The 54,019-nt window shown below is 62.5% G+C and carries 65 protein-coding genes and 1 pseudogene (1 of these 66 only partly in view); 26 read left to right on the top strand and 40 right to left on the bottom strand.

The window, feature by feature from the left end:
* Positions 1–68: 68 nt before the first annotated feature.
* Positions 69–200, bottom strand: coding sequence for a hypothetical protein (locus CJZ82_RS19360; RefSeq protein WP_255380882.1), 132 nt, complete (start codon positions 198–200; stop codon positions 69–71).
* Positions 201–528: 328 nt separating this feature from the next.
* Between CJZ82_RS19360 and CJZ82_RS17870 the strand changes: the two genes are divergently transcribed.
* Positions 529–918, top strand: a complete 390-nt coding sequence (locus CJZ82_RS17870) for a hypothetical protein (RefSeq protein ID WP_143593613.1) — start codon at positions 529–531, stop codon at positions 916–918.
* Positions 915–2,636, top strand: coding sequence for a mechanosensitive ion channel family protein (locus CJZ82_RS09510; protein WP_094555530.1), 1,722 nt, complete (start codon positions 915–917; stop codon positions 2,634–2,636). Before CJZ82_RS17870 ends, CJZ82_RS09510 begins: the two co-directional genes overlap by 4 nt.
* Here CJZ82_RS09510 and CJZ82_RS09505 read toward each other — a convergent pair.
* A complete protein-coding gene (locus CJZ82_RS09505; RefSeq protein ID WP_304442164.1) occupies positions 2,608–2,697 on the bottom strand; it encodes a hypothetical protein in 90 nt (29 codons plus the stop codon). The two genes, CJZ82_RS09510 and CJZ82_RS09505, sit on opposite strands and share 29 nt — an antisense overlap.
* A gap of 32 nt (positions 2,698–2,729) precedes the next feature.
* On the opposite strand from CJZ82_RS09505, the gene CJZ82_RS09500 reads away from it, so the two are divergent.
* The 3 genes from CJZ82_RS09500 (at position 2,730) to CJZ82_RS09490 (ending at position 4,584) form a co-directional block, all read left to right on the top strand.
* Positions 2,730–2,981, top strand: a complete 252-nt coding sequence (locus CJZ82_RS09500) for an AAA-associated domain-containing protein (protein ID WP_094555529.1) — start codon at positions 2,730–2,732, stop codon at positions 2,979–2,981.
* A gap of 214 nt (positions 2,982–3,195) precedes the next feature.
* On the top strand, positions 3,196–4,200 hold the full coding sequence (locus CJZ82_RS09495) for a hypothetical protein (protein WP_094555528.1): 1,005 nt from the start codon (positions 3,196–3,198) through the stop codon (positions 4,198–4,200).
* 12 nt (positions 4,201–4,212) lie between these two features.
* Positions 4,213–4,584 (top strand): hypothetical protein, encoded by a 372-nt coding sequence (locus CJZ82_RS09490; RefSeq protein WP_094555527.1) that lies wholly within the window; start codon positions 4,213–4,215, stop codon positions 4,582–4,584.
* Between the two features lie 22 nt (positions 4,585–4,606).
* Here the strand turns inward: CJZ82_RS09490 and CJZ82_RS09485 are convergent, their stop codons facing one another.
* The 5 genes from CJZ82_RS09485 to CJZ82_RS09465 all read right to left on the bottom strand — a co-directional run bounded on the left by CJZ82_RS09485 (position 4,607) and on the right by CJZ82_RS09465 (position 6,719).
* Positions 4,607–4,978 carry an AbrB family transcriptional regulator gene (locus CJZ82_RS09485; RefSeq protein WP_094555526.1) on the bottom strand — a complete coding sequence of 124 codons (372 nt, stop codon included), beginning with the start codon at positions 4,976–4,978 and terminating at the stop codon, positions 4,607–4,609.
* A gap of 120 nt (positions 4,979–5,098) precedes the next feature.
* Positions 5,099–5,275, bottom strand: coding sequence for a hypothetical protein (locus tag CJZ82_RS18375; protein ID WP_158218532.1), 177 nt, complete (start codon positions 5,273–5,275; stop codon positions 5,099–5,101).
* A gap of 306 nt (positions 5,276–5,581) precedes the next feature.
* On the bottom strand, positions 5,582–6,034 hold the full coding sequence (locus tag CJZ82_RS09475; protein WP_094555557.1) for a thermonuclease family protein: 453 nt from the start codon (positions 6,032–6,034) through the stop codon (positions 5,582–5,584).
* 65 nt (positions 6,035–6,099) lie between these two features.
* Positions 6,100–6,432: a DUF86 domain-containing protein gene (locus CJZ82_RS09470; RefSeq protein WP_094555524.1), complete on the bottom strand. Its 333-nt coding sequence runs from the start codon at positions 6,430–6,432 to the stop codon at positions 6,100–6,102.
* On the bottom strand, positions 6,432–6,719 hold the full coding sequence (locus CJZ82_RS09465) for a nucleotidyltransferase family protein (protein WP_094555523.1): 288 nt from the start codon (positions 6,717–6,719) through the stop codon (positions 6,432–6,434). The genes CJZ82_RS09470 and CJZ82_RS09465 overlap by 1 nt, the downstream gene beginning before the upstream one ends.
* Positions 6,720–6,990: 271 nt before the next feature.
* On the opposite strand from CJZ82_RS09465, the gene CJZ82_RS09460 reads away from it, so the two are divergent.
* Positions 6,991–7,173 (top strand): conjugal transfer protein TrbI, encoded by a 183-nt coding sequence (locus CJZ82_RS09460; RefSeq protein ID WP_094555522.1) that lies wholly within the window; start codon positions 6,991–6,993, stop codon positions 7,171–7,173.
* A gap of 44 nt (positions 7,174–7,217) precedes the next feature.
* Here CJZ82_RS09460 and CJZ82_RS09455 read toward each other — a convergent pair whose 3' ends face one another.
* The 6 genes from CJZ82_RS09455 to CJZ82_RS09430 all read right to left on the bottom strand — a co-directional run bounded on the left by CJZ82_RS09455 (position 7,218) and on the right by CJZ82_RS09430 (position 12,814).
* Positions 7,218–9,515, bottom strand: coding sequence for an ATP-dependent RecD-like DNA helicase (locus CJZ82_RS09455; RefSeq protein WP_198949718.1), 2,298 nt, complete (start codon positions 9,513–9,515; stop codon positions 7,218–7,220).
* A 350-nt stretch (positions 9,516–9,865) separates the two neighbouring features.
* The gene (locus CJZ82_RS19610; protein ID WP_143593612.1) at positions 9,866–9,985 is read right to left on the bottom strand and encodes a DUF1651 domain-containing protein; all 120 of its coding nucleotides are present in this window, start codon (positions 9,983–9,985) and stop codon (positions 9,866–9,868) included.
* Between the two features lie 44 nt (positions 9,986–10,029).
* Entirely contained in the window at positions 10,030–10,848 is an 819-nt protein-coding gene (locus CJZ82_RS09445) for a slipin family protein (protein WP_094555521.1), read from the bottom strand.
* Positions 10,849–11,055: 207 nt separating this feature from the next.
* Complete coding sequence (locus tag CJZ82_RS19605) at positions 11,056–11,700, bottom strand: rhodanese-like domain-containing protein (protein WP_369820042.1); 645 nt, start codon at positions 11,698–11,700, stop codon at positions 11,056–11,058.
* 271 nt (positions 11,701–11,971) lie between these two features.
* Positions 11,972–12,415 (bottom strand): nuclear transport factor 2 family protein, encoded by a 444-nt coding sequence (locus tag CJZ82_RS09435; protein WP_094555520.1) that lies wholly within the window; start codon positions 12,413–12,415, stop codon positions 11,972–11,974.
* A gap of 129 nt (positions 12,416–12,544) precedes the next feature.
* Complete coding sequence (locus CJZ82_RS09430) at positions 12,545–12,814, bottom strand: high light inducible protein (protein WP_094555519.1); 270 nt, start codon at positions 12,812–12,814, stop codon at positions 12,545–12,547.
* Positions 12,815–13,142: 328 nt separating this feature from the next.
* Between CJZ82_RS09430 and CJZ82_RS09425 the strand changes: the two genes are divergently transcribed.
* Positions 13,143–13,904 carry a DUF3598 family protein gene (locus CJZ82_RS09425; RefSeq protein WP_094555518.1) on the top strand — a complete coding sequence of 254 codons (762 nt, stop codon included), beginning with the start codon at positions 13,143–13,145 and terminating at the stop codon, positions 13,902–13,904.
* Between the two features lie 132 nt (positions 13,905–14,036).
* Here the strand turns inward: CJZ82_RS09425 and psbA are convergent, their stop codons facing one another.
* The 3 genes from psbA to CJZ82_RS09410 form a co-directional block, all read right to left on the bottom strand.
* A complete protein-coding gene (psbA, locus tag CJZ82_RS09420; RefSeq protein WP_094555517.1) occupies positions 14,037–15,116 on the bottom strand; it encodes a photosystem II q(b) protein in 1,080 nt (359 codons plus the stop codon).
* 875 nt (positions 15,117–15,991) lie between these two features.
* Positions 15,992–16,135, bottom strand: a complete 144-nt coding sequence (locus CJZ82_RS09415) for a high light inducible protein (protein WP_094555516.1) — start codon at positions 16,133–16,135, stop codon at positions 15,992–15,994.
* Between the two features lie 249 nt (positions 16,136–16,384).
* Positions 16,385–17,716, bottom strand: coding sequence for a cytochrome P450 (locus CJZ82_RS09410; protein ID WP_233130161.1), 1,332 nt, complete (start codon positions 17,714–17,716; stop codon positions 16,385–16,387).
* 182 nt (positions 17,717–17,898) lie between these two features.
* Here CJZ82_RS09410 and CJZ82_RS09405 point away from each other — a divergent pair, with 182 nt between their 5' ends.
* Positions 17,899–18,576 carry a peroxiredoxin-like family protein gene (locus CJZ82_RS09405; RefSeq protein WP_094555554.1) on the top strand — a complete coding sequence of 226 codons (678 nt, stop codon included), beginning with the start codon at positions 17,899–17,901 and terminating at the stop codon, positions 18,574–18,576.
* Positions 18,577–18,742: 166 nt separating this feature from the next.
* Positions 18,743–19,216 (top strand): hypothetical protein, encoded by a 474-nt coding sequence (locus tag CJZ82_RS09400; protein WP_143593611.1) that lies wholly within the window; start codon positions 18,743–18,745, stop codon positions 19,214–19,216.
* A 246-nt stretch (positions 19,217–19,462) separates the two neighbouring features.
* On the opposite strand, the gene CJZ82_RS09395 is transcribed toward CJZ82_RS09400, so the two are convergent.
* Complete coding sequence (locus CJZ82_RS09395; RefSeq protein ID WP_094555514.1) at positions 19,463–19,762, bottom strand: hypothetical protein; 300 nt, start codon at positions 19,760–19,762, stop codon at positions 19,463–19,465.
* Positions 19,763–20,155: 393 nt separating this feature from the next.
* Between CJZ82_RS09395 and CJZ82_RS09385 the strand changes: the two genes are divergently transcribed.
* From CJZ82_RS09385 to CJZ82_RS18955, 4 genes are all read left to right on the top strand, one after another.
* Positions 20,156–20,875, top strand: coding sequence for a GAF domain-containing protein (locus tag CJZ82_RS09385; protein WP_094555512.1), 720 nt, complete (start codon positions 20,156–20,158; stop codon positions 20,873–20,875).
* Between the two features lie 559 nt (positions 20,876–21,434).
* Positions 21,435–21,947: a hypothetical protein gene (locus tag CJZ82_RS09380; RefSeq protein ID WP_143593610.1), complete on the top strand. Its 513-nt coding sequence runs from the start codon at positions 21,435–21,437 to the stop codon at positions 21,945–21,947.
* Positions 21,944–22,384, top strand: a complete 441-nt coding sequence (locus tag CJZ82_RS09375) for a hypothetical protein (RefSeq protein WP_094555510.1) — start codon at positions 21,944–21,946, stop codon at positions 22,382–22,384. Before CJZ82_RS09380 ends, CJZ82_RS09375 begins: the two co-directional genes overlap by 4 nt.
* Before the next feature lie 4 nt (positions 22,385–22,388).
* Positions 22,389–22,595, top strand: coding sequence for a hypothetical protein (locus tag CJZ82_RS18955; protein WP_233130160.1), 207 nt, complete (start codon positions 22,389–22,391; stop codon positions 22,593–22,595).
* Positions 22,596–23,558: 963 nt separating this feature from the next.
* On the opposite strand, the gene CJZ82_RS18950 is transcribed toward CJZ82_RS18955, so the two are convergent.
* The 4 genes from CJZ82_RS18950 to CJZ82_RS09350 all read right to left on the bottom strand — a co-directional run bounded on the left by CJZ82_RS18950 (position 23,559) and on the right by CJZ82_RS09350 (position 24,682).
* The gene (locus CJZ82_RS18950) at positions 23,559–23,738 is read right to left on the bottom strand and encodes a hypothetical protein (RefSeq protein WP_094555508.1); all 180 of its coding nucleotides are present in this window, start codon (positions 23,736–23,738) and stop codon (positions 23,559–23,561) included.
* 110 nt (positions 23,739–23,848) lie between these two features.
* Positions 23,849–24,091, bottom strand: a complete 243-nt coding sequence (locus CJZ82_RS09360; RefSeq protein WP_094555553.1) for a hypothetical protein — start codon at positions 24,089–24,091, stop codon at positions 23,849–23,851.
* Positions 24,092–24,143: 52 nt separating this feature from the next.
* Positions 24,144–24,401 (bottom strand): DUF1651 domain-containing protein, encoded by a 258-nt coding sequence (locus tag CJZ82_RS09355; RefSeq protein ID WP_094555507.1) that lies wholly within the window; start codon positions 24,399–24,401, stop codon positions 24,144–24,146.
* Positions 24,398–24,682, bottom strand: a complete 285-nt coding sequence (locus CJZ82_RS09350) for a galactose oxidase (protein ID WP_094555506.1) — start codon at positions 24,680–24,682, stop codon at positions 24,398–24,400. The genes CJZ82_RS09355 and CJZ82_RS09350 overlap by 4 nt, the downstream gene beginning before the upstream one ends.
* A 1,044-nt stretch (positions 24,683–25,726) precedes the next feature.
* On the opposite strand from CJZ82_RS09350, the gene CJZ82_RS09340 reads away from it, so the two are divergent.
* Both CJZ82_RS09340 and CJZ82_RS09335 read left to right on the top strand, forming a co-directional pair.
* Positions 25,727–25,942, top strand: a complete 216-nt coding sequence (locus tag CJZ82_RS09340; RefSeq protein ID WP_094555504.1) for a hypothetical protein — start codon at positions 25,727–25,729, stop codon at positions 25,940–25,942.
* Positions 25,943–26,124: 182 nt separating this feature from the next.
* Positions 26,125–26,571, top strand: coding sequence for a hypothetical protein (locus tag CJZ82_RS09335; protein WP_143593609.1), 447 nt, complete (start codon positions 26,125–26,127; stop codon positions 26,569–26,571).
* A 141-nt stretch (positions 26,572–26,712) separates the two neighbouring features.
* On the opposite strand, the gene CJZ82_RS17860 is transcribed toward CJZ82_RS09335, so the two are convergent.
* On the bottom strand, positions 26,713–26,910 hold the full coding sequence (locus CJZ82_RS17860) for a hypothetical protein (RefSeq protein ID WP_143593608.1): 198 nt from the start codon (positions 26,908–26,910) through the stop codon (positions 26,713–26,715).
* Here CJZ82_RS17860 and CJZ82_RS09330 point away from each other — a divergent pair.
* Positions 26,900–27,232: a hypothetical protein gene (locus CJZ82_RS09330; RefSeq protein ID WP_143593607.1), complete on the top strand. Its 333-nt coding sequence runs from the start codon at positions 26,900–26,902 to the stop codon at positions 27,230–27,232. The two genes, CJZ82_RS17860 and CJZ82_RS09330, sit on opposite strands and share 11 nt — an antisense overlap.
* Positions 27,233–27,278: 46 nt before the next feature.
* Here CJZ82_RS09330 and CJZ82_RS09325 read toward each other — a convergent pair whose 3' ends face one another.
* Complete coding sequence (locus CJZ82_RS09325; RefSeq protein ID WP_143593606.1) at positions 27,279–27,533, bottom strand: hypothetical protein; 255 nt, start codon at positions 27,531–27,533, stop codon at positions 27,279–27,281.
* Positions 27,534–27,659: 126 nt separating this feature from the next.
* Here CJZ82_RS09325 and CJZ82_RS09320 point away from each other — a divergent pair, with 126 nt between their 5' ends.
* Positions 27,660–28,721, top strand: coding sequence for an endonuclease/exonuclease/phosphatase family protein (locus tag CJZ82_RS09320; protein WP_094555500.1), 1,062 nt, complete (start codon positions 27,660–27,662; stop codon positions 28,719–28,721).
* Positions 28,722–29,350: 629 nt separating this feature from the next.
* On the opposite strand, the gene CJZ82_RS17855 is transcribed toward CJZ82_RS09320, so the two are convergent.
* From CJZ82_RS17855 to CJZ82_RS09295, 6 genes are all read right to left on the bottom strand, one after another.
* Entirely contained in the window at positions 29,351–30,208 is an 858-nt protein-coding gene (locus CJZ82_RS17855) for a hypothetical protein (RefSeq protein WP_233130159.1), read from the bottom strand.
* Positions 30,209–30,561: 353 nt separating this feature from the next.
* Complete coding sequence (locus CJZ82_RS17850; protein ID WP_143593604.1) at positions 30,562–30,789, bottom strand: hypothetical protein; 228 nt, start codon at positions 30,787–30,789, stop codon at positions 30,562–30,564.
* Positions 30,790–30,807: 18 nt separating this feature from the next.
* Positions 30,808–31,683, bottom strand: a complete 876-nt coding sequence (locus tag CJZ82_RS09310; protein ID WP_143593603.1) for a hypothetical protein — start codon at positions 31,681–31,683, stop codon at positions 30,808–30,810.
* Between the two features lie 75 nt (positions 31,684–31,758).
* Positions 31,759–32,874, bottom strand: a complete 1,116-nt coding sequence (locus CJZ82_RS18360; RefSeq protein ID WP_094555497.1) for a LysM domain-containing protein — start codon at positions 32,872–32,874, stop codon at positions 31,759–31,761.
* 2 nt (positions 32,875–32,876) lie between these two features.
* Positions 32,877–33,377, bottom strand: a complete 501-nt coding sequence (locus tag CJZ82_RS09300) for a hypothetical protein (RefSeq protein WP_094555496.1) — start codon at positions 33,375–33,377, stop codon at positions 32,877–32,879.
* Positions 33,374–34,963: a DUF4055 domain-containing protein gene (locus CJZ82_RS09295; protein WP_233130158.1), complete on the bottom strand. Its 1,590-nt coding sequence runs from the start codon at positions 34,961–34,963 to the stop codon at positions 33,374–33,376. The genes CJZ82_RS09300 and CJZ82_RS09295 overlap by 4 nt, the downstream gene beginning before the upstream one ends.
* A gap of 243 nt (positions 34,964–35,206) precedes the next feature.
* On the opposite strand from CJZ82_RS09295, the gene CJZ82_RS09290 reads away from it, so the two are divergent.
* A complete protein-coding gene (locus CJZ82_RS09290; RefSeq protein WP_094555494.1) occupies positions 35,207–36,289 on the top strand; it encodes an IS110 family transposase in 1,083 nt (360 codons plus the stop codon).
* A gap of 102 nt (positions 36,290–36,391) precedes the next feature.
* On the opposite strand, the gene CJZ82_RS09285 is transcribed toward CJZ82_RS09290, so the two are convergent.
* Together CJZ82_RS09285 and CJZ82_RS09280 are read right to left on the bottom strand one after the other, a co-directional pair.
* A complete protein-coding gene (locus tag CJZ82_RS09285; RefSeq protein ID WP_094555493.1) occupies positions 36,392–37,039 on the bottom strand; it encodes a hypothetical protein in 648 nt (215 codons plus the stop codon).
* A 498-nt stretch (positions 37,040–37,537) separates the two neighbouring features.
* The gene (locus CJZ82_RS09280; protein ID WP_094555492.1) at positions 37,538–39,649 is read right to left on the bottom strand and encodes a DUF3883 domain-containing protein; all 2,112 of its coding nucleotides are present in this window, start codon (positions 39,647–39,649) and stop codon (positions 37,538–37,540) included.
* A gap of 208 nt (positions 39,650–39,857) precedes the next feature.
* On the opposite strand from CJZ82_RS09280, the pseudogene CJZ82_RS09275 reads away from it, so the two are divergent.
* Positions 39,858–40,995, top strand: a pseudogene (locus CJZ82_RS09275) (IS5 family transposase).
* A 287-nt stretch (positions 40,996–41,282) separates the two neighbouring features.
* On the top strand, positions 41,283–41,741 hold the full coding sequence (locus CJZ82_RS17840) for a hypothetical protein (RefSeq protein WP_143593602.1): 459 nt from the start codon (positions 41,283–41,285) through the stop codon (positions 41,739–41,741).
* Positions 41,742–42,003: 262 nt separating this feature from the next.
* Here the strand turns inward: CJZ82_RS17840 and CJZ82_RS09270 are convergent, their stop codons facing one another.
* From CJZ82_RS09270 to CJZ82_RS09240, 7 genes are all read right to left on the bottom strand, one after another.
* Positions 42,004–42,591, bottom strand: a complete 588-nt coding sequence (locus tag CJZ82_RS09270) for a sigma factor (RefSeq protein WP_158218529.1) — start codon at positions 42,589–42,591, stop codon at positions 42,004–42,006.
* Positions 42,592–42,595: 4 nt separating this feature from the next.
* Complete coding sequence (locus tag CJZ82_RS09265) at positions 42,596–44,242, bottom strand: terminase (protein ID WP_158218528.1); 1,647 nt, start codon at positions 44,240–44,242, stop codon at positions 42,596–42,598.
* Entirely contained in the window at positions 44,239–44,760 is a 522-nt protein-coding gene (locus CJZ82_RS09260) for a hypothetical protein (RefSeq protein ID WP_094555490.1), read from the bottom strand. Before CJZ82_RS09260 ends, CJZ82_RS09265 begins: the two co-directional genes overlap by 4 nt.
* 5 nt (positions 44,761–44,765) lie before the next feature.
* Positions 44,766–45,134, bottom strand: a complete 369-nt coding sequence (locus tag CJZ82_RS09255; RefSeq protein ID WP_094555551.1) for a hypothetical protein — start codon at positions 45,132–45,134, stop codon at positions 44,766–44,768.
* Between the two features lie 124 nt (positions 45,135–45,258).
* Entirely contained in the window at positions 45,259–45,945 is a 687-nt protein-coding gene (locus CJZ82_RS09250) for a hypothetical protein (RefSeq protein ID WP_094555489.1), read from the bottom strand.
* A gap of 290 nt (positions 45,946–46,235) precedes the next feature.
* Complete coding sequence (locus CJZ82_RS09245; RefSeq protein ID WP_094555488.1) at positions 46,236–48,899, bottom strand: primase-helicase zinc-binding domain-containing protein; 2,664 nt, start codon at positions 48,897–48,899, stop codon at positions 46,236–46,238.
* 15 nt (positions 48,900–48,914) lie between these two features.
* On the bottom strand, positions 48,915–49,097 hold the full coding sequence (locus tag CJZ82_RS09240; protein WP_094555487.1) for a ribbon-helix-helix protein, CopG family: 183 nt from the start codon (positions 49,095–49,097) through the stop codon (positions 48,915–48,917).
* A gap of 103 nt (positions 49,098–49,200) precedes the next feature.
* Here CJZ82_RS09240 and CJZ82_RS09235 point away from each other — a divergent pair, with 103 nt between their 5' ends.
* Positions 49,201–50,619: a DEAD/DEAH box helicase gene (locus CJZ82_RS09235; protein ID WP_094555486.1), complete on the top strand. Its 1,419-nt coding sequence runs from the start codon at positions 49,201–49,203 to the stop codon at positions 50,617–50,619.
* Here CJZ82_RS09235 and CJZ82_RS09230 read toward each other — a convergent pair.
* Both CJZ82_RS09230 and CJZ82_RS09225 read right to left on the bottom strand, forming a co-directional pair.
* Positions 50,610–51,056: a type II toxin-antitoxin system VapC family toxin gene (locus CJZ82_RS09230; RefSeq protein ID WP_094555485.1), complete on the bottom strand. Its 447-nt coding sequence runs from the start codon at positions 51,054–51,056 to the stop codon at positions 50,610–50,612. The genes CJZ82_RS09235 and CJZ82_RS09230 overlap by 10 nt on opposite strands.
* Positions 51,056–51,292 (bottom strand): type II toxin-antitoxin system Phd/YefM family antitoxin, encoded by a 237-nt coding sequence (locus tag CJZ82_RS09225; RefSeq protein ID WP_094555550.1) that lies wholly within the window; start codon positions 51,290–51,292, stop codon positions 51,056–51,058. Before CJZ82_RS09225 ends, CJZ82_RS09230 begins: the two co-directional genes overlap by 1 nt.
* 74 nt (positions 51,293–51,366) lie before the next feature.
* Here CJZ82_RS09225 and CJZ82_RS09220 point away from each other — a divergent pair, with 74 nt between their 5' ends.
* From CJZ82_RS09220 to CJZ82_RS09200, 5 genes are all read left to right on the top strand, one after another.
* Complete coding sequence (locus tag CJZ82_RS09220; protein WP_094555484.1) at positions 51,367–51,744, top strand: VRR-NUC domain-containing protein; 378 nt, start codon at positions 51,367–51,369, stop codon at positions 51,742–51,744.
* Positions 51,745–51,986: 242 nt separating this feature from the next.
* Positions 51,987–52,706, top strand: a complete 720-nt coding sequence (locus CJZ82_RS09215) for a hypothetical protein (protein ID WP_094555483.1) — start codon at positions 51,987–51,989, stop codon at positions 52,704–52,706.
* A 90-nt stretch (positions 52,707–52,796) separates the two neighbouring features.
* On the top strand, positions 52,797–53,543 hold the full coding sequence (locus CJZ82_RS09210; RefSeq protein WP_094555482.1) for a hypothetical protein: 747 nt from the start codon (positions 52,797–52,799) through the stop codon (positions 53,541–53,543).
* Positions 53,540–53,785 carry a hypothetical protein gene (locus CJZ82_RS09205; protein WP_094555481.1) on the top strand — a complete coding sequence of 82 codons (246 nt, stop codon included), beginning with the start codon at positions 53,540–53,542 and terminating at the stop codon, positions 53,783–53,785. Before CJZ82_RS09210 ends, CJZ82_RS09205 begins: the two co-directional genes overlap by 4 nt.
* Positions 53,778–54,019, top strand: the beginning of a protein-coding gene (locus tag CJZ82_RS09200; RefSeq protein ID WP_094555480.1) for a hypothetical protein. It continues 352 nt past the right edge of the window; only the first 242 of its 594 coding nucleotides appear in the window; the start codon lies at positions 53,778–53,780; the stop codon falls past the right edge of the window. The genes CJZ82_RS09205 and CJZ82_RS09200 overlap by 8 nt, the downstream gene beginning before the upstream one ends.

Below are 54,019 nucleotides of genomic sequence, written 5' to 3'. Positions count from 1 at the left end.
GCCATGGAAACCTTGGCAGCTGCCAAGCAGCCGCCGCATCACGTACTGCCAGCGGGGTTTGCTTCAAATCAGCACAGCAACTCCGCGCTGGGGAAGGCACAATCCGCCAGCAGGGTGGGGACGCCAAACACCGGCAGCAGCTGATCGGCGCGATCGAGCAGCGCCAGGATGCCGCCGGTTGCCCCGATCACCAAGGCCATGGAAGCTCGAGAATCTCTGTCAGAAACTGGATTCTCTGAATTGCTGGGTCCAGTTGGCAAATGATTAAATTGGTCGCCAAGGAGCAAAGTCGCGATCTGAAAGGGCCTCCATGGGGGGCGGCCTGAGTGCTGCAGGGATGAAGGCCTTAGTCGATAAGCTGGTGGTGATCACCAAGTAGTACCACCGCAAATCGCTCCTGCGCGCCCTCAACTGGAAGCCCATTCCCTGATGGTGATGGCGGTGCTGGTACCGCTATGGGCGGCCCCTGTAATATGGGAAATTACGGCGTTCCGGCTAACCTGAGCCAGCCTGAAGGTCGCTCTCTCGTTGACGATCTCCACCCGCGCTAGCGGCGCCCTGTTGCTGACCTGTCTGTCCACCCTTCTGGCCGCACCGTCCCAGGCTGGATCCCCGTGGCTGAACTTCTCCCTCAGAGAGCCCACCGCAACGGCCCCTACCAACATCCTGAACTGGTTCATGAAGAGCCAGGAAGCTAAGAAAAGCGTGGAGTTCATCAACTCCTCCAAAGAAAAATTCATCCTGAGTGCGATTTATACCCCCAGTCAGATTGTGTTCATCTGCCCCACGTTACTGAGCCGTGATGTCAGCTATGAAGTGGAATTCCGCCTCAACCAAAAGACCCTGACCATCAGCAAACAGGTCAGCAATGACCTCAATACCTCCAGCGGCAGTTGCGTCTTCAACCCCGCTCCATGAGCACAAGGCTCAGCCGCTGGCTCTTCGGGGTTCTGGGGACTCTCGCCCTGGTGATGGTCCTGCTACAACCGCTGAGCCATGCCGCTCCGCTGCTCGCAGCGGGCGACTCCACCGCCACGGTCTCCCCATCCCCGGTGGCTACGGCCGGCAGCTACGAGGTGGCCAACGTGAACATCCTTGGCATCCCCGCCATCAGCGTCGCCTCGCCGGTGGTCACGTCCGGCCGGGCTGGCCCCAATGCCCTCCGCCGGGCGTCGGTGATTGAGGGGAATCTCTCGCTCCTCTATTTACCGCAGGTGCTGTGCGGCAGCGCCCAGGCTCTTGGCGAGGAGCTGCTCGAAAGCCTGGTGCTGCACGGCTCCGACCGGGCCTGCAGGGGTGCTGGCTGGGGCCTTGGCGGCCGCCCGGACGACCTGAAGATCGAGGTCGTTCGCGACGCCGACGGACTCAATGTGCTCGAGGCTCGGTTGCCGAATCACCCCGAACCCCTGCCGCTGCTGACGGTCACCGCGGCTGATTCCCGCTTTAACGGCATGAGCACCGACGCCCTTGCCAAGCGATGGAGAGGCCTGCTGGAAAGGCGTCTGCGCCATGCGCGCCTGATGCTGCAGGCCAACGCCCTGCAACAGCGGCTGGCGATCACCGTCATGGTCGAGTTGGTGGTGGGGGCGGTTCTGGCCCTGAGCCTGTGGCTTCTTTCACTGAGCCGCAGGCTTGTCACCCGCTGGCAGCTGATCGAGGACACAAACCTCAGCCTGCGGCAGAAGCTGGCCCTGCAACTGAGCAAGGGCGCCAGCAGCCTGATGTTCCTCATCGTGCTTGCCCTGGGCACTGTGATGGTGGGCCTGGCGGTGATGGTGGTGCCGGGACAGATCCCCCTGGGACTGGCGCTGCTTCTGCAGCCGTTAAGCGCCCTGGTCAAAGTGTTGTTGGTGGGCCTGCTGGCGGTGCTGCTGCGGCTGCTCGCCGACTTTCTCCTGCACCAGTGGTCGACCAGCCTGCGGGTGCCGCTCGATGAGCGCGCCCGGCGGGAGCAGCGCTACCGCAGCCTGTTGCTGGTGTCCCATCGGCTGATCGACCTGGGTTGCATCGCCCTGGTGGTGGTGCTGATCCTGATCGGCATCCCCGGGGTGCAGGACGCCTCCGCTTCCGCCCTGGTGACCGGAGGGGCCCTGCTGGGTGGCCTGGCCTTCGTGTTCCAGAACCTGCTGCGGGATTTCGTCGCCGGCCTGCTGGTGCTGATCGAAGACCGCTACGCCATCGGTGACTTCGTGGAGATCGCTGGGCTGGGTGGAACAGTGGTGGATGTGGGTGTCCTGAGCACCTTGCTGCGCACAATGGATGACCGGGTGGTCGTGATCCAGAACGCCAGCGTGGATGTGGTCAGGGCGATCAACCACACCAAGTTCCGCTCCGGCGTGGATGTGCGACTGGTCCTGGCCCAACCCCTGAGCGACGTTGACAGGGCCCTGGCGGTCATCGAGGCGGCAGCGGCAGACTTCGCCGCTGATCCTGACTGGGCCGGCAAACTACTGAAGGCCCCCTGGTGCCGTGGGGTGGTTGAGATCACGCCCCTGGGGGTCGACGTATCGGTGTTGCTGACCACCAGCGCCGGCGACCAATGGCTCTGCGGCCGCGAACTGCGCCGGCGACTGCTGAGGGCCCTCGCCGAGGCCCAGCTGCCCCTGGCTAGGAGCTGGCCGGCAACTCCACCGTGAAGCAGCTTCCCTCACCGGGCTCACTGGTGACCTGAATGCCACCGCCGTGGGAGGCGCAGATGCGCGAGGCGATCGCCAGCCCCAGGCCGGAGCCTGCGCGATGCCGACGAGGACGGCCAGCAGCAACTGCTCCGCCGCCAACTGCAGGTGGCGCTGGAGGCCAGCCCCCGGGCCGAGGTGGAGGGCGACACCGTGCTCGAGCGGCTCAACGAGCAGTTCACCGGCCAGGAGGCGGAAGCGGTGTTCGACACCTTCATCAGCTGGACCCGCAGTTGCGGCCTGTTTCGCTACAGCCGCGAGCAGGACCTCTTCCGGCTGGCGGCGAACGAACCCCAAGGGGGCTGAGCCCCCATCGATCAGACCGGCTCGAGCGTCCAGGCGCCCCAGCCATCGAGCCTCAGCAGCAGCTGGTGGAAGGCCCCCAGGCTGGGATGGTGAACTTCACCTGCGGGTGTGTGGCCGACAAGATCCGCAGCGGTGCTAGCAAGGAACAGGCCAAAACCATCTACACCCCCCTGGCTACGAGCAAATTCGTTCTGGACGCTTCGGAGCCCAAGCTTTGACCTTCAACCTTCAACTTCAACCCCCTGAGGAGCAGCGCGAGCCGATCGGCCGGGCAGGGCTGTCGAGTCTGCTGGCGATCGCCTCGCTGGAGGGGCCCCCCAGCCCGATCGCCCTGCGCACGATCACCGCGATCCGAGACCACCTGATCCAGCAGCCGATCCCCCTCGATCAGCTCGAGCCCCTGAGTCCCGAGCAGCTGGCGGCGGCGGTGCCAGAGACCGAATGGCGCGAGCGCATCTTGAGGGGCATGACAGTGCTGGCGCTCATGGAGCAGGAGCCCAGTCACGCCCAGCTGGAGCGGCTGCAGGCCACGGCCCAGGCCCTGGGTCTCGATGACGCACCGGTGCAGGCCTTCCGCCATGTGCTCGAGCGCCAGTTCAACATGGTGCTGCTGGACATGGCCCGCCGGGGCTTCCAAAAGGGGGTAGCGATCAGCTACCTGCGCGATGAGGGCCTGGGTGGTGCCCTGAAATTAGCTCGGGCGATCCTGCAGAAGGAAGATCCTGCCCTGGCCGAGCGCTACCGCCAGCTGGCCCACTACCCCGAGGGCAGCCTCGCCCTGGCCTACAGCGACTTCATCGCCCACAACGGCTTCAACCTGCCGGGCGAAGTGGGGGGGGCTCCGCCGCCATTGGTGCGCCACGACTGCTGCCACGTGCTCGGTGGCTACGGCACCAGCGCGGCAGAGGAATGCGGCGTGCTGGCGTTCCAGGCGGGTTTCGGGCGCAGCGATCCCTTCTTCACGATCCTGTTCGCCCTGGCCCAGTTCCAGCTGGGCATCGCCACCAACCTCGTTACTGGGCCCTCCACGGAGCCGGCCGATCCGGAAGCGATCTTCCGGGGGCTGGAGCACGGAAGAACGGTGACCCGTGACCTGATCAGCGACTGGGACCCTTGGGAGGATTTCGATAAACCACTGGAGACAGTGAGGGCGATCTACGGCATCCGGCGCCGGGGAGATGCCGATGGCTCAGGCCGAACAGCTTTGGAAACGGGCTGATCAGCTCGCCACGTGGAGGCCACCGTGGTGCTGATGCACCTCCACAGCGGCGCGGTCACCATCGGCCCGGTGAGGAGTCTTCCCCTCTGGCTGGAGCACCTCCCCCCTGAACTCGATGCATTCGTGCGGCTTCAAGATCAGGGAGTGAGCTTCGAGGAGGCCTACGAGCAGTGCATGGCTGAACAGGGGCAGGAGTTCGTCTACGCCTGCGACGCCGCCAAGCGGGTCAAGCCCTTGGTCACCCACGACAACTTGGCCGAGTTCACCGCCCTCTCCCAGAAAGGCTTTGCCCGCGAGCCCCGGGAGCTGCTGGTGCTGGCCAAGTGGCCCGACCACGTCAGCGGCTTCCTGGTGTCATGCGAACCGTTTCGTCGACCTGGGTGAGGCGGACCCACGGCCAACCCGCTCACTCCTCCTCGTCGGCCGCACCCACTGGGATCAGCCGGATCTGCTTCTTACCCACCTTGATCTCGAACTCATCGCCGGGCTTGAGATCGAGCAGGCCGGTGTAGGCCTTGCCCACCAGCAGATTGCCGTTGCCCTGAACCGTGGCCACGTAACTCAAGCTCCGGCCGGCCTTCCCTTTGCCGTTGCCACCGCCATCTCCAAGGCTGACGCCCTTGGCTTCCAGCAATGCCTCATAGAAGGCCGTGAAGTTCAGCCGCTCACTGCCGTTCTTCTTGCTGCTCACGTAGCCGGCGGCTCGCACCAGATCGGACTTGGAGGCATCACCAAGCTCCTTGACTTTGGCGAGCAGTTCAGATCCGGTGAGGGCCATGTTGCTGAGGCGTTGTTTTCTGGACCTTAACTACCAGCCAGATCTTTGCAAGAGCTAAGAGGTGCGGCTGTACGTCTTTTCATCGAAGGCTCTCGCAGCGGATAGGAAATATCTTCGCCCTCAGTGCAGCTCCTCACCCAACGCCAACACCGCGTCATGGATCTCAGCAAACTCCACTGCTGCCAGCGCTCGATCAGCACTGTCTGGCGCCGTGGCTTTGAGGCGGCGGGCAGCGGCCTCCAGTTCAAGGCACAGCTCGGAGCGGCGGGCGGCGCGGTGATCGAGGGCTTCGGTCAAGGCGAATCCTCAGGGCTTAACTGCCTTCGCTCCATTGCACTGTGCGCTCTTCTGAATTGCGGAATCGCCTTTCTTGCGGCAGCTATACTGGATTGACTTATCGGCCTTCTGCACCTTCTGCCAATAGAAGCCTCCGGGGCTAGGAGCGCCTTCAACGAGCACCTTCGCAGAGGCAGGCAGCGTCACTGAGGCCACTCCGATGAGCGCGATCAAAGCCAAGGCAGCGGTACGCATGGTCGATTGAAGGACGGTCAGTGAAGGCTATTTCCTCTGGATCTGAATGGCACTGGGCTTCACCTGATGCCATCAGCAGCCACCCTCTCGCCGGCACCGCCGGAAATCCCAAGGCATCTGTTGCAGCGGCGGGTTGCCCCAGATCCCCCTTCTACCCAGTCGGGCCTGTCCCTCGGCTGCCAGGTACCTCTCTCGGTCACATCGGGATAGGTACTGCCGATAGACGGCGGCCTCGCCCTGCTCGACCATCTGCAGGTTAACGCTGATAGGGCCTCTGATCACCTCGGCAACGGTGCGGCCAAACCGATCCACCGTCTGGGGCCTCAGCGTCACGCTGGAGCCCAAACGCAGGCGGCTTTGCAGGTAGCTGCGGGCATTGGCGCCATCGGGAGCTTGCGCCATCTCTGGGGCGTCGATGCAGGCCAGCCGGATCGTGATCCGCTTGGCACCTTGCTGCACGCGGATCGTGTCGCCATCACCGATCGAGAGCACCGTGGCGGAGGTCGGCCCTTGGGCCTGCGCCATGGCCTCAGAGAAGCCGTTGCCCCACCAGGCGATGAGGGCAACGGCGCCGATCAGGGTCCACCTGATCACACCCTGAGCAGAGGCTCGATCTCCATCAGGAGAGCAGGCAGTTGCTCGCTCAAGGTGATCCACACCTCCTCGAGATCCACACGGTCATAGGCATGGATCAGCACGTCCCGCATCCCGGCCATCTCCCGCCAGGGAATCTGCGGATGTTGCTGGCGGCAGTTGTCGCTCAAACGCTTTGTCGCTTCTCCGATGATCTCAAGATTGCGCACCACCGCGTCCTGTAGAAGGTCGCTGGCCAGAAACGTCTCGCGATCGGGGATGGGGAATCCTTGAACACGCCGGATCGCGGTCAGGATGTCGCCCAGGGCATCACGATCCCTAGGCTCCATCACAGGGGAATCGCATCCCGCTCAGCAGAGGCCAGGGCGGTTGGCTTGAGATTGCGTCGGCGAATCAAATCCACGCGGCAGTGCAACGTGTCTTCCAAAGCCAGCTTCAGGGCGATGCGCTCCAGCAGGCCGGTACGGGGGGGCAGATCCACCAGGAGGTCCACATCACTATCGGGTCCGGCCTGATCACGGGCCACGGACCCGAACGCCGCCAGATTGGTGGCGCCGTGCTCAGTGGCGATCTCCCGGATCCTTGGAGCCTGAGCCAGCAGTTCGTCGAGGCGCATAGCAGCCCAGAAGCCAAGGGCAGCCTAAGAGAAGCGGCTCTGCTCGGCTTGCTTCCCCGGTCATGCTCACCGCTGGACTCGTCCCCAATGGGAAGGGCGCCCCGTGTCGGGCGCCCTTTGGCCGGTTGCAGGGTCTCGGCTCGCGCTGCCCTGGTCGTGGCCTCTGATTCATTGATAGATCCGCCTGGCTTGCTTGTCAGTACGGCGAACCGATCCACCGCAGCGCCGCCGGCTCCAGAGTGGGTTCAGCTGCCCTGAGCAAGGAGAGGCCATGACCACGACCCTGGAGAGACCAACCGCTTTGAAATGCGCCTGCCCGGGCTGCAACTGCACGGTGCAACCAGAGACACCCTTCCGCAGTGGCACCTCATTGTTCTGCAGCGACGCCTGCGCCAAGGGGCACCCCAATGGTGAGCCCTGCCACGCCGGCTGTGGCTGCGAATGCCATGGCTGAACCTGCTCCGCCCTCTGCGGGTCCGATTCCCCTGAAGCTGCCGCTCAACTGAGCCACTCCGCCAGCTTGGTATATCGCCTGCGGCCCAGATGGTTCTTCACCGCCATTGCCAGCGCTTTCTTCTGGCCCACCAGCACCACCAGCTGCTTGCCGCGGGTAATGCCGGTGTACACCAGATTGCGCTGCAGCATGGCGTAGTGCTGAGTGAGCAAAGGGATCACCACGGCGGGGTATTCGCTGCCCTGGCTCTTGTGGATCGTGCAGGCGTAGGCGGGCACCAGGTTGTCGAGCTCTCCCCAGCCGTAGGTCACCTCGCGGCCGTCAAAACGCACCGTGAGTTCGCTGGCATCGGCATCGATCGTTTCCACTGTGCCCACATCGCCGTTGAACACCTCCTTCTCATAGTCGTTGGCCACCTGCATCACCTTGTCGGCCGGCGCAAACCGCCAGCCAAAGCGCTCCACCTGCTCGGCGGGGTCGGGGTTCAGCAGGTTCTGCAGCTCGATGTTGAGCGACCTTGAGCCGCAGCCACCGCGGGCCATCGGGCAGAGCACCTGCACCTGGGCGATCGGATCAAGGCCAAAGCGGGCCGGGATGCGTTCGCCCACCACCTTGAGGATCAAGGCCACCGCCTGCTCGGGGGTCTCGGCGGGCAGGAAATAAAAGTCGGTTGTGGCCTCATTCGGCGGCGGCCGCAGATCGGGGATGGTGCCGGCATTGATGGCGTGGGCGGTGGTGATGATGCGGCTGGAGGCCGCCTGGCGGAACACCTCCGTGAGCCGGGCCACCGGCAGGGCGCCACTGTTGATCAGATCGGCGAGCACCTGGCCGGGACCCACCGAGGGCAACTGATCCACATCGCCCACCAGCAGCAAGGCCGCCTCGGTTGGGAGGGCGTCCAGCAGGGAGGCCATCAGGGGCACATCCACCATCGAGGTTTCATCCACCACCAGCAGATCGCACTCCAGCGGCAGCTCGGCATTGCGCTTGAAGCCGAAGGCCGCCGGATCGAACTCCAGCAACCGGTGGATGGTTTTGGCCTCAAGCCCGGTGGTTTCGCCCATCCGCTTGGCGGCACGGCCGGTGGGGGCGCAGAGCAGGATCCGCAGCCGCTTGGCCGCCAGGATGCGAAGGATGGCGTTGATCAAGGTGGTCTTACCCACCCCCGGCCCACCGGTGATCACCAGCACCTTGGCCGCCAGGGCCTGCTCCACCGCCAGCTTCTGGCTGGCGGCCAGCTCGAGGGCGAGGCGTTGCTCCACCCAGGGGATGGCTTTCGCCGCCTCGATGCGTCCCCAGGGCGGCTGGCCCTGGCCCAGCGCCTGAAGGGAAGCCGCAATACGGCGCTCATCGCGGTGCAAATTTGAAAGGAAGATCGCCGGCTCACCGGCCAGGGTGTCGGCCACCACCGAACCTTCAGCCAGCTCCAGATCCAGGGCGCTCTGGATCAACCCTGGCTCCAGCGGCACCCGGCTTGTGGCCACGGGTTCCGATGCCGATTCGCTTTCCGCTGCCGCCTCGCTGGGTCGCTCGACGCTGAGCAAGTCCCCGGCCAGCTTGAGCAGCTCGGCGCTGGGCAACCCGCAGTGGCCAGCACCGCTGGCCTCCAGCAGGGCGTAATTGACGCCGGCCCGCAGGCGGATCATCGCCTCAGGCTTGATGCCAAGCCGCGCGGCGATCGCATCGGCGGTGCGGAAGCCGATGCCGCGGATGTCGCGCGCCAGTCGGTAGGGGTTCTCCGCCATCACCTGCACAGCGTCATTGCCGTACGTCCTGAAGATCCGCACGGCCCGGGCGGTGCCGACGCCATGGCTGTGCAGAAACACCATGATTTCGCGCACCACCTTCTGATCGGCCCAGGCCTGGCTGATCCGCTGCCCCCGCACCGGGCCGATGCCGGGCACCTCTCGTAGGCGCTCGGGGGCCTGCTCGATCACCTCGAATACCTGATCGCCGAAGGTCGCCACGAGCTTGCTGGCGTAGATCGGGCCGATGCCGCGGATCATTCCCGAGCCCAGGTACTTCTCTATGCCCTCGGCGGTTGTAGGCGCCGAGGCCTTGAGGAAGGAGGCCTTGAACTGCTGGCCGTGCTCGCGGCTGTTCACCCAGGTGCCGCTCACCGTCACCCACTCGCCGGCGCTGATCTCAGCGGCATGGCCCACCACCGTCACCAGGTCGCGGTGGCCGCGGGCCTTGATGCGCAGCACGCAGAAGCCGTTCTCGGCGTTATGGAAGGTGACGCGCTCGATCGATCCCGCCAGCACCTCGGTGGGCTGCGGACTGGCCTGGGCCTGATCGGTCGGAGACGGGCGTGCCAGGGGAAGAGTGGCCTGTTCGCTCACCTTTGCAGAAAGCAAGCGAGGGGAGGAGGAGGGATCAGGGCCCGATCAGGCCTGCGGACTTCGAATGGTGCGCAAGTGGCCGCTCTCGGTGCTCACCTCCATTCCGAGGCCAATCGGGCTCTCACCTGGGGGCCGTCGTCACCGCCGCCGGTCCGGTTCCACCACCGCCTGGCGAAGGCCCACGCCTCTTCCGACGATTCGTAGTGCTCATCGAGCTCCGGGTGGGGCTGACCTTGTTGATCCACCAACCGGTAGCGGCGTGGCTGGGGGTGGTGCTCATCAAAAAGGTGGCGGTCATCGGTCCTCGCTTCACTCTGGTGACGCTGAATCGGTTCGGTCGGTGCTGGCGATCACCATTGGGAACTGCAGGACTGCCAGCCCTTCTGTCGTAGTTCGCTCCAGAGCTTGAGAGCTTTCTTGCGGCTCAGCTCCTTGCGCTTCTTCAGCAGCCGCCAAGCCGGTGGCTGCATTCATGATGATAGTCACGCGAATCGTGATTGCGGCGATCGAAACCTCAATCCTGGTCGGAATCGACTGGGCTCGATTCAGTCATCGAGTCCTTCACAGTGCTGGATGGCCTGTCGGCCGGAGCGGACCAATGTCTTGCAAGTGTGATCAGGTCAGAGGGAATCATCACGACTGTCGTGGTGTTGTTCTCGGCTCCGATCTCAGTGAGCATCTGCATGCGCCTCAACTCAAGAGCCAAAGGGCTCTGCAGGATGGTCTTCGAGGCTTCCGAGAGCTTGATGGATGCCTCCTGTTCCGCAGCCGCCTTGATCAGACGAGCGCGCTTTTCGCGCAGTGCTTCCGCTTCCTTGGCCATGGCTCGTTGCATGCCCAGCGGTATCTCGACATCCTTGATCTCCACACGCTCAATCTCAATACCCCATGGTTCTGTGATTTCGTCGACGATCTCCTGAACCTTGAGGTTTATTTTGTCTCGGCTCTGCAACACGTCATCCAACATATTCTGACCCACCACATTACGGAGTGTGGTCAGGGCAACCTGATAAACAGCGATCTCATAGTTCTCGACGCGGATCACTGCCATGTCGCCATTGAGAATCCGGTAATACAGAACGGCGTTGACCTTGATGGTCACGCTATCTGCCGTGACGGTTTCCTGGGGCTCAATGCTGACGGTTTTGGTTCGTACATCAAGTTGTACTTTCTGATCCACAAAGGGAACGATCCAGTACATACCTGGCCCCATCACGCCCTTGAGGCGTCCTAGGCGGAAGATGACGCCGCGCTGGTATTCGCGATCTAGTTTGATTCCCTTGCTGCCAAGAAGGAGAAGTAGAACAAGAAGCAAGCCTGTCAAGGATCCCATCCTGGCCTCCCCTGATCGTATGGATTCTGATAATCCTAGATGTTGACCGCCCAAAGGTGATGAACCGATGTGCCGTCACCTCCGTTCCTGGTCGTTTAGGGTCGATTCGGAGGCGTTGCGGCTACCACATCAGGTTGAACCCCCAGAGGTTCAAATGTTTCGGCAGTATCTTCAGCGTCCTGGCGAGCTGAAAATTCATCGCGATTGTCAAGCCATCGCTGAGCCAGCCCCCCTGGCGCTGCAGGTCCTCGTCCAGCTGGTGCAGCGGCGGGTGTGAGGTGCTCCCCGTGGTCCAGCAGTCCCTGGTGCAGCTGGCAGGTGAGCAGCGGGATGCAGTTCACCCCGGCGTGATGGCGATCGCCCGGGTGGCGTCGATGCTGCCGCCATCCACCGCCAGCACCACTCAGGGTTGGGCCGGCCGGTCGAGATCAGAGGTCGGCTCTGTGGGTGTGCCGGATGCACCCGCATGGTGGGTCGGCCCCCATGCACCAGCTGATGTCCCTGATTCACCCATTCAAACAGCCCTCCCTCGAGATTCACGGCCCTGCGAAAGCCCCGCTGCCGAAGCTGGTCCACGACGGCCGCGCTGCGCAACCCCACCGAGCAGCAGACCACGATCGGATGCTCCAGGCTTGCTTCGCCCAGCGGGCCGAGGGCCGGGATCTCTCCCCCATCCGCTTGTTGCACCGCGCCTGGGAGGCAGCTGACGTTGAATTCAGCAGCCGTGCGAACGTCGGGAATCAACCAGTCGCCAGGCCGCTGAATCGCCAGTGTTCGTTGTAAATCGTCAGAGCGAATGCAGAGAGCAGAGGGATAACGCAACCGGATCCACTGCTTGAGCCAAAACCACACGAAGCCATTCGTCACCCAACGGTTCGGGCGTCAGGCTGTGGATGATCACTACGAAATGGTGTTGAACAGGAATTGCAGCACTGCGAATCCTGCCAGACAGGTAGCGGCTAGCAACGGGATGGTGTGCAGCACGACTGGAGCCTCCCGACTCTTCGATCTGCTGACAATGCTTGCTCATCGGTGCTAATGGCAGGCCTCATGTGGAGAACAACAAACACACTTGGAGATGAAGTTGTGTTGCTGATGGTGTGATGGACGCCTCCGGCCAGCTTCAAGCCACGAACCGCCGGTACAGCCAGCGCACGAAGCCACCAACCACCGGCACGGGCTCAAAGGTGGGGCCAACGAAATCGAAATAGTCGCGATGCTCGACGATCATTCCGTCGGTACCGATGCGCAGGCGGGTGGTGCCGGGATAGACGAACTCGATCCCCTTGATCTTCAGGCCCATCGTCCACTCCACAAAGGCCGTCTCACCGCTGAGCGCAACGGCCCCGGGCTCAAGGAAAACATCATCACAGCGGCGCATCAGTCCCTCCTGGGCAGCGATGTAGGCCTCGATGCCTTGCTTCTCCTGGGTTGGGTCCTGGAAATGGACCGACTCGTCGTAGACGGCCCGCCACTGCTCCGCGCTGGGCCCCGGAGCCCCATAGGGCTTGGTGAACAGGGCCTTGAGCGTCTCCTCGGTGAGCGGCGGCGTGAGAACTGCGTTCATGGCGGCTCGGTGGACCGACGGGCATGGAATCGGCCAAGGCTGGCAGCTTCCGGGTCAGGGTGCGCAGCAGACCCCTTGGCGGCGATCCCGCCAAGCCCAGAGCCCGTAGGCACCGGCATGGAAACAGGATCAGCCGATTCCCAAGATGCTGCGGGTGAAGGCCTCGCCGCCTCGGGCGTATTCGGTGATCAGCAGGGCGATGAAGCCGAGCATGGCCAGGCGGCCGTTGAGCTTCTCAGCGCGCTCATGAAAACCCCAGCCGCGATCGGCACTCACCACTTCCATGCGCGGTTCGGTGGCGAAGGCATTGAGGCGACCGCCGTCCTCGGTGGTGACCGTGGCACCACGGATGGTGGCGCGATCGAGGGCGCTTGGAGTCGTTGGGGTGTCTTGGTCCATGGGAGTCCTTGAGGGGATAAAGAAACTGTAACAGCCATTACTAGAAAGAATGTTTTCCAATCGATCGGGTCGGCATTAACTCTTGTAGCAAGTTACATAATCCTCGTGGCTCTCGCTAAAATATCAAAGACCTGACGCAGGAAGCGCACTCGGACCAGCCACAATGACTGCTTCAAGCTGCAGATCTGGGGGGGATGGATCTTTTTTACCAGGCTGTTCCCTGGGAATGGAGCCGTAGACTGTATTGGCTAACTAGGGTCTGTTGCGGCTAATTGGGGGCGTTTGCAGGCCACCGCTGCCTACGCTCGTGGCCGATGAGCGGTGCTCCATGGCCAGCCAGTGGCAGAACTTCCTACGCAACCTGGGTGAGTGGCGCGGCAGTTTCACCACCATCACTGCCGATGGCACGCTGAGCGAGAGCTCCCCGTCGGTGCTGACCCTCAAGAGTGATGACAGCGACCAGCTGGTGCGCTTTGGGCTATGCCGCTGGCCCGCCGGCGTCGCGATCGCTCCTGGTGGCGGGCCGGCAGACGGGGCCGGCGAACCCAGCTATGTCACTGAGCAGGACTACCGCAGCCTCGGTCGCCAAGCAGTGTTTTTTGATTCGGGGGCATTCAACAAGGGGTCGCTGCAGGTGGCCCCGAACACTGTCTTTGGCGGCGAGTTCGGCTTCATCGGGCTGAACCGGCGCCACCGGCTGGTGCAGCTCTACAACGAAGCTGGCACATTCGACCAACTCGTTCTGATCCGTGAGTTCCGCGCCGGCAGCGGAGCTGAGGAGTGTGCGCCCACAAGCGCCAATCAACTGCTTGGCACCTGGGAAGGCAAGGCGGCCACAATCAGCGCTGACTGGCTCGAGCCTGACATCGCCGACTGCCAGCTGGTGCTGGGTGCCGCTGAGCTCGAGGGTCTGAGGCTGCTGCCCGACGGCGGCTTCTGTCGCCTGCCGGAGCAAGTCAGCCACCGCGAGGCTTTCGTATTGGAGGGCGGCTGGCTGCCGGTCCCTGGTCGGATGGAGCGCCTGATTCGCCGCTACGACGCCAGCGGTGCCTGGCTGTCGGCTAGCCATAAGGTGTTGACACGCCGCTGACGATTTCGACGCGGTCCTCATCCTTGCGGGGGTGCCGATGGCAGGAGCCAACAAAAAGCCCCCGCCAAGGCGGAGGCTTCAGTTGCTATTCAGTTGAGGCAGGTGGTTGGCCGCAGGGACTCACCGGCTGCATCAGCCGATCGCAGGGGCAATCAGCGCCACAGGCGTGGCTTCAGCAGATGCCAGGTCGAGCGGGAAGTTATGGGCGTTGCGCTCGTGCATCACTTCCATACCCAGCCCAGCGCGGTTCAGCACATCAGCCCAGGTGTTGATCACGCGGCCTTGGCCATCGAGGATCGACTGGTTGAAGTTGAAACCGTTCAGGTTGAAGGCCATCGTGCTCACGCCAAGGGCGGTGAACCAGATGCCGATCACGGGCCAGGCAGCCAGGAAGAAGTGCAGGCTGCGGCTGTTGTTGAAGGACGCGTATTGGAAGATCAGGCGACCGAAGTAACCGTGGGCAGCCACGATGTTGTAGGTCTCTTCCTCCTGACCGAACTTGTAGCCGTAGTTCTGGCTCTCGCTCTCGGTGGTTTCACGCACCAGTGAGCTGGTCACCAGCGAACCGTGCATGGCGGAGAACAGGGAGCCACCGAACACACCAGCCACACCCAGCATGTGGAAGGGGTGCATCAGAATGTTGTGCTCTGCCTGGAACACCAGCATGTAGTTGAAAGTGCCGGAGATGCCTAGGGGCATGCCGTCAGAGAAGGAACCCTGACCGAAGGGGTAGATCAGGAACACAGCCGAGGCAGCTGCCACAGGGGCGCTGTAGGCCACACAGATCCAGGGGCGCATGCCGAGGCGGTAGGACAGTTCCCACTCGCGGCCCATGTAGCAGAAAATGCCGATCAGGAAGTGGAAGACCACCAGCTGGTAGGGACCGCCGTTGTAGAGCCACTCGTCGAGGCTGGCGGCTTCCCAGATCGGGTAGAAGTGCAGGCCGATGGCGTTGCTGGAAGGAACAACGGCGCCGGAGATGATGTTGTTGCCGTAAAGCAGTGAGCCGGCAACGGGCTCACGGATGCCGTCGATGTCGACGGGAGGTGCAGCGATGAAGGCCACGATGAAGCAGATCGTGGCAGCCAGCAGGGTGGGGATCATCAGCACACCGAACCAGCCCACGTAGAGGCGGTTGTTGGTGGAGGTGACCCACTCGCAGAACTGGCTCCAGGCAGACGCGCCTTGGCGCTGCTGAAGGGTGGTGGTCATGAGGACGGTGGGGGTGTAGCTCCGAAGAGCTGGAAATTAGGTCCGGCGAACCGGCTTCCTCACAGTACAGCAATCTTTCGAATCGTTACAAGCAGATTGGCCGCAGGATCGATCAGCTCTTTGGCTAATGGTCATGAGCTGGGCTTATGGATCATGTCGTGGCAAGGGTTATGAGCGTTCCTGTGGCGCTGAACTCCTGCTGAGAGGCTCAGAATTGACTTTCTCAGCAGGGCGTTTTCTTTCTCATAAACCCCTTGAAAGCTCCTGATCGACCATGCGGCTGGTCAGCTGTGGCGGCTCAGAAGAACAGGTTCAGGAGGGGGAGATCAGTTTTATCCCCGTCATCGCTGGCCCTCCATGCCCACGCGTGCTGGCGGCGAGCAAAACCACGGAGTAATGGCGGGCCACATCGGCGGTGTGCTCAGCGCGATCAAGCAGGGCATGAGCCACTGATCAGCCCCATCCGGTGTCGGGTGCCGATCTAATCGAAGGCCCAGTAATGCCGCGCAGGCCTAAATAACCTGGGACGGGTCCCGGTAGAGCGATATGGCCAGCTGCCGTCCGGGGATCTGGGGTGAGCAAGGTAGGTGGGGCAGAAACCACTCGACCCATTCCTGAAGAAAACGAAGTGTTGACAGTGCCAGCATGCCAAAAACTGGGTCAATCAAACTTCTCTTCGTGGGATCAAGCTGGAACATGAAGCCAGCAACCTAGGCAGGAATCAGCAACACAGTGCGAGTGACATCAACCAGATCAACGGGAGCTTGGTGAAAGATCACTGGGGCGGCTGACCACAAAGGTGACCATGGCGCTTAAGCCAACCACAAGTGCGATGACGGCAGTGATGGCTGCGGTGTAATCGGTGCTCATGACGTTCAACCGAGTCCGATTTGGGCGAGGATGCCCTGACCGGTGAGCAGCTCGGTTCCAACCCCAATCACGAAGCCGAGCATGGACAGGCGGCCATTCCAGGTTTCAGCAAAGGCGACAAAACCAAAGCGGGGGGTGGAATCAGCCATGACTGTTTCGAGGTGTTGCGTGAATTGTAACAGGTTGTAACGAGGGATGGCACCGGACTGCCCTCACGGCGGAGAAAGGATTCAGCCGATGGCCTGTTTCTGCTGAGCGAGACCCTGTTCTGGCACCAGCCCCAGCTGCAGGGCGCTGAGGTCCCAGAGCTGCCTAGCCAGGGTGCCTGAGCAGGCCTCGGCACTTGGTTCGCTGACCTCAGAACGCAGCCGCCCTGGGCCCTGCACACGTTTGCTCGCTCAGCGCAGGCACGGGCGCACCAGAAGGCCATCCTTCGGCGAAGGGCTGGGAATGACCCTGAGCGTCAGGTCCTGATCCGGCTCCAGCGCCAAGCTCAGCCGCTTGAGCAGCCCCACCGCTAGCAGGCGGATCTCCAGCTCGGCCAGCGCCTTGCCCAGACAGACCCGCTCACCACCTCCATAGGGCAGCAAGGTGACTGTGCTGTTGCCTGCCAGATGCCGCTGCGGCCGGAACACCTCCAGATCCTCGTTGCCGCTTCCATAGCGATGGCTGGCAGTGATGCTGACCTGCACCACCCGATCGGCCGGCACCAGTACATCCGCCAGGGCAATCGGCTCCCGGGTACGGCGGAAGAAGCCCCCCACCGGCGGGGTGAGCCGCATCACTTCTTTCACCACCGCATCGAGACGCGGGGCACGGTTGGCATCAAAGGCGGTCACGGCCTCCCCCTGCGCTGGAGGCCAAGGCAAGCCGTCGAGCTCCTGTTGCAACCAGGCCAGCTCGGCTGGATGTTGCAGAAGGCTCAGCAGCAGACAGCTCAGGGAAGAGGCGGTGGTTTCGTAGCCGGCGAACAACAGCAGCAGCAGCTGCTCCGCCACGTCGTCATCGCCCAGGGGAAGGCCGGCTTCATCAAGGCCACCGGCCAGCAGATCAAGCCCGCCGGCGGCCAGGGGCGCTCCGGCGGCAGCGGCGCTCTGCGCCTTTTCGAGCACGGCGCCCAGGCGTCGCAGCAGCCGTTGGCGGGCCTGAAGAGCTCGGGCGTAGGGGCTGCCAGGCAGGGCGTAGGGGAGGGAAAAGAGGCCCTGGCACCAGGTTTCGAAATCCACGAACAGGGCCTCACGATCGACGGAATCGAGCCCCAGCACCGTGCTGGCGATCACGCTGAAGGCGAAGCGCCTCAGCTTGGGCACCAGGGCCACGGGCGATGCACCACCGAGCAGCTCCCCGCTGAGCTCATCGACCAGCGCCACGATCGCCGGGCTGTAACGCTTCAGGGCAGAGGCAGCGAACAGCTGGCCCACCACACGACGACGGGCCTTGTGATCTACGCCGTTGCGGTTGGCCAGCGACAGGGGCCCCAGCAGCTTCCGCACACTGTCCGGCCACCAGCCAGCGACGGCATCGCCCTGAGCGAACAGGTCGTTGATCGCCTTCTCCCCCCGGATGAACACGGTGCGCTGCCCCAGAAGGGTGGTGCCGTACACATCGCCGTAGCGCTCGAAGCGGGAGCGGGCGAAATCCGGATCCCGCAGGAAGGAGAGGGTTTCGAGCACGCCGCTCACAGCTGGCGTGATCGGCAAGGGCCGAAGGGTGGCGGGATCGAGCGGCAACCAACGTCGTCCAGGGTGATCTCCAGGCTGTCGGATCGCCGCCGGCACCGCGCCACGATGGAAGTTCCATGACCACCCAGATCCCCGTGTCCACCACCGAGACCACCACAGGTTCTGCTGGCGCCGGGGCAAGGCCGATGGCAGCCGCTGCGCTGCTTGAGCGGCTGGCGGAGGTGGAGGGGATGGGTCGGGGCCGCCGCCGGCTGGTGCTGCTGTTCCCACAGCTGGGGGATTTCGACAGCATTGAATACGCCCAGGCCCTGGTGGCTGCTTGGCCGCAGCTGGAGGCCGCCGGCATCGCCGTGCTGGCGATCGGCATCGGTGATGAGGCGAGTCGCCAACGGTTCTGCACTTTCACCGGCTTTCCGATCGAACGACTTCTGGTGGATCCGGATCCACACCTGCATCGGGCCCTGGGGCTCTATGAGGGCCTCGGGCAGATCGGAGGCCCCTGGCCGAACCTGCTGCTGATGTGCGCCGGCATCGGCTCCCCCGGCACCCTGGCCGAGGTGCTGCGGGGCTACACGGGCGATCGCAGCGCGCCCCAGCGCATCGCCGACGACGAGACCATCCAGGCGGGCCCCCTGCCGCCGATTCAGGGTTCCTTCTTTGCCAAGGCGGGCGGGACTGGATTCCAGCGGCCCTTCGAGCTAGCCACGGTGCGGCTGCGCAACATGAGCGAAGTGCTGGGCCACTGGCGCACCTACGTGCCCCGCGACGACTTCCTCACCCAGCGGGGCGGCACCTTCCTGCTGGAGGCCGACGACACGCTTCTGTACAGCTACCGGGACCGCGGCATTCTCGGCTTCTCGGAAACCATGGCCAGGCCGCTGGGCTTCCTGGATCCCTTTCTGGGCTGATCGCCCGCTTCAGCAGAAGGCAACCGAGGGACATCATCGCCATTCCCTTGGGGGTTGGTGGGAGGCCAGGGCCGGTTCTGGGTAGGGTGCCGCCGTATTTGAGCAACTGCCTTTCGTGTGGAAAGTGTCGGTCACCGGGCGGTTGTGGATCATCTCCACGCATGTGGTGATCTCCCTGACTTGGGCCGTGTCGGCGGGCCTGTTGGTGTTGGTTCAGTTCGGCCAGACCGAGCGGGCCTTCCCCACGCAGGTGGTGGTCGCTGAACTGAGCAAGTTCTTGGACGACGTCGTGATCATTCCTTGTGCCTCGCTGAGCCTCCTGAGCGGTCTTGTGCTTTGTGCCATCACACCGTGGGGGTATTTCAAGCACTGGTGGGTGGTGATCAAGGGCCTGGTCACGGTGTCATTGATCTTTTTTGGCACAGTGGCCTTGGGTCCCTGGCTCGACAGCAACGCGGCTTTGGTCGCAGGGCTCAACATGCCTGAGATACCTGCGGATTCGATCTACTGGACAACCTGGTTCCAGGGGCTGGTGGGGGGTGGCGTTCAGGTTCTGCTGCAGTTGGCCGTTGTGTTCATCTCTTTTCTCAAGCCCTGGGGGCGCACTCCTTGGAAACAGCCCATCAACGTTAAGAGCTGAACAGCGCGAGCCTTGGGGCCTATGCAACTGAGTCTTTTGGTGTCTTGATGAACGGAATGATCTTGGCCTGCCGCTGATGCTGGCAGGGGTTCAACAACTCCACTGCTCGGCTTCTCTGCGTTCGCCCAGAAACCATTTCAAGGCTATCTGCTTTACGACAACAAATCTTTGAACTTTGAATATCAGGGCTAGATTTATAAGCTCAATCAAAATATTTGGAGAACTTAATGTCGAACTTGTTATCGATCAGTAATCATCGCCGTATTTGACGTCAGAGCTTGCATTCATCAATTCCACCGTAGTTTGATAACCGTTAGCGACTGTCACTTCATGCTGAGCTGCAATGTCTTGAAGTGCTTCAAAGTCATATTTTGGAGCAGTGATCCAACTGAATCCCTTACCAAAAGTGTTGTCTGGATTCACGACATACCAGTGACAGGCAGTGTCGGGAACTGACACAGAGCACTTTGTCCAATCGTTGTCCCATTGAGGAACCTGGACAAACATGACCGCCGCAAAGAGAAAGCCGAAGAGTGCCCTGAACATACAAGCTTATAAAATCTTTACAATCCTACCATGAGTCCGGTCCTGCTGCCGCTCAATCAATCGGATGGCGCCTGGTCCTTCTCAAAATCCGTTCCAAAGATCTGCGGAAACCCTTGGCGCTCAGGGGTCTGGCGAGGCCTCGTGTCCTCAGAGTGCTGCTGATCCACCAGACCTGCAGACCACCGAAAGCAAGGGCCAGCAGCCCTAATTGGATGTATCCCCAGTTCAGGTGCTCCATCACAACGAAATTTACTCCTCACAAAGCCCGAGCGGACGGAGTGATGCCCTGTTCGGGGATGGGGAGGGGTGAGGAAACGTGAAGCCGCTCCTGAGCCGGAGGAGTGGCCCCGACAATGGGGCCAAGGGACGCCTGGATCCTTCGGTTTGATGCCCATGAAGGCGCCACGGAGCGAGCGAGAGGAAGAGCGGCTTGAAGCCCTTCGCGATTACCGCATCCTCGACACACCGCCCGAGCGGGCCTACGACGATCTGACGGCACTGGCGGCCTACGTCTGCGACGTTCCCATCGCCCTGATCAGCCTGGTCGACTCTGACCGTCAGTGGTTCAAATCGAAGTTCGGCCTGGAGGCCACGGGAACCAGCCGGGACGTCTCCTTCTGTGCCCACGCCATTCTCGAAGACAAGATCCTGGTGGTTGAGGACACCCACCTCGATTCACGCTTCGCCGCCAATCCCCTGGTGACCTCTGAGCCCAACATCCGCTTCTATGCGGGCGTTCCATTGCTATCGCCAGAGGCCTTGCCCCTGGGCACCCTTTGCGTGATCGACCATGAACCGAGGGAACTGAGCGCCGCCCAGATCAAGGCCCTGGAGGGGATCGCCCGCCAGGTCGTGAGCCAGCTGGAGCTGCGGCGGGTGTCCGCCCGGCTGGCTCTGGCCCTGGAGAAGATCAACCTGATCGAAGAGCTCATCCCGATCTGTTCGTATTGCAAGGCGATCCGCAACGACGCCGGCTACTGGTCAAGCGTGGAGACCTTCATCAAACAGCACTCCGATGTGGCCTTCACCCATGGGGTGTGCGAAGCATGCATCGAAAAGCACTTTCCTGAGGTGGCCGAGGCGATGCGAAAGCAAGACGCAGCCAGTCTTTGATGAGCTGGTTTTCCTGCAACGTGCCCTGCGCCAGCGGACCGCACGCTCCGGGAAGCTCAGCATCACGCCCACAGCGCCTGAGGCCTTGAGCCCACCCCTGGCAGCCTTCTCACAGTTCAGTGCCGCGATCTGCTCAGGCTCGAATACCAGTGCCGTCATGGTGGCGGTCAGGCGGTCAGGCGGTCAGGCGGTCAGGCGGTCAGGCGGTCAGGCGTTCGAGGCGGTCAGCGTCGGCGAGGTTGGGCATGGTGATCTTGCAGGTTCCCCGTAAGTGTTCCCAGAGGCGGCCGGCCATTTGCCGACCCATTAGCCAAGCCCCTGGTGGTAATCGGTCGGCCTGCGGGCTGTCCATTTCTATGACGAGCCGTTCAATTTGCCTCTCAGGTAACATCTCCCCGAATAACCATTATGATTCCAACGGTTACAGCAGCATCCAGATCTTACATAGATATGACCCTATCGGATTGTTGCCATATGCGAGTCAGATGGATTATTAATAGTATCGCGAAAAGGGGCAACTTATGGCTTTCACAGGCACTATCGTCACCGAGCTTCTGAAATGACCACTTCAAAGAAGGGGACACTCAACGAAGTCGGCATGGCAGGTGAGTTCCATGTCCTTGCTCAGCTACTCCAGCGTGGGTACAGTGGACATCCAACCCTCGGCAACACCAAAGGGATGGACATCCTTGTTGTTGATCAGGAGTCGGGCTACATGCTCAAGGTGGAGGTAAAGACCGCATCCGATGCCATGCGGGCGCGCACCAGGCGCCCCTGGTGGTGTTGGACCCTCACTAACAGAGCAGAGCAGATCGGCGCTCACAATCTCGTCTATTGCTTCGTTCACCTAGGCACAATCGGCACCCTGCCTCGCTTCTTCCTGGTGCCAAGCGAGGTGGTTGCCGAGGATTGCTCCAGGGAGCATTCTGATTGGATTTCAGCCGGCCCAGAGGAAAAGCGGACGATTCGAACGGACACTACTATCCGCAATTTCTGGTTCTACGACGACGACAACGACTACGAGAACAACTGGGAACTTTTAAAGCAGAAGCTGGAGAACCCACCAGCATGAACGCACCAGACTGGCTGCTGAATCAGGTGGTGCAGGCCAAGTACGACCTTTGGGTGACACGCAAGGCAGCCGCTCTCCATAAGCGCGATAAGAAGCGTGGTGGCGAGGCCTCTCGGGCTGAGTATGCCCAAGCCATCCACGAAGCCGTTGTCGCCTCCAACGGGCTCGATCACTGGACCGGCGAAAAACTCGTCTGGGGCCTGATCGGCACTTACGACAATACGGAATCGAAGAAACGCCGTGGTGCCTATAAGCGGGAGTTCAGACTGCTACCCACTATTGACCACCGTATCGCCAATGCCGCGCCAGACTTCGTGATCTGCGGGTGGGGGGTGAACGATTCCAAGCACGATATGACCCCTTCTGAGATGTACCGGCTCTGCCAGTCGTTCATCGAGCACAACCGTGACAATCCTAATGTCATTGGAGAGGGTTGATGAAATGAGCACATCTGAGGACGCTATACGGCTCTTGCAGTCGGACCTGTCGCACACCACCAAGGCGGTGCGGCTGCGGAGGCTGTACGAGAACGCGACCGACCCAGGCGAGAAGGAGAAGATCGGTCAGTGCAGGGAGGCACTGATGGTGACTTGCCCCTTCGATGAGCTGGGGCAGATGCGCGAGGCTTGGGAAGGGAGCGGATGCTGATGGATAGTCCATTGAGCATTGAGGAGCTGCGGGCCCTACGCTCTGGCATGCCCGACGCTGCGTTGATCGAAAGGAAGCTTGCGTGCGCGGATACAACCACGATCTGATGATGGGCGAGAACCCCGACCCGCCACCACTTGACCCGGTGCCGCCAACGGGTGTGAAGGGGCCGGACTCTTGAAGAACTGCAGCCGCACCCTTGGCACCATTGACAGCACCGACCTTTACCACCTCCTCGCTGATGGAGTGCCGAGCAGCCCAGGCTCAATTCGACACGAGCTTATTCTCTACCAAGACAAGAACTTAATGGCAGCATGGGCGCCGTTCGATCACATCAACATAAGCGCCAGGATTGCCCTTGTCGGTATCACTCCTGGCTGGACACAAACCGTTGCCGCTTACTCCGTTGCCAGACAGGCACTCGCGGAAGGCCTGGGCTACAGCACAGCCTGTAAACAAGCCCACTCGCAGGCAGCATTTGCTGGGTCAATGCGGACAAACCTAGTCAAGATGCTTGATCAGCTCGGTGTGAACAAGGCGTTCAATATCCAGACCACCGCAGACATTCTCGGGAAGCCTGATCCCCGCTTTCACTCAACATCTGCGCTGCGCTACCCTGTGTTTTGCCTCAAGAAGGGGGAGTGGAAGAACTATGGCGGGCATCAGCCAGACGCACTTAGCATTGGCTACTTTCGGAACATCCTCGTCACGCTATTGGCCGAGGAACTTGCCTCGCTGCCTGCTGGTGTTTTGATCGTGCCCCTTGGTGTTGCTGTTGAGAAATTCGTCAACTACGCCCTGCGTGACAGGCAACTAGGGGCCACTGTCCTACAAGGCTTTCCCCATCCATCGGGCAGCAACGTTGGCAGGGCAGACCAGTTCAAGGCCAACAAGGAAGCGCTAACCCGTGCGGTTGATGATTGGAAACGATCGTCCATGAAGACGCGTCCAGTCCCGAGGCTCTCAGCCCCCAAACTTCTTATCCAGCCACTGCGTGACCACATAGACACCGATAAACATCGGCAGATAGGCAATCCACATGTTGGAAAGGTCCAGCTCTGAGTTGTTGATCAGAACAAGCCCAGAATAGCTAATCAGGCCATAGATCAATGCTCTCCGCAGTGGTCCAACAAGTTTCTTCAAGTGAGAGGCAACAGCGGCTTCGATCTATTGTATCTGCAGTAGAAATATTGACCGCCTTCTCGGGGAGTGGGCTGTGTGGCCACCTTTGTTGAGGCCTGACAGGGGTGGGATCAGCCCTGCGGATGGCGAATGGTGCGCCAGTTGCCGCTTTCGGTGCTCACCTCCAGGCCAAGGCCGACCTGAGCGTCAGGATCGCCAGCGGGTAGCTGCTGGTGCCACCAGCGGGTGGCGAACGCCCAGGCCTCCTCGATCGAATCGAAGTGCTCATCAAGCTCACAGTGCGGCTGGCCCTGTTGATCCACCAGGCGGTAGCGCCTTGGCTGGCGGTTGCTCATCGGGGAAGAGGTGGCCATCGGTTCTGGTCTCAGGTTGATGGACATGGATCGGTTTTGGGGGTGGTGCTGATCACCACTGAGGGCTGCAGGGCACCCAGCCCGCCTTGCGCTTCTGTTCCCAGAGCTGCAGGGCTTCTGTCCGGCTCAACTCCTTTCGTCGTTTCAGCAGTGGGATCGCCTGATCGGGGAGCAGCTCTCCGCTGGTGATTTCCAGCCGCTGGTAGTCCCGCTCCCAGCGGCAGGGCCGGAAGCGCAACACCTGGCGACCATGGATCAGCCAGCCCTCCTTGGGGGACAGCGGTGGCCGCCTGCTGGCCCCAGCACTCACGCCCCTTCCGGTGCCCAGCCCCGCTGGCGCGTCATGTCGTCGGTCCAACCCTGGCAGCGACTGATGAGGTGCTCCCCCTGGGCCAGCAGGCCCTGGTGCAGCTGGCAGGTGAGCAGGGGGATGCAGTTCACCCCGGCGTGGTGCCGGAACCAGTGGCAGGTGAGACAAACCTTGCGGCTGCGGCTGGGGCGGAGCACGTCCTGATCCAGGTAGGGCCATTCCTCGATCTCCTCCTGCTGATCGCCGGAGGTCCGAGAACGGGGCGGCAGGCGGGAGACCATGACAGCATGAGATGCATACACATGTACTAGCACTTATCAAGGTCGTGGCGCTGCTGCTCTCGGCGCCCGTTCAGCTGGCGCCGGGGTCACGCAGTGTCCGACGCCTGGCCTCGTCATGGTCCTCTCCTCTCACTCTTTCTCCTCAGGAGAACCGGTCGCTCTTGCCGATGCCTTCCGGGTTCGGCTGATAATGAATTACCCCTGACTTGCTGAACACCGATCAGGGCTCTGCACGGATGACAGCGCGAGCGGCAAAGACATCGGGTGAATCCCACACGATGTCTTAGGAACCCGGCATCAACCCCGGGGAAGATGTCGGGCCTGCAGGTTCCGCCTGTGCGTCGAAAGACCTGATAGCACGGTCGATCGCGGAGCCAGGAGGCGTGGGATTGAACTTGGCTGGACCGCCACTCAGCCTGTCCAGCACACCCAGGATGTTGGTGGAACCGAGAGGCTGCCCCCCTCCGACCCCGGGCTTGACATAGTTGTCATAGACCTCACCCTCCCTGGGGGTAGTCCCGAAGGTCTGGCCATACCCCTTCTCCTGGGCAAATCCAGGATTGCTGGCCAATACGTTGATCAAGCTCGCGCAAAGGCTTGCGACTACAAGCTGGGCGTGAATGGACTGTGGGGATGGTCGGGCCATTGCCAGAAGTCAGATGCCGAATGTCAGGCAGCGCCAAGATGGTAATGAGCTGTTCCACGTAGCAGCTGATCAAGACAGAAGCCTCTGCCGACTTGTACGCCAAACATGGGCAATCTCAGAAGACACGCTGCGATGGCCTGATGCCGTCTCCTCTTCTTGGCCGATCCCGCGCCTTGAAGCTGGCTCGGGTAACAAGCACCACCTGACCCTCGGGAACAGCAGACGAACGCGGCAGCAGCAGCAGGGGCGGGGAGACGTTACGGCCTGGCCACGGCGAGCAGAACCCGGAAGCTGCACGGGCCTGCTCGGTTCGGCAAGGGCTGACGCGAGGCGCTTCGCGCCCCCTGCCTTCCCTGCGCGGGCCGTGCGGCGGAATCGGGTTCCTCGCCGTATTGGCCATGGCCTCACTGCAAGCCCCCGCCTGCGAAATCCGCCGCGTGATCGTCCACTTCTATCCCGATGGGATCAAGGGTGGCGCCCATCCCTTTGAGCTTCAGCACATCGGGAAGCGCGGCAAGCCTGTCAAAAAGATGCGCTTCGTGCCGGCCCAGCGGGCTCATGAAATCGCCCGCAAGCTGCAGGGCACCAAGGGCTGCACCGTCTCAGTGATCTGAGCCCCAGGGGGGGCAGCCTCACCGGGGCCTTCGGGTCCCTTTTCCTGACTGCTCTTTGCGACACCGACGGGGGCGGCGGCGGCCCTCCTCAGCGTGCGCGGCGGGGCAAGGGCTGCGCAAGGCGCTGACGCGCCCCTTGCCCTCCCCGCGCAGGGCTGAGGGGTCCTTCGCCTGGTTTGGCCATGGCACCCATCACGATCTATGCGTCCTCAATGAGCGGCATCACCTGGAGGGCCGTCACCGCCAAGGCGGTGAGCGAGAACCTGCTGATGATCGAGATCAGCAAAGCCGGCAAGAACGGGCTGCTGCTGGAAGAGTCCCGGCCCTGGGATGCCACCTGCAAGCTGTGGCGCTGCCCAAGGCCTTCCCGCATCCCGAAGTATCTCTGGGCGCTGCTGGAGCAGAAGCTGCGCCAGATCGAGCCCATGGCCGTCGCACCGAGCGGAGTGCAGCAGCGAAAGGTCCCTGCTGAGAAGGCCAGCCCAGGCCAGGGCCTGCGGCGCTCCTTCCCAGGCGCAAGCGAGGCGATCGGCAACGGCCGCATGGGCTTCCCGGCTTTCCTTGCCATGGAGCTGATCGAAGCCCATCACCTGGAGCTCTATCGCCGAAAGATCGGCTTCCGGGCCTGATCACAGCCCACCGAGGCGGCTGGCGAAAGCTGGCTGCCCTTTTTCGCTGCTGGCCTGTTCCGTTGATCGCCGGCAAGGAGGGCAGCAGCGCAACGCAGGCAAAGGCTCTGGGGGCATGGCATCAGGTCGGGACGGGGGGCATCACGGGTGGCGGTGAAACGCGATCGAGCCTGCATCCGGCAGCCAGCAGTCGCTCACTGCACTTGCGGGCTGGCGGTCGCTTGCGGCGTCAAGGGCGATGGCGAGCGGCTCACCGCAGAGCGGAAGCGCCGCCCTTGACCCCGCAGCTGGCCGGTGCGTGGGAAGCGCGTTCTTCTCCACCACAGCCGTGATCACCACCTCCTCCCGTCCCGTCATCCAGCAAGCCCTGGCCCACAGCCTGGCCGTCGTGCTGCTCTGCTGCTCCCTCGGCTTCAGCACCGGCTTCTGGCTCGGCACAGTCCTTCAGCAGTGGCTACAGCCAGCACTGGCCAAGAAGGCCAAGGATCCCCAGCGGGCCGCAAACCAGGAGGCCTGGGAGGCGGAAGTCGCCTCCGGCCGTTGGAGCGAGCCCAAGCCGGTGGTGGGGCGCTTCATCGGCTCCCACTGGGATGTGGAGTGGCTCGATGAAGAATGCGGGGCCGATCCGCAGCAGGAGCTGCCGCTTCGCTGGGCCGTGTGAGCTCGGCGCTGGCGCCGCCCCCCGCTCAGTGGCCCTGCGGGGCCCTTCAACCGTCAGGTGGCCGCCGCCGGACCCAGGCGTTGGCAGCAGTCACAGCCGCAGGCCCGCGCTGCTCCATCGCTCCAGCACCACCCGCTTGCGCCTGCTCGGGATTCCGCTGCGCCTCGTGGCCGCCGCAGGGACCAACAGCCAGGGCCGCTGCGGCAGTCCAGCAGCCGGGCCTCCTGCCGCTGCGCTCCGCCTCTCGCGCCTGCTCGGGGTCGATCAAGGAGATTCCCGGCGAGTCCCCTACCACGCCCATCACGTTGTCGCAGGACAGGCCACGCCTGATGACCTCACCAGCCCAGGCCACTTGAACACCTTCCTATATGCAGATTTAACCTGATGTTGCTATAGCCAAGGGAAGACTGAACCGATCAGGAGCACCATGACGGCCTTCAAGGTGATGAACTGGAATGTGGAGAACCTTTTCCTTCCTGACCCGTCAAAGCCAGGGGCTCAGCAGGATTTCCAGGACAAACTCGCCAAGCTCGCAGCCGAGATCGACAAGGAGCAGCCTGACGTGCTGGCTCTCCAGGAGATCGGTCCAAACGGCGCCCTGGCGGCTCTGCAGCAGGCCCTCACCCATTCGATGCCCCATGCAGCGGAGGGAAACCCGGAAGCTGGCGGAGAACCGAGCCGTGCCATCCGAGTGGCGATCCTCTCCACCCGCCCTCTGAGCGCCATCCGGTCCATCAGCCCCTTTCCAGATCTGATCCGGCCGGTACAGCAGAAGGATCCGGCCTTTGACAAGCCGGGCACCGCCGCCGATGAATCACTGCTGGCCACCATGGGCCGCAGCGCCCTTGAGGTGGTGGTGGAGGTTGACGGTACGAAGGTGGCCGTGATCACCGCCCACTTCAAGTCGAAGCTGATCAGCTATCCCCGAGAGAAGGGCAACTTCAACCCAAAGGACGAGGACGAGCGCTACCGCTATGCGGCCTACGCGCTCTACCGCCGCACCGGGGAGGCATTGACGATCCGCGACCGGCTCAATGCGATCCTCCGCTCTGGTGCAGGTGAACCTGATCCCGATGATGGGCTGGGGCGTGAGAAGGCCGTGGTGTTCTGCGGGGACCTCAACGACCAGCCCGATGCCGCTACCACCCAGATCATCCAGGGGCCGACGGGCTCTGAGCTGGAGACCGCTGCGTTCCGCACTGGCGACAAGGGGGACGGCTATCGGATGTGGAATCTGGCCCCGCGACTCAACTTCACTACAGATGGCAAGCCACCCGCAGAGCCTCCCTACAGCCGGGTGTTCAAGGGCCGTGGCGAATTGATCGACCACATCTTTGCCAGCCACCGCCTTGTGAACCCCGAGAACATCCCAGAAGTCCGCACCGTTCTGGCGACGGACCGTTTGCCATCGGTCAGTGAGATCCCAACCGCGCGAAAGTCCGACCCGGCATCCGACCACGCAGCCGTGGTGGCGACTTTCGCCATCTGATCAAGCAACTGCAGACCTGGCAGGAGCTGGGGCCTGACCCCTTGGAAATAAGCCAGAGATCCAGAGCCTTTGGAATGGGTCTTTTCATGAGTTTGCCCGGGTGTTCTCAAGTTGTTTTTGGCTTCTTGGCCGGTATGAGCAAACAAGGGCTGTTCATCGGATGATCGGAGAAATGAATTTCCAGAATTTGCGACATTTGAGAAGCGCTGTCCGCGCGATTCTCGTTATCGGGGGTATTACCCCCCATTTTTTGGGTGTTGTTGTTCGATTGCTTGATCGATTCGCAGGGGTTTAGTTTGGTTGTACTTGGTTGTACTTGGTTGTACTTGATTGGCCCAAGTTGAAGCGCGTTGGTTAGTTAACCCTTCCTCCCGTCCTGGGTGATCGATCACAGCTAAATGAGCCTCTGGCATCGGCACGAACCCAGGCCCGTCCGTTTCAACCTGGAGTCGTAGCAGGTGAACAATAGTTACGGCCGACAAATGGCATATATGGGATACTTGACAACTATAAAAGCGTGACGGGATAGATTAGGGCTGCGCACGGTGTACTATGATCGTTAGGCAGAATGAAGCAAAGAATTGTCCCCTCTTCTGCCCCTCGCAGCCAACCTAGTCCGTTTATCCCTTCTATTGCATCTTCGAAATGCCCGCTTCCACAAGTTTAGCGCTAGCACCTACCAAATTCTGCCGCAAATCCTGACTAAAAGTAACTTTTGCTTCTTGCTCGAATTGCGTTGCTATCACCACTAGATCGATTCCGCTGAGAATTTCGACAAACCACTTCGGGCGCGGGCCGCCCCACCAAGGGATTAATGGGTCCGGGCCCGGCCACAATAACCTAAAGTCATTACCGCACCAATCATCAACAAATCTATCGAGATACCCTGAGACAATGATTATGCCTTGCTGTTCGCCTTCGCGCCGCGTGGCATCGGCAATCTCCTGCATCAACTCGGCGCGGCTAATCACCGTTTTTGCTACGGAAATCAAGAACGCGAAGCGCGGCGGCAATGGTTGCGGATTAAGTGCGACTTCCTCGCCGAAGTTTTGTCCGCCGCCAATGGCATCCCAAATTTCAGGGTGCCTTGCGAGAATGCTGGCGAAAATGGCTCTCCAAGGCTCAGGGCTCGGACCAAAAACTGACTCTACTGTCCGCCATGGAACTGGATGACCCAAGAACCTCCGCCAAGGCTCTGGGTGCGGACCGAAAACATTGATTCGTTCCAATGCGACACGGATTACCGGGTCCCATGGTCCAGGCGGCAAGGGATGTTCGTCATCCTCACGCCCCGTTCTTCCGACAATCATTTCGCGGACAAAGGCTAGCAAGTGTTCCTGGCGTATACATAATGATGATTCGTTGGTTTCTTCAGTGTTCATTTCTTTCGCTCGTTTTGCAGGTTTTGTTGTTTGGGTTTGGGTTGAAGTGTTTCTTAGTCCTACATGGTTAAGCGATCTGCGCAAGCTGCGGCTGGGCATCTTCATGCCTCATAAGCTGCCGTCTTGAGCCCTCCCTCTTTTCTGATGTTCAATGTCTAACCACGGCTTTCAATACAAGAGCTCTGGCTTCACATAACATTGAAAAGTCCGACGAAAACCATTGCTCTGAGTGAATCGGGGTGGTGCCATGCCTCTGAGGTTAAAGATGGCCCTGGTCCTCCCTCTGCCAGGAAAGTTGACGTCTCTTCATCTCGACCACTTTTCCCTCCAGGGGGCTTGATGGAGCAGTTCAATGCGTCGTTACAGCGAGGCCGTCAAGGCTGATGTGAAGAGGCGGATGGCTTCGCGCAGGAGCTGATGGCCAACCTGATCGAGGAAGAGGCTCTGGCCCTAGTGGACTACAGCGTGCTGCCGAACTGTGGGCTGCTGCCATCGCGGCGGCGGCGCACCCAGGTTCCCTTCTCGATCAGCCGACTGTCTTGAGCGTTCGCTCGCTGCAGGCTGACCAGGGTTCCGTAGCCGGCCCGGTGCCTGGCAGCCGCTCGCGAGCGCGCAGACGAGCGCGTTGCCGCACTCACCACCGTGGCGGTTGTGCGGCGACTCCAGAAGGCGAGGTACGGCGGCATCGCTGAGCTCAACTCAGCTCAGCTGCGTGCGCCGGTCGGCTTGCGGGCGTAGCTGGCCAGGTACAGCTCACTGGCGCTCATGTTCTGCAGGTTGGTGGCTTGGCCGTTGCCATCGAATTCGGCGATCACAGTGGTGGGGCCGATGCCACCGCGCTGCTGGAACAGGAAGCCGAGCACCGGATGGGTGCGCAGGCTCTCGACATGCTCTGCGGCCTGGAGGTTGCCGTTGTCGCTGAGCAGGGCATTGCCCTTGGAGTCGATCGGCTCCAGCACGTCGCGGCCATGGCCGTCCTTGGTCAGGCGGAACTCACTGCCCACCTGCTGCTTGAAGATCTCAAAGAAGGAGCCGCGGTTGTCACCACCGGGGCGCCCCTCGGCGTCAACGAACAGGCGCTCCAGCAGGCGGTCCTTGCGCAGTTGCTGCACTTCCGCCAGGGCGTCGTCGCGTTCCTTGGCGACGGCCTTCACTTTGCGGGCCGCAGCGGCCTCCAGCTGGCGTTCGCGGGTTGCGATCTCGCGCTCCAGCTGTACCTTCTGGCGTTCGGCCTCCTGCAGACGCTCGTACTCGTCGGGGTTGATCTTGGAGAACTGGGAGAGCTGACGCTTGAGGGTGCGCAGATCCCGCTCCAGCTGGTTGGTCTTGCGGCGCTCGGCCTTGAGGGCATCAGGTTCTGCTGCCGGTTCATCGCCCGTGGTGGCAGGTTCCTCGATTGGATCGAGGGGCTCATCCTCAAGTGGATCGAGCTCAGAGTCATCAACGGGATCGAGCTCCTCGCCCTCAGACGGCGTCGGCTCCTGATTGGGCCACTGCTGCTGCTGCGCGTAGGTGACGTAGGAGTGCGATGTGGCCTGGGGCTGGAGCTGGAGCTGGGGCTCTCTGGTGCGCTTGGTCATGGATCCACCCATCACGGCTGTGGTTGAGGTGAGCACCCCATCCGGGCTGCGCTCACGCTTGCTATTACCAGCGCCTCAAAGCGTCAGCGGTAGGGCAGTGGCCAGCAGCAATGCAGCCGGCGCAGGCGTCTCGGCGTCCAGGTCGATTTCATCGGGGAAAGTGACGGCCCTGCGCTCCGGCAGGTAGATCCAGGCTCCGGCCGGCAGCACCGTCGATGGCGTGACGCTGGGCACCAGCAACTCCTGGCCGGGGTCCAGCGGTGACGAGGGCCGGATCGCCGGCACGTTCACCACCATGGCCAGCGGAAGCTGATCACCGCTCGGGTACTCGGCGAGCGGCGGGTTGTACTTGCGGATCGTGCGGTTGGTGGTGTCGTACAGCTCGGCGATTGTGCGGATCGTGTCGCCCTCCACCACCGTGTGGCCATCGGCCCGGAGCAGCTCCGGGTTGTGCTTGCGCAGGGTTTCGACGGTGGTGCCGTAGGTGCCGGCCAACAGGGTGAGCGTGTCCCCCGGGGCTGTCTCGATCGTCTGCAGCTCCTGCAGGTCCTGGTTCACGCGCCGCAGTGTCGGCACTGTTGTCCCAAACCTGTAGGCGATCGAATTGAGCGTGTCGCCCGCTTCCAGCACGTAGACGCGGTGAGGCTTGATCACAAAGATCAGCTTCTCGCCCAGCTCGGGCTGCACCAGGGCGCCGATGCCACCGGGGCCGAAGACGGCACCAATCATCAGCAGGCTGGCCGCCGCAAAAACAGCCCGAGGCGCATGGGGCAGCACACCAGGCGTCTCGAGCAGCGAGAGATCACCGAGCCAGCAGGCGCCATCAGCGGGCGCTTGCACGGTGGAGGTCGGCGAATGGGTGATGGCTGGCGGCACAAACGGCGGCTGGTACTCGCCCCGCAGGCCCGGCGTCTGCCAGTCCAGCTCGGCATCCAGCCAGTCCCAAGGATCCGGCGCCGGGTGGGGCAACACCGCGGCGCGGCAGAGGTAGCCCTCGCAGAGGATGTCGCCGGTGTCGACTCCGGGGCCGTTGTCGCGGCTGGAGATCAGTTTGGTCTGCTGGATGAAGCACTCAAAGACGTGGCGGGCCAGCGTCAGTGGCTCCCTGGCACCGGGGTGATCCACCTGGCGCAGCAGCAGCCGCACATTGGCAACGAACTGCAGTGGTGAGCTGGTGGGGGTGGGTGCCATGGTCAGCCGCGGGCGAGCTGGCCCTGGAAGGGCGTGGGCTGCGGCGCTTGCCAGTTGCGCAGGCGAGGCAGGATCAGCAGCAGAGATTCGACATGCGCCCGCCGCAGGGCGCCGGGACTGAGAGATCCATTGGCGGCGGTCGGTTCGGCGTATTCCGTCGAAACCTCCTCCATGAGCAGCTCGGTGGCGTACTCGATCACATCGAGTTTCCGCTTGGGCAGTTGGTTGGGGTCTGCCACCGGCAGGGCAGCACCCTTACGGGTGGTCTTGATCACGAACGGCTCGGCTCGCGCTTGACCACCTGCCAGGGCGGCATCGATCGCGGCGATCGCATCGAGGCTGTCCTTCGCCGCTGGAATGGCATCGGGATAGCTGCGCTCCAGGGCAGCCATCTCGTCGTTGATGGCGCGGATGCTGGCCGGCGACACAGAGATCAGCAGCGCCCGGCGGATCGCTTCCAAATCAGAAGGCCGCCAGGCATAGGGGTTGGGGGTTTCGCTCACGTTGCCTCCGGAGCAGAAGCGGCAAAGCTGTCGGTGCTGCTGCTGCCGATCGGTGTCACCAGGCCTGGCGATGCCGCCAGGGCCAGCTGGTGGCGCAGCTCATCGGTGCTGATCACACCGCGCTCGTGGAGGGTGAGCCACTCGCCAACAGATGGCAGCGGCCTGGGCGGAGGGGTGAGCGGCGTCACGATCAGAGACACGCCAGCGCCCTGCTGCAGGACGTCACCGGTGGCGCGGCACCAGTGCTCCAGCAGGGTGGAGAACACCGAGGTCTTCTGGGTGGCGAGTGACTGGAGCAGGGCGTAGGCCTGGCCAGCGGTGAGGCTTACCTCCTGCTCGCTCTTGCCTGGTCCACGATTCTGGGTCGGCACCAGCGCATCGCGGCGCATGGTTTCATCCAGAAATGCCAGGTAGGCGCGGTGCTCGGCAAGGGAGCGGGCGCGGATCTCCTTCCAGTTGAAGTCCGCCCCCTCCGGCAGGTCCATGAAGGTGGAGGTGGAGAGCACCAGCTGCTCAGGGGCGCGGGGTTCGCCGTCCTCGCTGCGCTGGAAGCCGTACTGATCGACCAGGCCGCTGCGCACACCAACCGGCAGGGCGCAGCGACTGAGCAGGTCCTCGTACTCGCTCTTGAGCCGGTAGTGGGTGAGGTACTGGTTGGCCAGCCCCAGGTGCGGCAGATCCCCTTCCCCGAAAGCAGCGCCATCGGCGGCGTACCAGACGCAGGGCATGGTGTGCTGTCCCTCCAGCAGCACGGCCGGCCCGAGTGCCTCGGCCTGATAGCCAGAGGGAGCGGAGCTACATGACACGGCCCGGTAAGCCTGAAAGCGCAGCCCATCGGCGGCCAGCTCCGCCACCCGATAGGTCCAGTTGGAGAGGTCATAGGCCGGCGTGTTGTTCGGCGTGAGGTAATGAACCGGCACCCCCCCAAAGTGGTCGGGTCTGATCGGGTTGTGAACGTCCACGCGCCAGGCAACCCGCACCGGCAGGCCGTTGGGATTGGGGAGTTGCCAGTCGAGGAAGTCAGCGCGAGGCACCAGGGCCAGGCGGGGCAGCGAAAGCCGATCACCACGGCGCAGCGCATCAAGCCTGTGCCCTTCTGAGGGCCAGCGGTGTTCCGGCGGCAGCACCAGGATCAGGCAGCCGCCATCGCGCAACACCAACAGATCGGCGATGAACAGGAAGACGCCAAGGTCGGTGCCGCGTCCATCGACATCACCGATCACCGCCTGAAGGGAGTGCGGCAGCGCCTGCCAGTGCAGGAAGGAGAGCATCCCGGCGTAGGTGCGCAGCGCGTCGCGGTAGAAGCCCGTCGGCCGGGCGTTCTCGATCCGGTTGCGGTACGAGGAATCCGGCTCCTTGACGCCAGGGGGGAGATAGACCGAGCGGCGGCTGGTGCCGTCGGGGGCATCAAGCAGGTTCCAGCAGTCGAAAGCCAGCTGCAGCCGGTCCCGCAGGCCGCGCAGGGTGTCGTGCTCGCGCCAGGGTTGCAAAAGCGGAGTGCGCTTGGCAGAAGCACGGGCCTGCTGCTCAGCCGGGGAGAGCGGCAGCCACTTGTTGCGGGTTCGGGTGCGACTTCTGGAGGCCAAGAACTTGGTGCTGCTGTGGCCTATTGCCATTGATGATTCCGGGACCTCACCAGCACGGGCCTGACCCAACTATTGCCTGACCCGTTCCCTCGTGGAGCGGTGTATTTCTCGTGACCTGTCGGTCCGTGCGGTGGGGCAACCAGCCGGGGAGTCCCGTGACCTCATAGGAGTCCGACGTTCCCGTCCCGTCAATGGCCTGTCCGTCTGCCTGGCTGGTTGCACCTCCTCCAACTCTCAGCAGTGATGACCACAGCGACAGCAACTGGTACCGAGACCAGCTCCAGCCCTGATGTGGTGGTCGGCATCGACACCCACAAACTCACGCACATGGCGGTGGCCCTGGGCGCCAATGGCGGCTGGCTGGGCAGCCTCAAGCTCGATGCCAAACGCAGTGGCTACCAGGAGCTGATCCGCTGGGCCGCAGCATTCGGCTCCAACCCGGTATTCGCCGTAGAGGAAACCGGTTGCTACGGCGCCGGGCTCTGCCGCGCCCTGCAGGCCGCAGGGATGGCAGTGGTGGAAGTGAACCGGCCGGATCGCTCCACGCGGCGGCGCATCGGTAAGGATGACACCATCGATGCGGAGGCCGCAGCACGGGCCTGTATCGCAGGAACGGCCAGCGTCATCCCCAAAGCCGGTGACGCTTTGGTGGAGATGATCCGCATGCTCAAGGTGGCCAAGGATTCGGCCACCGCGAACCGCACTGCTGCTCTCAATCAGCTGCACGCCATCGTGGTGACGGCGCCGGCGGCGCTGCGGGAACGGCTGCAGCGGCTCAAGAGAAAGGAGCTGGTCGAAAGCTGCGCAGGCCTGCGTTCTGGCGAGATCACCACCCCTCTGGCGGCCGCCAAGATGACCCTGCGAACCCTGGCGCGCCGCATCCAGCAGCTGGATGAGGAGCTCAAGGAAACCGTCACGCAGCTGGATCGACTGACCATGCAGCTGTGCCCCGAGCTGCGGAACACCTACGGCGTGGGTGTGGACATCAGTGCCACACTCGTTGTGGCGGTTGGCGACAACCAGGAACGGATGAAATCCGAGGCGTCATTCGCCGCGCTCTGTGGCGTCAATCCGCTGCCGGCCAGTTCAGGCAAGGTGGTGCGGCACCGGCTGAACCGCAGCGGCAACCGCCAGGCCAACTGCGCCCTGCACCGCATCGTGATCTGCCGGCTGCAGCGGCATCAGCAGACCAGGGAGTACGTCGAACGGCGCACGGCAGAAGGACGCTCGATGAAGGAGATCATCCGCTGCCTCAAGCGGTTCGTCGCCCGCGAGGTGTTCGGCATCCTGCGCGGCGGGCCTGCCGTTCGCACGGCAGCGACCTGATCAGCAGCCGGATTGGGACAATCATCCAGGCTCCCGGCGGAGCCGTTGCCTGCCGCCCCTCGGCAGGCGGCGGCTCCGGCGGAACCAGAGCAGGCCGGCGGTTCAGCTGTCGACGGGGATCAGGACGTCGAGCAGCTCGGTCCGCAGCGGCTGACCAGCTTGCTCTGGCACGACCAGGACCACGGCGGTGGCCTCGATCAAATCGCTGTCGTCAGCCATGGCCTCGCCGACGGCCTCCCAGCTCTCCAGCGCCGCATCCAGCCAGCGGGTCTTTGTTTCCAGGAAGGCGATCGCGTCGTCGGGGCTCCAGCGGGCCTCGCTGCCGCGACAGGGATAGCGCTGCAGGAGCTCCAGGATCCCGATCTCCTGCAGCTCAGGGGTGCTGGTGGGATCGCGCACCAGAACGGTGTCGGCATCGGTGGAGTTGTCGATCAGCTTCTGGATGTCGCTGCGGTCGTCGTCATCCTCCAGCTCCTGCCAGTCGAGGAGATTCAGCGCCCTCTCCTGAACGGCCTGCACGTCGACCACAGGAACCAGCCGAGCTGCGCTGCCTTGGCTGGGATCGTCGGCCAGGTGCAGCAAGCCATCCGCCGCTCTGCAGATCTGCTGCAGCGACAGCGATGAACCCAGAGCGGCCATCACACACTCCGCCAGCTCATCCATAGAGAGATCAGTACCGTCTTCCGCCTCACGGACTTGGTCGATGGCCTCCCAGAGCAGCAGCTCAGTGGAGGTGGTGACGTGTTCCACGGCGTGGCCAGCGCTGGTTCACGGCCATCGTGGCCGAGCTGGTCAGATCCGGCTTCTCCTGACCCATCAGCCGAGGGGCACCCAGGGCTTGACAGTCCATAGGAGTGTCAGGAGGGGTTGCCCCAATGCCGGCCACCAACGACATGAAGTTGCGCTACCCACATTTCAGCCGCCTACTGCGAGGCATCCAGGAAATCCACACGATCAAGGAAATCCTGTGTAACCGAGAAACGAGCACAACCATGAGATGTGTAGACAATATGGACAACTGAGGCTCCTTGGGTGTGCGCAGCCCGGCAGACATTGTGGAACTTTATGAACAAGTGGTTCTCGGACTCGAGAACCACGGCCATTCTTATGGAAATAATTCTGAAAGCCTTTGATGTACTTGGGCCCTTGCTATGCACCCGATGCCCTTGAGCCGTGGATCTCGGAAGTGGGGATTGAGCATTCGTAGACGACGAATCCTAAACATATTTTATGCTGCGATATCTAGACTCACTCTGCTCGTTCGTCGGCTCGAACAGCCAGAAATGACGACACCATATCACATGGTTGACACAATTGACGCTGGTAGTCTTCACATTTCCATGACCATTTTTCGCACTGCTTATGTAATGCAAGGGACTCCACTGGGTTGAGAATCAGATTAATCTGAAATGGCTCAGCCTCGACGACAATTGCCAATGCATACACACCCTTGTGCTGGTGTGCAGTGTTATACTCGTTATTGGTAAGTCGGAATGGCTCCGAAAATGACTTTACACTCTTTACTTCAACATAAAGACGCTCTCCATTGTCAAGCAGCAGCTCAAGATCATAGCCAAGATTGGCGCGACTCATATCAGTAACGCTTTTAACTCCAACTAATGACTGCAGATATTCTTCCGCATTTTGCTCCGCAGTTCTCCATCTCTGAATTCTAGGCTTTGACTTCATCCCGTTCGGAAGGTCCTCAGTTACAGGGTTGCTAGCCCCTGTCATGCTCGATTGGTGAGATGCCAATCCTGAAGATAAAAGAGGATTACGCATTATGCTAGAAGACTCAGGCTGTATGCACTCAATATCTAACTTACTCATAAAAAAAGTGACGTCTGCTGAATCATTGTTGTTTGTCAAATAGTCCATGAATCCCCTTTCGAGCGATTTACTACTTCCCAGCTCACCGGCAGTAACAATTCCAGCACTTGTCGGCCAAAGAACCAAGCCTTTTAAGAAGGAAGCTCGATCCGAAGTCAGATCATAGCGATATTGCTTGATAAGTCGACTTACTAGCTGCTCATATCCGAGCTCACTTAGGCAGGATTTGTTTATTCTCTGTATTACCTCCTCAAGAGATAGAACTGGTATATTGATCTGTTCGAAAAAACTAATAAGTTCAGGATACGAGCCAATATGCTCGCGACTCACAGCCTTCAAATCAGCCCGGCATACAAGTTCATAGTCATCATAATTTAACCATTTAGGACGTAGTCTATACACCGATAGGTAAGGATGCTTGTTGCTCTCGGATGAGAGAAGTCTTTGAGCTAAAGCTTTAATGATGCAGTGCTCGGCAGATCTAGGATACTTCTGGCTATCCGCTAGTGGCTGGAAAAAGCCAGGTATTTCACGTTGACATTCCAAAATCTGATGGATGAGATCTGCAAGAAGCTCTACAGCGTCATTAAACGACTCGCGCGACCTATCGTCCATATCAAGACGCTTACGCGATGGATCTGTGCTATAATCTCCGTTAATTTTGAGGAGCGCACCTGTAAAGTCTTCGCTGGGAGTAAATGAGTGAAACACAGATTCACTAAAGTCAGCTGAAACTATCTTATTGGATGACATCCGGGCTGCAATCTTAGTAAATGTACTGGACGGTGAGCTAAAGACATACCAGGTATCGCTTTTCTCTCCTTCAGTAATTGTTAAGCTCAATCCCGTATTATCTTTCTGTTGGCCCTGGGAAATACTAATATTCCTAGCGAGATCGCCATTCTGTATAGAGAAGTGCCTTAGATGATTAAGAAAGAGTAAGCTGCCAGCGTCAAAGTTGGAAAGTTCATTTTGCGAAAGGCGCTTATTTAGGCTGGTAAAGATAAATACTGTTGCGTAGCCAAAGCTATGCTTAATGTCTTCAACATAAGTATCTAATTCTTGCCTTGACCTGCTTTCAATCTCATGCGGAATTCGAATAAGAGGTACGTCAATCTCAATTCCAAGTTCTGAAATGGTACGCTCTTTATTAAAGCAGAATTCATGCTCACCGCTGTAGACAAAGATTGTATTTGCCAAATTAACAACTGACTTAAAACCAATTCCTCGATAGCCGATTGTCAAGCCGCCTCGGTACTTGTTGGATGCTCCGCTTCGGCACAGAGCTTCTACATCTGTGGCCGAAAAGATCCGCCCTGTATTCCCGACAGCAAAACCGCCGGGTGCTTCGTGAATACCAAAGCTACTTGCCTCTGCATCATCGGCATTCTGAATTAACTCGATGAGTGATCGTGTTTTGTAACTCTCTGCTAGATACGTTTCAAGTTTTGCGAGATCTCTAAATAGCATAGGGGCTGAACGACCTTCAGCAAGAAACCTTTCGCTTAGATCTTTAATAAGTGTGCCCATATGCTGATCAGTACGCGGCAACGAAAGCTCTAGTCTATCCCTGAAGTAACCCCCGGACAACTCTTGGCCATGCTGGGCAGGCCAGGTTCAAACCGAATGCCCCAATCTGTCCAAAAAAGGCCCCCACCTCACCCCTGCATATGGTCCTTGTGAGTTTGCTGAAAAACTCGGCTAGCTCTGCGAAAACAAGCCAACCACATGACCGTTGATGCGAGGCCAACAGGAGCGCAGCGGCTCCCTGTTCTCCTACGTCTCGATCGAGGAGCGGATACCGACCATCCATCCGCTGAGGCGGATTCGCAAGCTGGCGGACCAGGCTCTCCATCGGCTCAATCCCACCTTCTGCAGGCTATACGCCTCAGAAGGTCGACCATCGGTTCCACCGGAGCAACAGCTGCTGGCCTCGGTGGTGGGCGTTCTATGGGATCCGCTCCGAGAGGCTGCTGCTGGAGCAGCTCCACTACAACCTGCTGTTCCGCTGGTTTGTGGGCCTCAGCCCCGACGATCCGATCTGGCATCCCACCACCTATGGCCTCCGGCCGACTGCGTCTACACCAAGAACCGCAAGCGCCTCCTCAACGAGGACGTCATGGGGAAGTTCCTGGAGAAGCTGATGGGAGCTCCCGAGGTCAAACCGCTGCTCAGCGATGACCACTTCTCCGTGGACGGCACGCTGCTGCAAGCCTGGGCGTCATACGCCTCCTTGAAGCGGGTCGATTGTCAGGAGGATCCTCCGCCTCCGCCCACAGGTCCTGGTGAGGGATTCGGTGCACCCAAGGAGGGAAAGAAGCGGGCCAAGGGTGACTTTCGCGTCATCTAGCTCAGCAATGAGACCCACCGCTCAAGCATGGATCCCGACGCCCTGCTGGAGCGGAAATCCAAAGCCCATCCATCGCAGCTGAGCTACCGAGGCCATGTGCTCATGGAGAACCGCCATGACCTGATCGTCGATTGCAGCGCCACCAAGGCCACGGGCACCGGTGAGCGGGATGCCCGCCCAGGAGATGGCAGCAGATAGTGCCGGTGCTCACCAGAAGACCATTGGCGCCGACAAGAACTACGACACGAAAGGGTTCGTGGCCGAGATGCGGCGGCTGGGCGTGACGCCACACGTGGCGCAGAACAACGCCCGCAGCGGTGGGTCAGCGATGCCCGCCGCGGCATCGAGAAGGTATTTGGCTGGATCAAGGCGTTCGGCGGGCTGCGCCAGTTAAAACTGCGCGGCCAGGAAAACGTGAGCGCCGTGTACTCCTTTCGGAGAAGCCTTCGGCTACGGGCTGCACGTGATCGCCTACAACCTGATCCGACTGGACGACTTGCTCAGGCCCACCATGGCAAGGGCATGAGCCGCCAGTTGCCCAAAGGTGTGCTCAAACGGCGGCAGTCGGGCCGCCAAAACAGCCCAAGTGCAGCGAAATCGGGTTGCCTGAGCGCTCGAAATGTCCCCAGCTGACGAAATCACAGAGAAATCAGCTCGGAGAAGGGAAAACGCGGCTACTTAGTCAGTTTTTTGGCAAGCTCTTATGGCGAACTGGCCTTGCGCGGAAACTCGAAAGATCCTTTGCCCCAATGGGAATCTGTTCTAACTTGTAACCTGTGCTAGAGTAAGTCTCGTTGCTAACTCAGTCGATCAATGTCAAGAGTTCTGCTCTCGGATGCGATCAAGGGCGGTAATTGGTATCATTGTGTAGCCGCAAGCTACCAGGAAGAAATCTCATTCCGTCTACGTGTGCTTGGCTTTTCGAGGTCTAGCATAGATGAACTGCAGCAGATACCGAAATCTGATTACAACAAAGAGATGATAAAACTTGATGGTATTCCATGGGTAATGTACATAGAGATCGTCAGCCTAGTCAAGAAACCTATTGATCCAGAAAGCTTTCGCAAAGCTCTGCGTTTAATCGACTCTGATGGATTTTCATTTAAGCCAGTCAGTTCGGGGCTGGACAACTATTCACCATTTGAAGAATTCTATAGCCGTGACTTAGCTCCAAAGATGAAGCGCAGAGGCGCTATATTGATGGATCTCCCTGACGAGGAGGCAGCTTATGCGATCGGTATTGTTAATGATGGTCTCATAGAAGAGACGTAGAAAGCTTGCGTCAAAGTTAAATCCCATGAATTTATGATCACGCCCCACTCAGTCACGCGACTGCACACTTGGAGCTTAGGGCAGCTCTGATTAACCTATGTCTCGGCGATTCTGCTTTGGAGGCTCATTGCGCTGCAGCGTTGCAATTTTCAGGGTCCACGGTTGCCCAGAGGCTCCTATGATGCATAAGATTGAGCAAGATGTTACCGTTTTAAGATTAGTGAGTCTTCCTGATTCTGATCTGAAGAGTCGATCTGAAGTTTCAGGTATCCGGCTGCAGTGCGATCACCGTGATCGAGCAGGCCTCCTTGATCTCCCGCCAGCGCTCTTCTGTTACACCCAACCGCTCTGGCACTGCATCGGGCGGTAGTCCTTCCCGCAGCAACTTCTGCCCGCTGGCATAGAGGTCACGCCATGACGGCGGCACCTTGATCGCAAAGCCATGGTCCCGCAGGTAGTGGGTGATCTCGCCATTGGCATAGGTGCGGGCGTAGGGACGAAACGATCGCCCACCCGTGCCATCGAAGCGTGCCGCCGCCTTGAGCAGACCGATCACCGCAAGCTGGCGCAGGTCATCAAAAGGATGGGTAGTGCGGCGGGCGAAGTTGCCGGCGATCTTGTCGGCCAGGTCCACGTGAGCCAGGGCGAGCCGATGCACTGCCGCATGAGGGTGCTCGGGCCGCTGCCGCCTGGACTTGCATGGCGTCTGGGGAGGCGGCTGGTAGGGGAAAGCAAAGACGAGCTGCAGATGAACGCACGGAGGCCGGCGACGGCGGCGCCGAAGGGGGCGAGGCGAGGGGACAACAACATCGGTGGCGGACGCGAGCAGCGGCAGAAGGAGCTGAGCCACGGCGTCACCGGGAAAGAAGCATCGGCAGCGGATCGCGCTTGATGCCCAGGCCGCGCCAGTAGCGCGTCTCCAGCCACAAGGCCCCATGACCAAAGGCATCGACCAGATCCTTGGTGCCCTTGGGGAAGCGCGGCAGCTCCTCCACCAGCGGCGCAGCTCGGTGATGGAAACGCACCTGGCCTGCTTCCAGCAGCGGGGCGACGGCATGAGCACGTGACTCCTTGCTGCCGCGGGCGGGGATCGGCAGCAGGCCCGGCACCTTGCGCTTGAGGGTCTGCTGCACGGCCGGACCGTTGGCCGCGTCCTCGATCAGCACCGCGTGAGGGCGAAGCCCCTGGGCGTCGAGGGCCGCGAGGGTGGAGAGCAGGAAGCGAATTGTCTGAGGCAGATCGAAGTGATGGCGGGCCGCCCAGATCACCTCCAGCTCCAGCTGGGGGGCCAGAGGCCGGGCCTCTGGCCCCAGCTGTTGTGGCCCCGCCGAATCGGGCAGCAGCAGGCCCATCAGCACGAAGCCGCAATGATCGTTCTGCTCCTCCCCTTTGAAGGACAGATCGCATGAGAGCACCAAGGGCGAGAAGCGGCGGAGCTGCTCGCGGGGGAACGGCGGCTTGATCCAGGCCCGCTGGAAGATGGCGCCCTGCATCGGCGAGGGGCGCTGCTGAAACAGAGCGTTCCACCAGAACGAACCGACCCGGGTGCGGATCTTGAGCAGCTCAGAGAGCGGGAAGCGTTCGCGGCAGAGAGCCTCGCCGGGTAAGCGCCAGTCGGGCTCGACGGTGCAGGAGGCCGGGAAGCTCTGCCGATCAGCCCTGTGCTCAGCAATCGCCGGGAGGTTGAGCACATGCCACTCCTGCGGGGCATCGCCGCTTTCCTGGGCCATCAGCCAGCCGATCACGTCCTCGTGATCCCAGCGGGTGAGCACGATCACCTGAGCCGAAAGATTGCGCTGCAGGGCGCCAGCGCCCGCGTCAATGAACTGGGGCTCAGCTCTGGTGAACCAGACGGCCTTGAGCCATTCCTCGATGCGAGAGCGCACCCGGACCGAGCCCGCATCGGCTGGGCCCTTGTAGGGGTCATCGATCACACCGAGGCTGTAACCCTTGCCCGTGAACGGGCCATCCACACCAGCCGCGATGCAGCCGCCGCGCTGGGTGGTGAGCCAGTTGCCGACCGCTGCTGAATCCTTCGAGAGCAGGTTGCCGGTGACGCGGTAGAAGTGCCGCGCCTCACGGGAGTGGGCATAGGCCAGCTCGCCCGAGTAGCTGGCGATGGCCGCGAACAGATGCGGGTGGCGGTAGATGAAGTAGGCGGGGAAGAGCTTGGAAACCAAGAGCGATTTCCCCAGCCGCGGCGGGCAGGTGACGATCAGCCGCGAGAGCTCGCCATCGGCGATCGCCTGCAGCAGAGCGATCAGCACCACTGCCCAGCGGTGAAAGCCGTAGCGGGGGTAGGCCTGGGCGATGAACTCCCGGAAGCTCAGTGGCTCCGTGCTGGCGGAGGCCAGGGAGGGACCAGAAACACCGAGCAGGCCGCCATCACGCCAGCAGTCCAGGTGGTGCGGGGAATGAAGCAGCCCGCCATCGAACAGCAGCCCGGCTGGGGCGAGAGCACGGGCTGGGGCCTGGACGGTCTGCAGCAAGCCTCTGGTCATGAGCTGGCATCGCTGGGCGGCTTGACCGGAGCACGCAGCATCCCGGCGATCTCGGCGATCACCCGATGGGCCCCCACGGCGGCGGAGAACTGCTCGGCGTCCGCTGCCCGGCGGGCGCAATCCATCAGGGCGTAGATCTGCTCGGCCTGGTGACGCTTCCGGTCGGAGATCAGCTCCTCAACCATGCGTTCGCGCGCGAGATTGAGATACCTGTTGATCGTCTGGCTGTTATTCACCCCCCAGCTTTCACGACCTTTTTCGTAGATCAACACCAGCGGAATCCGCTGGGCGATCCACAACTGCGCCTCGGCGATGCGACGTTCGACCTCAAGCCTTGAGGGCCTGGGCGGCTGATGGGAGGCGATGCCTCTGGGCCGGCGGGGAGGATTGGCGTGCCCGATCGGCCTGGCGGGATCGGTCGGTTCATACAGCGGTTGGCCGTTTTCATCCTCTGCACTGGCAGCAGAGCGCAGTTCCTCGATCGGATCTGGCGTCGGTGGAGCGGACCGGGGCGGCATGGGGCTCAGATCGGCAGGGCCGCTGCTTTCGGGGGGCGGATGGTCCAGAAGGGCTTGCCGCGCTTCTCCGTTGCGCTGCCCTGCTGAATCGCCGCATCGCGGGCGGCCTTGAGCTGCTGCTCGATCTGGTGCACCGCGGGAGGGAACTCGTAGTTCAGGCGACCGGCGTTGTGGCAGAAGGCCCAGTCGTTGTGGGAGAAGGAGGGATCCAGCTCACCGGCGTCCATCGCCACGCTGAGCGCCGCCAGCAGGGGTTCGAGCTGCTGCTCCAGTTGCTTCTGCTGGGCCTTGAGCGCGGTGAGGGCATCCAGCACGGCGTCGATCGCCTCTGGGGCTGGAGCAGAGGCAGAAGCATCGGCAGGGGCGGTGGTCATGACAGCCAACACAGCGACAAGCAAGCCAGGAAAGTACAGCCTGGCGATCAGGTCAGTGTATGGGCTCTGCACTGAGAGCCGCAATCACAGCGGCTGTTAATTCCTATCAGCGTCTGCTGGCGGATCAGAAGGGTCTGCGGGCCAGGCAGTAGCGACTCCAGGCGGCGGCCCAGGCCGCCAGGCACTGCTCACGGCTGTAGAAGGTGCTCGGAGCTGCCTCGCCAGGCTTGCTCCAGAGCGTCTGGCCCAGGTCGTAGTGGTTTCCCTGGGTGGCCTCGAGCACCATGTAGCCCCCCAGCTGGGCGGCGGTGGAGTAGGGCCGGCCATGGGCCGAGAGGGTCTTGAGGTCGTAGAGCACCCGCACCTCGCGGCCCCAGCGGTCACTGAGAGCCGGTGAGGCATAGGCCCCATCGAAGCCGCCGGCCAGGTTGCGGGTGAGGCAGCAGCTGAGCCGTTCGCTGGCGATCACCTGCACCTCGTCCCAGAGAGGCAGCTGCAGCAGCGGCAGAATCCAGTCCCGGTAGCGGTGATGCCCTGGCAGCTCCTCCACTGCCAGCAGGGCATCGGCCTGGCCACAGCCCTCCAGGAAGCGGGCCTGGCTGTAGCGCTCCAGAGCGGTGTGCACGGTGATGCCGCGTGGTTCCCAGACCGGCCGCTTGGCCTCGATCGCTTTGCGGGCCGTGGCGCTGAGGCCATGGGCCAGCACGCCGGTGATCGACACCGGAAACAGGTGCTCCCCCAGCCAGTAGCGGTGGGCGGCCTCCTCCCGCCACAGGCCGGGGATGGGATCAAGCCAGGTGCTCTTCAGCATGGCCGTTGCGCCAGCAACGCGCTGTGACAGAGCTCGTCACGCCCGAGATCCCGCTCGCCACCAGCGATCTCGAGCAGCCCCCGCTTTAGTAACCATCTATCTATCAATAAAGGCATTAGCAAGCAGCAGTGAGTCAGGGAGAGGGGGTGAATAGGGGGGTGTGAGTAGGAGGGTGTCTCTCCCCCCAGCAAAACCGTCACGCTGTTACAGCCGCCGAGAACAACTGCGCTGCAAGCGCTCTGGCCATAACAGCAGGGTGTTTCCGGGGGTTGTCGCAGTGACATTCGCGCTCAGAGAACCGCCAGGGGGATGGCCACCGCGCGTGTGACCATGCCGGCGCCGCAGAAGCGAACCGGCCCGCGGCGCTGGGCACCGCTGAGGCGCAGCAGCAGCACCGACCAGCCATTGGCCCATGCCGTTTCCCGCAGGATTGCTGCGATCGGCTGGGCCGTGTTGCTCACCAGCAGCTGGTCCTGCTCCAGCCGGAGACCCTGGCGAGCCAGGGTCTGGGACGCAAGCTCGGCGCTGATCTCCAGGTCGTGGGCCTGGTGGGCAGCCAGCTCCACCAGCTCGCCGATGGTGCGGGTCACGGTGCGATCGGCGCACTCCACCCTGGCGGGGTACTGCAGGATCATCTGCAGGCAGCGCTGCTCATCGGCCAGCTCGGTGCTCTGGCTGTAGCTCTCCCATTCATGGGAGGCAATGCAGAGCTCGGCCTCGGCTTCTGTGGGAGCCACATCGCTGAGCAGCGACCAGGCGCCCGCCAGCAGCGTGCCGTACTGATCGCCGAGGCGCTGGGAATCGAAGTGCCGCGCCGCCGCCCGAGTGAAGACCCCGGCGGCCTGGCGGATCATCGGGATCAGGCGGGCGGTGCGGGCGATCAGGCGCCGGCCCAACTCAGGGGTGATGTGTCGCTCGAGGTCCCGATCCAGCCCAGCCCAGTGGGCCTCGCGTTCGGCCTTGGGTAGATCGGCTGGATTGCGCAGGGTGAGCTGGGCAAAGCGGCTGTGGTCCGCGCCCTGCTTGAGGGCGGTGGCGATCGAGCTGAGCAGGAACATCGAGCGCACCCGATAGCGGCTCACTTCACCGCTGGGTGAACCCTTGAGCAGGGCGGCACCGCTCTCGCTGCTGGCCACCCGCGCCAGCGCCAGGATGCCCTGCATGCGCTGCTGGTCCGGCCGCTCGTTGCTCTCAGCCTCATCGAACACCACCGGCACCGCATCGGAGCCGATCGATTGGCGCAGCCCCGCTTCTGTGGTGGAGCCACTCACCAGCAGGGCGAAGTCACCCAGCAGCGGGGTGACGTAGCGATCGAGGATCGCGCTCTTGCCTGAGCCGGCACCTGCGGTGAGCCAGATGTGGGGCCGCCAGCGGAGGGACCCGCAGATCGGGCCCAGCACCACCCACCCCACCAGCAGGGTGCCGGAGGCGGGCACATCCCAGCGGAAGCGATTGGCGATGCTCACGATCACCGTCGCTTCCTGCACCGACAGCGAAGCTACATCGCCAGGCCCATCGAGGCGCGGCATGCGCTGGTAGACGAACCGCGAGAGGAAGGGGGCCGTGATCGGCTGATCGCCGTCCGGGGTGACCAGGCGATCACCGAGATGCAGCAGCGGCCTGCCGTCGTCCCACCAGGCCCCGCGGCCGCGGATGCGCTCCGGGCAGAACAGGCCGGCGGCGATCGAGCGCTCGTAGAGGTCGCTGGCCACCGCCGCCCAGTTCACCCCCGTACGGCTGGGGTAGAGGGTTTCCCAGTGGCGCAGCGGCGCCAGGGCCACCAGGTGGGTGGCGGTGTGGGCGGAGCGGGCCAGGCGCAGCACCTGCCCGCTGCGGCCGGAGCGGTAGTAGCTGGCCTCACCGTCGTAGCCGAGACACTGAAATGGAGCCATGGAGCCTGCGGAGGGCTGGGTGCCAGCGCCCGGAGCCGGTGGGAAAGTCCGCGCCAACGTCTGCAGGTGTTCGGCTGCTTGCTCGGGGCTCCAGTCGGCATCGGCCAGATCCCAACCCGGGGTGAGTTCGTCCGGCGGTTCCACCAGCTGTAGGCGGCAGCCCTGCTCGGCGAGCAGCGCGGCCAGCCGCGCCATCGCCTTGCGGCCCGGGGCATCGGCATCAGGCCAGAGCGTCACCGATTGCCCCACCAGCGGACTCCAGTCCGTCTTGGCGATGGCGTTGGTGCCGTTGGCCCAGCTGATCACCACCTGCTCCGGGAAGAGCAGCGCTGCGGCATCGGCTGTGCGCTCGCCCTCCACCACCAGCACAGGAGCGTCGGGCCGTTGGCTCAGGCCAGGCAGGCCATAGAGCGGACGGGGCGCAGGCCATTCGCAGGAGAAGGCGTCGCGGCGGCTGGGCCGGTGCCAGCCGCCATCCAGCCAGACGCGATGCAGGAAGGCCTTGCGGCCGCTGCGGCCGCCACAGAGGCGCTGGATCCAGAACAACTGAGCGCCGGCCGGATTGCGGTAACACCACTGGGCGATGGCGCCCGCATCCAGCGCAGGCGGCGGCGCATCGGCTGGCGGTAGCTCGGGTTGCCGCCAGGGCCGGCCGCCGTGGCCGGGAAGCCCGGTGGCTGCAGCTGGTGCGGCTGCTGGCTTGCCGCAGGAGCCGTTGGCAGAGGCAGCGGGCTGGGGCCGGTGCCGTCCATCCCCATCCCCATCCCCTGCCAGGCCCAGATAGCGCTCCACCTCCTGGCAGGCCTGGCGAAAGCTCCAGTGGCGCACCCGCATCAGCAGATCCATCCCGGAACCGCCGCCGCCCATGTGATCCTTGCCGCCGCACTGGTTGCAGAACCAGGAACCACTGTCGTCTTTGTCGTCAAAGCGGTAGCGGTCCCTTCCGCCGCAGATGGGGCAGGGCTGATGGCGGTTGCACAGCTGCTCGGGCCGCAGCCCGGCCAGTGCCTCAAGGATTTCGCTCCAGCGGCCCATAGCCGCGGTGATCACATCGGTTGCCATGGGTGTCGCCTCAGATCAACGCTGGGCGGCGACCGTGGCCAGGAGAGTCGCACCCCCCTGCTCCGCGGCGATGGTGGCATCGATCACCTGCCGCAGCGCCGCCGAGCGACTGAGGGCGCCGTGGCGGCGACGCTGGTCAAGCCAAGCCAACTGCTCCTCGGTGATCGAGAAGCTCAGCGGTGAAGCAAACAAGGCCATGTGGACTAGGAATTCTGAGCACAGCCTAAGCACACAGGGCAAGGCTTGGTAAGTTGAACATTGTCAGCCTGCGCTGATCAGCGCCAAGCATCCAGTCCTCTCCATGGCCCAGATCGTCCTGCGTGACTACCAGCTCCAGCTCCTGGCCGAGATTCGCACCGCCCTGAAGCGGCACAAGCGGGTCTGCGCCGTGATGCCCACAGGCGCCGGCAAGGGCCAGACCATCGGCGCGATCGTGCAGGGCGCGGCCGGCAAGGGGCGCCGAGTGCTGGTGCTGGCCCACCGGGCCGAGCTGATCGAGCAGCTCAGCGCCACGGTGCGGGCCTGGGGTCTGGAGCCCGACCTGATCGTCCCCGATCACCAGCTCCAAGGGCAGCAGGTGGCCGTGGGCTCGGTGCAGACCGTGGTGCGGCGCCTGGCTCAGCTGCCGGCGCCGGATCTGATCATTCAGGACGAGGCCCACCACCTGGTGGCCGGCAACAGTTGGGGCCGGATCATCAACGCCTGGCCAGGCGCCCACTTGATCGGCAAGACCGCCACTCCCGAGCGCCTCGACGGCAAGGGGCTGGGCGTTGAGGCGGGCGGCTTCTTTGAGGCACTGGTGCTGGGCCCCTCAGCGGCCTGGCTGGTGGAGCAGGGCTGGCTGGCCCGCCCCAGAGTCTTCTCCTGGCCAGGGGCGCGCAACAGCAAACTTCGCCGCCGGATGGGCGACTTCGACCTTGAGCAGGCAGCCCAGACCTTCGGTGATCGGGCTGCCGTCGGCGATGCGGTGTCGCACTACCGCCGCCGGCTGCACCCGGCCACGGCGATCTGCTTCTGCTGCACGATCCAGCACGCCGAGCAACTGGCCGGTGCGTTCCGCGCTGAGGGAATTCGCGCCGCTGCGGTCAGTGGCAGCACTCCAGCAGAGGACCGCAGGCGCCTGATCGCAGGACTTGGCACCGGCGAGGTGGAGGTGCTCACCAGCTGCATGATCATTTCCGAGGGCACCGACATCCCCTCGGTGGGCGGGGCGATCCTGATGCGCCCCACCGCCAGCCTGAGCCTCTACCTGCAGATGGTGGGCCGGGCCCTGCGGCCCGCAGCTGGAAAGCAAGAAGCAGTGATCCTCGATCACGTCGGTAATGCCCATCGCCACGGCCTGCCCACCGACGAGCGGGAGTGGAATCTGGCTGGCCGCCGCAAGCGGGAGGGCGTCTCGATTCCGATCAAGGACTGCCCACTCTGTTTCTGCAGTTGCCCCAGCGCAGCCCAGCAGTGCCCCGACTGCGGCCACCTGTTCCTCAGCGAAGAGCGCGATGAACAGCGTCGCGGGCTCCAGCAGATCGAGGGCGAGCTGGTCGAAATCGTCGCCGGTGCCCACCGGCCCAAGCCCCGCCAGCAGCAGCGGCCACGCCGCCGATCGCCCTCGGCCGGCTGCCGCACCTTTGAGCAGTTGCAGCAGCGGGAGCAGGAGCGGGGCTACAAACCAGGCTGGGCCAAGCATGTCTGGGCGGCCCGGCAGCGTGGCCTTCAGGTCTGAATGGAGGTTTCATCAGTCCCAATCAGCTGGGCATCAAGCCCCAGCTGTTGGGCAGCCAGCACAAACGGCGCATCCAGGCTGCAGAGGGTGGCGCCCCGTCCGGAGGCGATCGCCAGGTGCAGCGCATCGGCCGCCCGCAGGGCCGTGGTCCAGCCGCGCAGACAGGCATTGGCATTACGGAAGTCCTGCGGTTCCACTTCCAGCATCAGAAAACCTGGGGCCAGGCTGCGTTCAAAGCCCAGCAGCACCGCCTCGGCCTCTGGCGGGCTCAGGGCCTTGGTGCGCACCTTGAGCCCGAGAGCGGAATGGAGCTCGGTGGCACTCCAAGGGCTGATCGCCAGTGGTGCTGTGGCCTGCTCGAGAAAGGCCGCTGCGGTATCGGAGTGGGCCTCCGGTGTCAGAGCCGCCAGCAGCACGCAGGTATCCACGTAAAGCATCAGGAGCCGACGTCATCCCTCAGCGCGCGCATGGTCTCCACGCCGCTGGTGACCTGCTGGGGCAGGGAGTCCCGCAGAGCCTGCAGCTGGGGCAGGAGATCGCGCACGGCATGCCTGGGAACCAGCTCAGCGATGGCCTTGCCGCGGCGGGTGATCACCACCGGCTGGCCGCTCTCCACCACGTCGAGCAGGCTCGAAAGCTGGGCCTTGGCTTCCGCCACCGTGACCTGCCTCATGCCGTTGTCCATCTAGATGACCAACTCTATGCGGGATCGTTGGTCGAGGCCCAGGCAACACGGCAACAGGGGGCATGGCCCCCTCCCCCAACGAATACGAGATCCAGCAGCGCATCCGCCTGGCCTGCGGCCGGGGGTCGGTGCGGCTCTGGCGCAACAACACCGGTGCCCTGGTCGACCAACAAGGCCGGCTGGTGCGCTTTGGGCTCTGTAAGGGCAGTAGCGACCTGATCGGCCTGCGAATGCTGGAGGTCACACCCGAGATGGTGGGCCAGCGGATCGCCCAGTTCGTCGCCCTTGAGATCAAGACGCCCCACGGTGTCGTCAGCGCTGAGCAGCGGGCCTTTCTGCAGCTGGTGGAGCGGCTTGGGGGTGTGTCGGCCGTCTGCCGCTCCATCGAGGAAGCCGAGCAGTCGCTCGCCGTGACCAGATCGATGCGGCTGAGCCACTGATGGATCCGGCAGAACTGCAGCGGCGGCTCAGGCGGCTGGCCCAGCTCCACCCCGGCGAGCATCCCTACACATTGGCTTTGAGATTGCAGGCGGAAACAAGTAAAGCGATCACTGGGCAACAGGCCAAGCGCATCCTCAACAGGCTTGGTACTGACCGGTCCTGACATGCCAAGACATGACAGGCTATGGCTGCGCGTGCCAAGTTTGTCTTAGCTTCTCGCTAAGAACTCGGAGTTCAGAACGTGGCGATCACCTACGCGGAGCTGCTTGAGCACCAGGAGGAGAACCGCGCTGCATTCGGACGAATGCTGCTGAACTGGCGCAGACGCAACGGCTGGACCCAGTACACCGCCTGCAGCTGGGCGGAAGAGGTTGGCTTCGAGACGATCTCCTACGGCAACCTCTCGGTGATCGAGCAGGGCAAGGCCGGCGAGCTGCGCCAGAAGGCCTTCTGGCAACTGGGGGAACTCAACCGCCGGATCGCCAATGAGGAGTGGGGCTCGCTCAAGGATCAGGCGATCAAGGAGAAGCTGAAGGGCGCGGTTGCCATCGGGGACAGCGACTGCCCGGTCTGGACACCACTGGAATTCTGGGCCTGCTATTGCGGCCTGCGCGAGGTGCCGGATGCGTTCCGCACCACTCCAGCCCCCACCATCGGCCAGCGCAAGGCCACCGAGCTGTCGGCCAAGTGGCGCAACCAGCTGCGGCGGGTCGTCGATGAGTGCGAGCTCGAGCCCAGCGAGGCCATCACCGCCCTGGCGGCAGAAGCCAGCGATGAGCACCGCAAGCGCTTCTACGCCGTCCTCACCGGTTTTGGCGACTACAAGCCAGAGGAGCTGGCCCCCCTCTGGATCGAGGCCGACCTGTATCAGCCCAAGCGCTGGCTTGATCAGTGGGAGACTGCCAACCGCCAGCCGCGCAAACCCGGCAACGGCAAGGGCAAGAAGCCCGTCACAGCCTGATGGCTAGGAATTAACAGCCGCTACTGATGCGGCTTCTAGTAGAAAGCTCTAAGATCCGGATCAGCGGGCAACCGCCCGATCTGATCCCCCATGGTCACACCATCCAGGCCCGCGGAGGGCCTGTGCCATCAACCCCCTGAGCAACAGCTCACCCACGCTCTGGCCTGCTTCCAGGCCGAAGTGCCCGCCATCCCCTGCCCCGACCTGGGCGCCGTCGCGGAGGCTGCCCGCCCTGCTTTCCGCCAGGGCATCGGCTGGTCCGCCCAACTGGACGAGCAGCAGGGTCGCTCCAGGCTGCAGGTCACGGTGAGGCACGCCGCTGGCGCTGAGCTCAGCAGTGAGGCCTGGGCCGACGAAACCGGCGATCTGGCCGGAATGACCGGCTTGATGCTGGCCATGCTGCTGGGCATTCCTGTATCCCCACAGGCTCAGGCTGCAAAGCCCTGTGACATTGCAGAACTATGTGAAGTCGACAAGTCTGACGGATCGCTGACGGCTGTGGCTCGGCCGGAGCCCGATGGCGAGGCACAAGCTTCAGGCCAGCAGGTCGAGGCCCGGGCCGGCAGCAGCGCCAACCCCGATGAAGGTGGCGACCCAGCACTGCTTCCCCTCACTGCTGAGGAGATCAGCGGCTACCACCGCCGCGTGCTGGATCTGCCCCAGGCCTCCCGCCGTGAGCTGACCAATGCCTTCCGCGAGCACTTCCAGGTGCCCCGCAGCGCTCGCTCGATCGGTGATCGCATCACCCAGCACAGGCATGGCGACTTCATCGAGCGCTTCCTCGAGGAATGCCAGGGCATGGAGCCGGATGTCGTTCCCACGCCGTCTGCCCCATGAGCCCGAGCCATCGCCCCAGGCCGCCCCGTCGCTACGGCGAGCAGCCCCGCTCAGTGGCCGGCCGCCACTTCATCCAGACCCAGGTGCGCACCGATGTCTATCTGCGGATCCGCGAGCTGATGGAGGCCCGCAACCTCTCCGCCAGCGGAGCGGTGCACCACCTGCTGCGGGAGCGCTTTGGCCTGCCGCCGCTTCCTCCCTTCGATCAACCGACCGTTTCACCCGATTCACACCATGGCTAAGGACCTGTTCCGCACGCCCCTCGCCGCCGTGCGCTGGGCCCATCTGATCACCCCAAGGCATCAGCTCGACAAGAGCAAACCGCTGGCCTGGACCTGCGACCTGCTGCTGCCCAACGCCGACGAGAGGGCGCAATCCTTCCTGCTGGCGATGGAGGATCAGTTCATCGCCTTGCACGGCAGCCGCAAACGCCGTGCGGAGAAGGGCTTCCCCTGGAAGGCCGACAAGGACAAGCC

This window comes from Synechococcus sp. 1G10 (assembly GCF_002252625.1).
Classification (GTDB): Bacteria; Cyanobacteriota; Cyanobacteriia; order PCC-6307; family Cyanobiaceae; genus Regnicoccus_A.
Note: the sequence above shows the minus strand (reverse complement) of the source record. Positions and strands in the feature narration are given on the sequence as shown.

Bases quoted from the DNA above. Each gene is read 5' to 3' on its own strand.
- CJZ82_RS09290 (WP_094555494.1), top strand. From the start codon at position 35,207: ATGACCACAGCGACAGCAACTGGTACCGAGACCAGCTCCAGCCCTGAT.
- CJZ82_RS09250 (WP_094555489.1), bottom strand. From the start codon at position 45,945: ATGCTGAAGAGCACCTGGCTTGATCCCATCCCCGGCCTGTGGCGGGAG.
- CJZ82_RS09375 (WP_094555510.1), top strand. From the start codon at position 21,944: ATGAACGCACCAGACTGGCTGCTGAATCAGGTGGTGCAGGCCAAGTAC.
- CJZ82_RS09310 (WP_143593603.1), bottom strand. From the start codon at position 31,683: ATGACCAAGCGCACCAGAGAGCCCCAGCTCCAGCTCCAGCCCCAGGCC.
- CJZ82_RS09230 (WP_094555485.1), bottom strand. From the start codon at position 51,056: ATGCTTTACGTGGATACCTGCGTGCTGCTGGCGGCTCTGACACCGGAG.
- CJZ82_RS09425 (WP_094555518.1), top strand. From the start codon at position 13,143: ATGGCCAGCCAGTGGCAGAACTTCCTACGCAACCTGGGTGAGTGGCGC.
- CJZ82_RS09265 (WP_158218528.1), bottom strand. From the start codon at position 44,242: ATGACCAGAGGCTTGCTGCAGACCGTCCAGGCCCCAGCCCGTGCTCTC.
- CJZ82_RS09225 (WP_094555550.1), bottom strand. From the start codon at position 51,292: ATGAGGCAGGTCACGGTGGCGGAAGCCAAGGCCCAGCTTTCGAGCCTG.
- CJZ82_RS09340 (WP_094555504.1), top strand. From the start codon at position 25,727: ATGGCCTCACTGCAAGCCCCCGCCTGCGAAATCCGCCGCGTGATCGTC.
- CJZ82_RS09360 (WP_094555553.1), bottom strand. From the start codon at position 24,091: ATGGCCACCTCTTCCCCGATGAGCAACCGCCAGCCAAGGCGCTACCGC.
- CJZ82_RS09470 (WP_094555524.1), bottom strand. From the start codon at position 6,432: ATGGAGCCTAGGGATCGTGATGCCCTGGGCGACATCCTGACCGCGATC.
- CJZ82_RS09385 (WP_094555512.1), top strand. From the start codon at position 20,156: ATGAAGGCGCCACGGAGCGAGCGAGAGGAAGAGCGGCTTGAAGCCCTT.
- CJZ82_RS09465 (WP_094555523.1), bottom strand. From the start codon at position 6,719: ATGCGCCTCGACGAACTGCTGGCTCAGGCTCCAAGGATCCGGGAGATC.
- CJZ82_RS09405 (WP_094555554.1), top strand. From the start codon at position 17,899: ATGGGTCGGGGCCGCCGCCGGCTGGTGCTGCTGTTCCCACAGCTGGGG.
- CJZ82_RS19610 (WP_143593612.1), bottom strand. From the start codon at position 9,985: ATGCAGCCACCGGCTTGGCGGCTGCTGAAGAAGCGCAAGGAGCTGAGC.
- CJZ82_RS09475 (WP_094555557.1), bottom strand. From the start codon at position 6,034: ATGGCGCAGGCCCAAGGGCCGACCTCCGCCACGGTGCTCTCGATCGGT.
- CJZ82_RS09510 (WP_094555530.1), top strand. From the start codon at position 915: ATGAGCACAAGGCTCAGCCGCTGGCTCTTCGGGGTTCTGGGGACTCTC.
- CJZ82_RS09280 (WP_094555492.1), bottom strand. From the start codon at position 39,649: ATGGGCACACTTATTAAAGATCTAAGCGAAAGGTTTCTTGCTGAAGGT.
- CJZ82_RS09445 (WP_094555521.1), bottom strand. From the start codon at position 10,848: ATGGGATCCTTGACAGGCTTGCTTCTTGTTCTACTTCTCCTTCTTGGC.
- CJZ82_RS09335 (WP_143593609.1), top strand. From the start codon at position 26,125: ATGGCACCCATCACGATCTATGCGTCCTCAATGAGCGGCATCACCTGG.
- CJZ82_RS09245 (WP_094555488.1), bottom strand. From the start codon at position 48,899: ATGGCAACCGATGTGATCACCGCGGCTATGGGCCGCTGGAGCGAAATC.
- CJZ82_RS09380 (WP_143593610.1), top strand. From the start codon at position 21,435: ATGACCACTTCAAAGAAGGGGACACTCAACGAAGTCGGCATGGCAGGT.
- CJZ82_RS18360 (WP_094555497.1), bottom strand. From the start codon at position 32,874: ATGGCACCCACCCCCACCAGCTCACCACTGCAGTTCGTTGCCAATGTG.
- CJZ82_RS19360 (WP_255380882.1), bottom strand. From the start codon at position 200: ATGGCCTTGGTGATCGGGGCAACCGGCGGCATCCTGGCGCTGCTCGAT.
- CJZ82_RS17850 (WP_143593604.1), bottom strand. From the start codon at position 30,789: ATGCCGCCGTACCTCGCCTTCTGGAGTCGCCGCACAACCGCCACGGTG.
- CJZ82_RS09255 (WP_094555551.1), bottom strand. From the start codon at position 45,134: ATGACCACCGCCCCTGCCGATGCTTCTGCCTCTGCTCCAGCCCCAGAG.
- CJZ82_RS09485 (WP_094555526.1), bottom strand. From the start codon at position 4,978: ATGGCCCTCACCGGATCTGAACTGCTCGCCAAAGTCAAGGAGCTTGGT.
- CJZ82_RS09205 (WP_094555481.1), top strand. From the start codon at position 53,540: ATGAGCCCGAGCCATCGCCCCAGGCCGCCCCGTCGCTACGGCGAGCAG.
- CJZ82_RS09350 (WP_094555506.1), bottom strand. From the start codon at position 24,682: ATGGTCTCCCGCCTGCCGCCCCGTTCTCGGACCTCCGGCGATCAGCAG.
- psbA (WP_094555517.1), bottom strand. From the start codon at position 15,116: ATGACCACCACCCTTCAGCAGCGCCAAGGCGCGTCTGCCTGGAGCCAG.
- CJZ82_RS09415 (WP_094555516.1), bottom strand. From the start codon at position 16,135: ATGGCTGATTCCACCCCCCGCTTTGGTTTTGTCGCCTTTGCTGAAACC.
- CJZ82_RS17855 (WP_233130159.1), bottom strand. From the start codon at position 30,208: ATGAAGATGCCCAGCCGCAGCTTGCGCAGATCGCTTAACCATGTAGGA.
- CJZ82_RS09210 (WP_094555482.1), top strand. From the start codon at position 52,797: ATGGTCACACCATCCAGGCCCGCGGAGGGCCTGTGCCATCAACCCCCT.
- CJZ82_RS18955 (WP_233130160.1), top strand. From the start codon at position 22,389: ATGAGCACATCTGAGGACGCTATACGGCTCTTGCAGTCGGACCTGTCG.
- CJZ82_RS09240 (WP_094555487.1), bottom strand. From the start codon at position 49,097: ATGGCCTTGTTTGCTTCACCGCTGAGCTTCTCGATCACCGAGGAGCAG.
- CJZ82_RS09460 (WP_094555522.1), top strand. From the start codon at position 6,991: ATGACCACGACCCTGGAGAGACCAACCGCTTTGAAATGCGCCTGCCCG.
- CJZ82_RS17840 (WP_143593602.1), top strand. From the start codon at position 41,283: ATGTCAAGAGTTCTGCTCTCGGATGCGATCAAGGGCGGTAATTGGTAT.
- CJZ82_RS09430 (WP_094555519.1), bottom strand. From the start codon at position 12,814: ATGGACCAAGACACCCCAACGACTCCAAGCGCCCTCGATCGCGCCACC.
- CJZ82_RS09320 (WP_094555500.1), top strand. From the start codon at position 27,660: ATGACGGCCTTCAAGGTGATGAACTGGAATGTGGAGAACCTTTTCCTT.
- CJZ82_RS09260 (WP_094555490.1), bottom strand. From the start codon at position 44,760: ATGCCGCCCCGGTCCGCTCCACCGACGCCAGATCCGATCGAGGAACTG.
- CJZ82_RS09435 (WP_094555520.1), bottom strand. From the start codon at position 12,415: ATGAACGCAGTTCTCACGCCGCCGCTCACCGAGGAGACGCTCAAGGCC.
- CJZ82_RS09235 (WP_094555486.1), top strand. From the start codon at position 49,201: ATGGCCCAGATCGTCCTGCGTGACTACCAGCTCCAGCTCCTGGCCGAG.
- CJZ82_RS09325 (WP_143593606.1), bottom strand. From the start codon at position 27,533: ATGGGCGTGGTAGGGGACTCGCCGGGAATCTCCTTGATCGACCCCGAG.
- CJZ82_RS09220 (WP_094555484.1), top strand. From the start codon at position 51,367: ATGGCCCCCTCCCCCAACGAATACGAGATCCAGCAGCGCATCCGCCTG.
- CJZ82_RS09395 (WP_094555514.1), bottom strand. From the start codon at position 19,762: ATGTTCAGGGCACTCTTCGGCTTTCTCTTTGCGGCGGTCATGTTTGTC.